A 56,859-nucleotide genomic window follows, 5' to 3' on the forward strand; every position below is an offset into this window, starting at 1 on the left:
CCGGGCCCCGCTCACGCAGGGTGCCGAGCCGTTCGGTGAGCGCCTTGGGGCTGATGTCCGGGAGCCGGTCGCGCAGATCGCCGAAGAAGTGCGGGCCGTGCAGCAACGGCACGGCGGTGGGCGGCCCGGACCGGACGGCAGCCGGCACCGCGTTCCAGTCGTTCGGCGTGCCGATCAGGGTCCGTCCCCGGCACACCTGGGTCACCGGTGATCTGGCGCTGCTGGTCGTGGACTGGGTCATCGACGGCCCGGGCCGGGACGGCACGCCCGTCCACCTGGAGGGGACGGCCACCGACGTGGCCCGCCGGGGGAGGGACGGCCTGGGGCGGTACGTCGTCGACAAACCCTTCGGCACCGCGCGGTGACGCCGACGGCGTCAGGCCTAGTCCAGCGGTGCCGTCCGCCGCCACGGCCGCAGCCGCTCCAACTGCTCCGCCAGCTCCAGCAGTTCCGCCTCCGTGCCGGGCCGTCCGACCAGCTGTACGGCGCAGGGGGCGCCCGAGGGCAGGGTGCCGAGCGGGACGGTCGCGGCCGGCCAGCCGGTGAGGTTCCACGGCGGGGTGAACGGCGAGTAGGCGGTGTTCGCGGCGATGTTGCGCAGCCAGCTCCGCTCGTGCCAGGGCGCGGCGGCGGGGGAGCGGCGGGCCAGCGCCGGGGTGAGCAGCACGTCGTAACGGGCGAAGAACGGTTCCATGCGCGCCCGTAGCCGCTCACGGCCCCGGCCGTCACGGGCGGTGTGCACGAAGCGCCGGCCCACGGTCGCGTGGACCCGGGTGCGCCGGGCCAGCAGACGGGCGTCCAGGCCGGCCGCGTCCACGGCGGTGCCCGCGGTCCAGTGGGTCAGCGCCGTCACGCCCAGCGACAGCGGATACGGCGGCTCGGCGCGCCGTACCGTGTGCCCGGCGCGCGCCAGCAGCCCGGCGGCGGCCCGCACCGCCGACGCGTAGGGGGCGCTCACCGCGACACCGGCGAGCGGGCTGCGCAGCGAGACGGCGATCCTGCGCGTTCCGGGCGCCGGAGGCCGTACGGCGTCGGGGCCGGCGAGCACCGACAGGGTGAGGCGGACGTCCTCGACGGTCGTGGCGAGCGGGCCGTTCTCCGCCATGCCGAACCAGTCGCCCTCGCCGATGCCGGCCGGCACCAGGCCGTGGCCCGGCTTGATCGTGACCAGGCCGCAGTTGGCGGCCGGGATGCGCAGCGAGCCCATGCCGTCGTTGCCGAGCGCGACCGGCACGAAGCCCGCGGCGACCGCGGCCGCGCTGCCGCCGGAGGAGCCGCCGGCCGTGCGGGAGGTGTCCCACGGGTTGCGGGAGGTGCCGTGCACCCCCTCGGTCGTCCCGAAGACGCACAGCTCGGGGACGTTGGTCAGGCCGACGACCACGGCGCCCGCGGCGCGCAGCCGGGCCACGGTGACATGGTCGTCCCCGGCAGGCGTGTCCGGCGTGGCGGCGGAGCCGACCCGTGTCGCCTCCCCGCGCACGGCGAGGTTGTCCTTCACCGCGACCGGCACCCCCGCGAGCGGCAGGTCACCGAGGTCGCCCCGGGCGCCGACCTCCTCGGCCTCGGCGAGCGCCGCCCGCGCCCGCACCGTGCGGAAGGCGCCGATCCGCCCGTCCAGCCGCTCGATCCGGGCGAGATGCTCGGCCACCACCTCCCGCGGCGTGGCCCGCTTCTCGCGGACGGCGGCGGCGATCTCGGCGGCGGACAGACCGACCCAGCTGGTCACGGGCGCTCCTCGGGGCGATTACCGGTGAGTAGTGCGTACGCAGGAAGAACTGTGCCCTGCCGCACGCCTCACGTCGAGGGGCCGGCGGAGCGTGCTCTCAGCCGGTCATGGGGAGCGCCTTCCGCGCCCCCTTCGGGACGGGCGAGGCCCCGCAGGTCGTCCGGGAGCAACCGCGCGATCCGCTCCCGCTCCTGCGGGCCGGGCGTGCGTGAGCGGGCCAGCCGCAGCAGGCCCAGGTGCGCCTCGGCCTCCTCGCGCAGGCCGAGCAGACGCTCGGCCGCGTCGATCCGCACGCCGAGGGGTGCCCCTTCGTCGTACAGGACCGACCGGAGGGCCGTCCGGGCCTGCCCGCGTGCCTCCCGCCAGCGCGTCAGACGCGCCGCGGCCTCGACCCGCTGCCGCGCCTCGCTCTGCTCGTCGTCCAGCACCCGCCGGAAGGCTGCCACGGCCTCGGCGCCGATGCCCAGCTTCTCCCAGGCAGCCGCCACGGCCGCGTGGGCCTCGGGGTCCGTCGTGTGCGGGCCGGCCAGGTCCCGCAGCCGACGGCGGCCCTCCTCGCCGAGGTCCTCGGCGAGCAGCGCGGCGGCCTTGGCGCGCACGTCCAGCGCAACGGTGGGGTCCGACGCGAGCCGACGGGCGAGGGGAATGCGGTTGTACGGGCCCAGTGGGGGCAGCAACGCGCAGACGGTCACGCGCAGTTCGGCCGGAGTGCGCGCGTCGGCGGCCAGCGCGTACCAGGGAGCCCGGGGGTAGGCGTGCGCGGTCTCCGCGGCCGCGATCCGCTCCGCGAGCGGTGCCGCCGCGTCACGGCCCCAGTCGAGCAGGGCGGTCCGGATCTCCTCGTCCTCGGCTTCGTCGGTGATCAAGTGCTCCAGGTGCCGCAGCCGCGTGACGGCTTCCGGCCGTCGCCGCACCAGGAGTTCGCGCCACCGGGCGAGGGCTTCGCCGAGGTCCACGCCGGCCAGGAATCCGGCCGGGGCGACCACGCCTTCGTCCTCCTGGTAGAACGACAGATGCGTCCGGTGCTCGGGGAACAGGTCGTAGGAGTGCGCGCCCATGGCGGCGTGCAGGCTGAGCGTGTGCAGGCGGTCCTCGCCGAGCCCCGCCATGAGGGTGCGCCAGTGGCGGTAGGGGATCAGGCCGAGCAGCCCGTGCACGGCGAGGGCCCGCACGTTCGGCCGGTCGGCGGTGACGTCGGCGATGCGGCGCACGGCCCGCCGAAGCCGCGGCACGATCGCGGCCGCCAAGGGGACATCGCTCGTCGCGTGCAGGAGGTCGTCCGGCGGCACGGTCTCGTCGTCGATCAGCGCCTCCAGCCGCCTGCGCGGACGCGCGTCCGGGGTCAGGGCGTCGGCGAGGTCGAGCAGCCGCCACAGGTGACGGTCGGTGAGGCCCGACTCGTCGAGCATCCTGTGCACGATCTCCGCCGCGGTGCGCGCATCGATGTCGGCCAGGTCGGTGAGTGCGTCGACGCGGTCCGCCGTGGCGGCCCAGGGGTCCTCGGCGAGGCGCCGCAGCGCGTCGGTGGACACCGAGCGGTCCCCGGCGTCGAGGAGACCGCTCGCAGCCATGTGGCGCACGTCCGAGGGCAGGGTGCGGTCGAGGGCGAACTCGGCGAGCAGGGGGGCGAGGGCCGCCGGGGCGACGTCCTCCAGTGCCTCGACGGCCGTCAGCCGGTCGAAGGCCCCGATGCCGCGGTCCGCGGCCATCCGCCTGAGCGCCTCCTCGGCCTCCGCCGGGGCCCCCAGCTCCGCCAGGGTGCGCGCGTACTGGGCGATTTCGAAGCCGGCCGCTTCCGGGTCGTGCAGGCCGTCGAGGAGGAGCCGCCGGCTCGCGGCCGCATGCCCCAGGTCGCGAAGGGCGGCGGCCGCCCCGGACGCTGCCCCTGGCCCCGCTTCAGCCGCAGCCAGCGACAGAAGGCATTCCTCGGCCGTGGAGACGTGGCCGAGGTCGACGAGCCGTTCGGCCGCCTGCGTCCGGGCGAAGACGGACCGCTGGTCGTCGCGTGCGACTCGCTCGACCAGGCGCGCGTCGTCGATGTGGCTCACGGTGACCCCGACCAGGTCGTCGGACGACTCGGAAGCACCGACCAGGAAGGCGTAGAGCTCGCGAGCCGCCGCCCTGCCCACCGCGGTTCCGCCCCGTGTCAGGCGATCGGCCGCGTAGTAGCGCAGGGGCAGCGGAAGGGAAGCGTCCGAGGCCACGCCCACCAGGGCATCGGGCCGCACCGGGGCGAGCAGCACCGCGCGCAGGTACCGCGCCAGACCCGGCCCGGCCCCGGCCACCACAGGGTTCGCCGCCACCGAGTCCGCCAGCGCGGTCCGGGTGGCCGGGGCCATGGAGGCCGGAAGGCTTCTCTCCAAGTCCTCGACGTGCTCCTGGGGAAAGTCCGTCGTGCGCAGCACGCCGCACAGGGCGGCCGTCGCGACCTCCTGGTCCAGGTCCAGCAGTGCCAGCGCCGCTTTCAGACGCGACTCCGGCACGCAGTCGGCGTCCTCGGCCAGGAGGGCGAGCCGTGCGCACGCCTGGGCGTGCTCGCCCGCGTCGGCGAGCAACCGCGCGGCCTCGACCCGCAGGGCCGCCGGGAGGGCGTCGTCACCGGCGAGCGCGGCGGCCAGTGCGGCGGCCCGGTCGCCGCCCCGCCGCACAAGGTGCCGCAGCGCCCCGAGACGCGGCGCGTGCGGGACCGAGGGGTCGCAGACGACGGCGGCCAGCCCGTCCTCGTCGAGCACCGCGTACAGCCGGTCCAGGACGGTTTCCACGGTGAGGTCACCGACGTGCACCCGCCGCCCGTGCAGCTTGATCACGGCACGGGTGAACCGCCCCGTGAGCTCCTCGTCGCCGGCCGGCTCGTCGCTCAGGACGGTGGCGCACAGCAGCAGGTCGCGCCAGCCGCCGCTGTCCGCGACGGTGCGCAGGAACTCCTCCAGCGGGATGCCCTGCGCGTGCCAGCGCGCGGCCATGAACAGCACCAGGTTGGGTCGCTCACCCGCGATCGCCCGGCGCACGACGCGCAGTGCCTCGGCGTCCTTCGGCGTGTGCCGGTCCGCCAGCGCCTGCGCGGCCAGGTACTCCTGGATGGTGTGGTGGAGGAAGTGCAGCTCCGTGCCCTGCTGCCGCACCAGCCCGGTGAAGGTCAGAGCGCGGAACACCTCATCCCGTGCGGCCGGCAGTCCGGGGTGGTGTTCCCGCAGGAGTTCGCGTGCCTGGTCCAGCAGGGGCCGCCGATCGCCGCCCTGCCGCCGCTCGGCCACGTCGAGCAGCACCTCGCGCACCCGGTCGAGCAGATCCGGTGTGATGCCGTGCACCGGGCCGCCCCCGCGGGCCAGCCGCCGGGCGCCCTTCTCCCGGAGCACGGCGAGGAACCGCCCGTACAGTTCGTCCGGCGTGCGCGGCAGGTCCCGTACCGCCGCGACGACACAGATCATGGTCAGGTACAGGGGGTTGCGGGCGACCTCGCCCAGCCGGCCGTGGCGCACCTCGCCCGCCAGCCCGGCCGCCCGGCGAACGGCGTCGCTCACGCCGAGCGCCTGGAACCATGCCGTGGCGACCTGCTCGATCTCCGCGTCGCCGAGGCCCTCCAGGACGTACCGGCCCAGCGCGCCGAGACGGTTCATCTCGGCGGTGACCAGGGAGCGGCTCGCCACCACGAAGCGCAGGTGCGGCTCGCGCGCCCAGCGCTGCACCAGGCGGATCACGGTGCCGCGTTCCTCGGGGTCCAGCACCTCGTCGAGGCCGTCGACACACACCAGCCAGTCGACCTGCGGCAACGGTCCGGTGTCGAACATCTCGGGCCGGGGCGAACGGCGCAGCCCGGGCAGACCACGTCCCACGGCGGCCGCGAGGGCCTCGGGGAACGGACCGTTCGTCAGCTCCGCGGCGGCCACCCGCACCGGCACGTAGGGCGGTGCCTGCGCGGGGTCTTCGAGCCAGGCCTGCGCGGCCACGTACGTCAGCCGGCGCAGCAGACTGGACTTGCCCACGCCCGCGCCGCCGGTGAAGAGCACATGGCGTTCCTCCGCGAGCACGCTCTCAGCGGGCCGGTTCGGCACCCGGCGCCGCTGCCGGGCGCCGTGATCGTCGGGGTCGTCGTCCGACGACGCCTCCTGCCGGACGTAGACCGTCGACAGTGGCACCTCGCCCGCGTCGGTCAGGAGCGCCGCGTACGGGTGCTCGTCGGCCTCCTCACGGGCCGCGCGCAGGTAGTCCCGCAGCAGCGGGCCGGGGCGGCGCAGCCCCGCGGCCGCGATCTGCTCGTCGGTGAGCGTGCGCACCCACGCGGCGGACGGTTCGGCCCCGGGAAGGCGTGCGGTGATCTCCGCGATGGGGATCATGTGGGCGCTGCCCGCCTCGTTGGACGTGGTGAGCATGCCGCACACCGCGCCGGTCCGCAGATTGACCACGGGGCTGCCGCTGAACCCCTCGCCGACCGGTGTGCCGTAACCGCGGGGCAGCGGCACGGCGTCGGCGAAGGCCACCCGGGACTCGCCCTGGTACTCCAGGGCGGCGCCCTGCCCGGCCCGGTAGGTGCCCCGTGGATGCCCGTACGCCCACAGGCGGTCGCCGAGTCGCATGGGCGCCGAGGTGAGGACCGGCCCCGGCCGGGGGGAGACGCTGCCGGGATCGAAACGGAGGAAGGCGACGTCGAGACCGCCGGGGGAGCGGTGGCTGTCCCCGGCGGACACGGTGAGGGGGAACTCCTGCCCGGTCACCGAGATCCGCCCGAGCACGGTGTCCGCTCCGGCGACCACATGGGCGCAGGTGACCACGGTTCCCGGCGCGAGGACGAAGCCGGTGCCGCCGCCGCGGCCGTCCGGCAGCTCCAGGGCCACCGTCGCGGACTCCAGCAGCCCCTTCCAGAGGTCCACGGCTAGGTCCCGGAGGTGCTCTGTGTCTCCGGGGCCGTCCACTCCAGGGTCACCTTCCAGGCGGACTTGGCCGACGCCTTGCCGAGCACGGCCAGCAACTGCCCGCTGTCGTAGGAGACATCGCAGCCGAACTCGATGGTGGCCTTGGCCGCGCCGGTCTGCTGCAGGCGCTCTCCCATGGCGCGGGCCGCCGCCGTCAGACCGTCCAGCACGGAGTCCAGGCGTGCCGCGCGCCAGCCGATCTCCCTCTCCTCCGCCGGCGCGGATCCGGGTCCGCGTCCGCCCGGAGCGACCGACAGCAGCACCTGCTGCCCGTCGATCTCGACCGGGACCACCGCCGCCTCGCGCTCGTCCAACCCGTTCCCCCTTCAGTGCAAGCGGTCTGACGGGGACTCATCGTAGTGGTCACGCGCCACGCGCCGCCCCCGTGCTGTCCCGTTCGATCAGCCGTGGGACCGGGACCCGTACGGTGCGGGCCGGGCCGCCGTCCAGGAGGGTGAGGAGTTCGCGGGCCGCCGTGCGGCCGAACTCCACGCTGTCCCGCGACAGTGCGGACAGCCAGGGCTTGACCAGGCGGCACAGCGCCGAGTCCTCCCAGGAGACCACCGACACGTCCCCCGGGACGGCGAAGCCCAGGCCGGTCGCGGCCGCGATGCCGGCGACGGCCATCACGTCGTTGTCGTAGACGAGCGCGGTCGGGGCGGGGGAGCGCTCCAGGACCCGGCGGGTCACCGCGGCGCCCTCGGCGTCGGAGTAGTCCGTGGTCACCGACTCCACTTCGGTCAGGCCTCGCCGCCCGGCCTCGGCGCGCAGGGTGCGGATCCGGCGTTCGGTGTGCGCGAGGCCCGGCAGCCCGGCGATGTGCACGATCCGCCGGTGGCCCAGCGCGTGCAGCCGGTCCACCACCGACGCCATCGCACCGGCGTCGTCCGCCCACACCGAGGACAGCCCTGGATGGCGGTCGTCCGGCGCACCCCCGATCACCACGGCGGGCAGCCCGAGTTCGTCGAGCAGGCCGGGCCGGGGGTCGTCGCTGCGCGGGTCGACCACCAGCACGCCGTCCACCCGGTGCTCGGCCCACCAGCGCCGGTAGACCGCGCACTCCTCGTCGACGTCCCGCGCCACCTGGAACAGCAGCCCGAGGTGGCGTTCGGCCAGCACCTCCTGGATGCCGGAGACCAGTTGGAGGAAGAAGGAGTCCACGCCGAGGGTGTCGGCGGAGCGGGCCAGCACGAAGCCGACCGTCGCCGCGCCCTCCCCGGACAGCGCGCGGGCCGCCGTGCTCGGCCGCCAGCCCAGCTGCTCGGCGACCCGGCGCACCCGGTCCCGGGTGACCTCCGAGACACCCGGACGGCCGTTGAGCGCGAAGGAGACCGCGCTCTCGGAGACACCGGCGCGCCGCGCGATGTCCTTCATCGTCGGCCGGCGCGCCGGCACCCGCTTGCCCGACAACCCGTCCCCCCTTCGAAAACTCCGATGCACTAATGCGCTTGAGTGCCAACAGGCTAAAGCGCATTAGCGATCTCCCGCAAGAGATCGTTGTCAAACTCGCTGACCTGGGGAAACGGCCAACTAAAGACTTTAGTTCCGGTGAATCCATTGACGTCGTCGGGAATCGGCGGGCAAGGTCTGCCCCGGCGCCATCGGCCGGCCCCCACCCCCTTTGCACACCGTCCTCACGAAGGAGCACACCGTCGTGCGCATCTCCCGCAGAACCTTCGCCGCCGCCGCTGCCGCCGTCGTCCTGTTGCCGCTGAGCGCCTGCGGCGGCGGGGACGACGGCGGCTCGGACGACGCCTCGGGCAAGGTCCAGGGCGACATCACGTTCCAGACCTGGAACCTGAAGGCCAACTTCAAGGACTACTTCGACGGCGTCGTCGCCGAGTTCGAGAAGAAGTACCCGGGCACGCACGTCAAGTGGATCGACCAGCCCGCCGAGGGCTACGCCGACAAGATCAGCGCCGACGCGGCCGGCGGCACCCTGCCCGACGTCGTCAACGTCTCCCCGGACCTGGTCGCCCCGCTCGCCAAGGCCGGCCTCGCGCTCGACCTCGACAAGGCCGCCGGGCAGTACAAGAAGGAGTACCTGGAGGGCGCCTGGGCGAGCCATCAGGTCCCGGGCCTGGGCGGGACGTACGCCTTCCCCTGGTATCTGAACACCGGGCCGATGTTCTACAACAAGTCGCTCTTCCAGAAGGCCGGCCTCGACCCCGCCGAGCCGCCGAAGACGTACGACGAACTCTTCGCGGACGCCCTGCAGATGGCGGACCGGAGCGGCGGCAAGGTCGCCACCCTCGCCAACGTCCCCACCATCGAGGACTTCGGCCGCTACGACGTGGAGCTGATGAACAAGGAGGGCACCGGCTTCGCCTTCAACGACGCCAAGGGCGTCGAACTTCTCACCAAGTACAAGCAGTTGTACGACGCCAAGGCGCTCGACCCGCAGGCGCTGACCGCCACCCCCGAGTCCTCCGGCAAGAAGTTCCTCACCGAGGCCGTCGCCATGAACCCCGGCAGCGCCCTGGACCTGGAGAACTTCAAGAAGAACGCGCCGAACCTGTACAAGAACATCGGCATCACCGACCAGATCACCAGCACCGGGCACGCCAACATGTACGTGATGGGCGTGATGGTCAACGCGCAGACCAAGAAGAAGCCCGCCGCGATCGCCTTCGCGCACTTCGTCACCGACGCCGCGCACCAGATGTCCTTCGCCAAGAAGGTCGCGATCTTCCCCTCCACGGCCGGCTCGCTCGACGACCCGTACTTCACCCAGGAGGACGGCACCGACGTGACCCGGGTGCGCATCGCCGCCGCCAAGTCGCTGAAGACGGCCGTCAACTACACGCCGGTGCTGTTCAGCGAGCAGATGAAGACCGCGCTGCGCAACGAGGTCGCCCGGGCGCTCCAGGGCAAGGAGAGCCCCAAGGACGCTCTTGACAACGCTGTCAAGCAGTGCGACACGCTGCTCCGGCAGCAGGGCTGACGCACATGGCCGGCTTCCCCGCCACCCGGGTGCGGCGCCAACTGCCGACCAGCCCCTGGCTGTTCGCCGCGCCCGGGCTGCTGATCATCGGCGCCTTCATCCTGTGGCCGTTCGTCTCCACGGTGATCAACGCCTTCACCGACCGCCGCACCCTGCTCCCGGGGCGGTTCGTCGGGCTCGCCAACTTCCGCGAGCTGCTGCACGACGACATGTTCTGGATCGGCCTGCGCAACAGCGCCCTGTACGTCGTCGGTGTCGTCCCCGCCCTCGTCGTCCTGCCGCTGCTGCTCGCCCTGCTGGTGCAGAAGAACATCCCCGGCATCGCCTTCTTCCGGTCCGCCTTCTACACCCCGGTCGTCGCCTCGATCGTCGTCGTCGGCCTGATCTGGGTGTGGCTGCTGGACGAGCGCGGACTGGTGAACGCGCTGCTGGAGGCGGTCGGCGTGGGCCGGGTCGGCTTCCTCAGCGACCAGTGGCTGCTGTTGTTCAGCGCCATGGCGGTCACGGTGTGGAAGGGCCTCGGCTACTACATGATCATCTACCTGGCGGCGCTGGCGAACGTGCCGCGCGAGCTGCACGAGGCCGCCGCCGTGGACGGCGCCGGCGCCGTCCGCCGCTTCCTCACCGTCACCGTGCCCGCCGTGCGCTCCACCATGGTGCTGGTCGCCGCCCTGTCCTCGGTCGCCGCGTTCAAGGTGTTCTCCGAGGTCTACCTGATGGCGGGCCCCAGCGGCGGCCCGGCCGGCGAGGACACCACCCTCGTCATGCTGGTCCAGCGCACCGGCACCGGCCTGACCGGCCGGGTCGGCTACGCCTCCGCGATCTCCCTCGTCGTCTTCGTCGTCACCGTCGCCCTGATGCTGCTCGTCCTGCGCGCCGACCGGAAGGAGGAACGATGAGCGTCCTCGAGAAGGTACGGCCCGCACCGCGCGCCGCGGCCCCCCGCGAACCCCGGATCACCGACGAGCACGGCCGCCGCGTCCGCGTCTGGGAACTGGCCTGGCGCTACGTCCTGCTGCTCGCCGTGCTCGCCCTGACCGTCGGCCCCTTCCTGTGGCAGCTGTCGACCTCCCTCAAGGGGCCGACGGAGGACATCTTCAGCTCCCCACCCCGCTTCCTGCCCGAGCACCCCACGCTGCACAACTACGAGCGCGTCGCCGCCACCATCCCCGTGTGGGACTACGCCCTGAACTCGCTGAAGGTCGCCACCGCCAACGTCGTCACCAACTGCGTCGGCTCCGCCCTCGCCGGCTACGCCCTCGCCCGGCTGCGCTACCGCGGCCGGCGCGCCGCCACCCTCGCCTTCATCCTCGCGATGCTGGTGCCGGTGGAGGGCATCGTGATCGCCCAGTTCACCACCATGCGCGAACTCGGCCTGAACAACACCCTGGTCGGTGTCGTCCTGCCCGGCTCGATCGGTGCGATGAACGTGCTGCTCATGCGCAACGCCTTCCTCAACCTGCCGTACGAGATCGAGGAGGCCGCGTTCGTCGACGGCGCCAACGTCTGGCAGCGCTTCACCCGCATCGCGCTGCCCGCCGTCAAGGGCACCCTCGCCGTCGTCGCGATCTTCGCCTTCATGGGCGCCTGGGACGACTTCCTGTGGCCGCTGATCGTGCTCAGCGACCCGTCCCGGTTCACCCTGACCATCGGCCTCAACTACCTGCACGGCACCTTCGCCAACGACGAGCGGCTCGTCGCCGCCGGCACCGTCATCGCCGTCGCCCCGCTCCTGGTGCTCTTCGCCTGCCTCCAGCGGTACTTCTTCCGCGGGGTCGGCGAGGGCGCGGTCAAGGGCTGAACCCGGCGTGAGCCCCGCCCCAAGGACCCCCTGAAGGACCTGAGCATGCCCGCTGCCCCGCGCTTCGGCGTCAACTACACCCCCAGCGAAGGGTGGTTCCACCACTGGCTCGACTACGACCCCGGCGCCGTGCGCGCCGACCTCGACTCGATCGCCGACCTCGGCGTCGACCACATCCGCGTCTTCCCGCTGTGGCCCTACTTTCAGCCCGACCGCGCCCTGATCCGGCCCCGGGCGATCGAGCACCTCCTCGACCTGGCCGACGCGGCCGCCGAACGCGGCCTCGACGTCAACGTCGACGGACTGCAGGGCCACCTCAGCAGCTTCGACTTCCTGCCCGCCTGGACCCGCACCTGGCACCGGCGCAACCTCTTCACCGACCCCGAGGTCCTCGACGGCCAGGCCACCTATCTGCACACCCTGGCCGCCGCGCTCGCCGACCGCCCCAACTTCCTCGGCATGACCCTCGGCAACGAGGTCAACCAGTTCTCCGCCGGCCCCCACCCCGACCCCGACCGGGCGAGCGCCGGCCAGATCGACGCCTGGCTGGAGCGCATGCTCGCCGCCTGCGAGAAGGGCGCCCCCGGACGGCTGCACCTGCACGCCGAGTACGACGCCACCTGGTACCAGGACGACCAGCCCTTCACCCCCGCCCAGGCCGCCCGGCACGGCGCCGTCACCGCCGTCCACTCCTGGGTCTTCAACGGCACCGCCCAGCGCCACGGCCGCACCGGCGTCCCCACCGAGCACCACGCCGCCTACCTGATCGAGCTGAGCAAGGCGTGGGCCGAGGATCCGGGACGGCCCGTGTGGCTCCAGGAGGTCGGCGCCCCCGCGCCCCTGATCCCGCCGGAGCACGCCGCCGCCTTCACCGAGGCCACCGTCGCCGCCGCCCTGGACTGCCCCGGCCTGTGGGGCGTGACCTGGTGGTGCTCCCACGACGTCTCCCGCGCCCTCGCCGACTTCCCCGACCTCGAATACGGCCTCGGGCTGCTCACCAACGACCGCCGGCCCAAGGACACCGCGCGGGTCCTCGCCCGGGCCGCGCGCACCCCGCACCCGGCCCCCGCCACCCGCACCACGGCCCTCGTCGTCCCGTCCGACCCGGCGCTGAGGTCCCGCTGCGCGCCCGGCGGACCCGTCTTCGACGCCTTCTTCCGGCTGGTCGCCGACGGCGCCCGCCCCACCACCGTCCTCGACACCCGCGCCCGGGACACGGCCCACCTCGCCGCGCGCGGCATCACCGAGGTTGTCGCTCCCGAACAGGTACTCCCCACCCCGCAAGGAGGCACCCGCTCTTGAACCCCGCCCCGCGTCCCACCAGACGCACCGTCCTGCTCGCCGCCGGCGCCACCTCGGCCGCCGCACTCCTGCCCTCGCCGCCCGCCCAGGCCGCCCCCGGCGCGGCGGCACCGCTCCAGCCGTACGCCTCCTACTGGTACCCGGACTCGCTGCCCGACGGCAGCCCCGGCCCCGGCATCACCTGGCGCAGCCTGGCCTCCTGGCGGCCGGCGACCGACCCCGACCTGGCGTTCAACGCCTCCTCCGTGCCGCTCGCCCCCCGCTTCACCCCGGCCCCGGCCAACCCCACGGCCCGTACCGGTCAGGCCCGCGTCCAGGCCCTGGTCTCCTTCGGCCCGACCGCCGGCAACCCCTCCCAGGGCTCGGCCACCGCCGACTACTACGCCCTGACTCACTGGGCGTACATCGACGAGCTGGTCTTCTGGGGCGGCTCGGCGGGGGAGGGGCTGATCCTCGCGCCCAACGCGCCGATCGTGGACGCGGCCCACCGGCACGGCGTGCCCGTCCTCGGCAACGTCTTCCTGCCGCCCGCCGCCTACGGGGGACAGCTGCGCTGGACGCGCGACCTGGTGCGCAAGGACGCCGCCGGGCACTACCCGCTCGCCGCGCAGCTCGTCGCGGTGGCCTCGGCGTACGGCTTCGACGGGTGGTTCCTCAACGCCGAGACCGGCGGCGGGGACAGCGCGCTGGGCGCGGACATGCTCGGCTTCGTGCGCGAGCTGCGGGCCCTGGCGGCGGCGCACGGCCAGCGGGTGACCTGGTACGACGCGATGACGGTCGACGGCACCGTGGACTGGCAGAACGCGCTCACCAGCCGCAACCAGGCGTTCTTCCAGGCCGCCGACGACATGTTCGTCAACTTCGGCTGGAGCACGGCCGGCCTCACCTCCTCCGCGCGTACCGCCGAGCGGCTCGGCCGCAGCCGCTACGCGCTGTGGGCGGGCGTGGACGTGGAGGCGAACGGCTGGAACACGCCGGTGAACTGGGACGCGGTCGTGCCGCGCGACGCGGACCACGTCGCCTCGGTCGGCTTCTACCGGCCGGAGTGGACCCGCACCCACCTGCCCGGCGACCGGCGCGGACCGGACGACTTCCACGCCGCCGACGACCGGTTCTGGACCGGCCGCTCGCTGGACCCGACGCGGCCGGACGCCGACGACCCGTGGCGGGCGCCCGCGGTGTCCGTGGCCGACCGGTCCACGGTGACGTCCGTGCCGTTCGCCAGCGTCTTCAACACCGGGCACGGGCTGCGCTGGTACGAGGACGGCGCGGTCGTCTCGGACACGCCGTGGAACCACCTCGGGCTGCAGGACCGGCTGCCGTCGCGCCGCTGGGCCGTGCACACGCCGGGGCGGCGGCCGGCCGTCTCCTTCGACTTCACGGACGCCTGGCGGGGCGGCAGCAGCGTGCTCGTCGACACCGAGGGCGGTGAGCTCGACGAGCCGGTGGTCGTCGAGCTGTACGCGACTCGGCTGCCGCGGACCGTGAACACGGTCGTCGAGGTGACCCACCGGGTCGAGGCGGGCGAGGTGACCGTCGAGCTGGGCGTGGCCACCGCCGAGCCGGGGACGCCCGGGACGCCGCCGCCGTACACCTACCTGCCGGTGAGCGGCGTCAACGGCGGTTCGCGTGCTCGCGTGGTCAACGGCTGGCGGACCGTGACCGTGCCGCTCACGGGCGTGGCCGGCGCCACCGTGCGCGCCCTCGGCGTGCGCCTCACCGCCACCGGCGGCGGCCCCGTGCGCTGGCGGCTCGGCGGTCTCGCCGTGCGCACCCACCGCGAGACCCCGGCCGCCCCCGTCGGCCTCCGCGTCACGGCCGCCGCCGGCGACGAGCTGCGTCTGGCCTGGAACCGGCCGCTGCGCGGCGTGCGGCAGTACACCGTGCACCGCGTGCTGCCCGACGGCACCCGCCGCTTCCTCGGCGCCACCGGGCAGTACGCCTTCCACGTCGCCGGCCAGCGCCCCGAGCAGGGCGAACGCGCGGCACGGTTCGAAGTGCGCGCGGTGGGGGAGCTGTACACCTCGTCGGCCCCCGCGACGTTGACCCACCCCTGGTAACCACCCGCGGACGATTACGGAGCACCCGCATGCATGACGACCGCAGCCTGGTCGAAGCCCGCCTCAAGCGCGTCCTCGACGAGCGCATCCGCCCCGCCGTGTACCCCGAGTCCGTACCGCTGGACGTGGCGGTGTGGCACGCGCCCGGCGAGCCGGTCCCGGTCGCCGAGGGACTGGCTGCCGAGCCCGAGCCGATCGCGGTCGGCGCCCGCTGGGGTGCTCCGTGGGGCACCAGCTGGTTCCGGGTCACCGGGACCGTCCCCGAGGCGTGGGCCGGGAAGACCGTGGAAGCCCTGCTCGACCTCGGCTTCGACGAGAACATGCCCGGCTTCCAGTGCGAGGGCCTGGTCTACCGCCCCGACGGCACCCCGGTGAAGGGCCTCAACCCGCGCAACCAGTGGGTGCGCATCGGCGCGCCCGCCGAGGGCGGCGAGGAGGTGCGGCTGCACATCGAGGCCGCCTCCAACCCGGTCATCCTCGACTACCACCCCTTCGTGCCGACGCCGCTCGGCGACAAGGAGACCGCCGGCAGCGCACCGCAGTACACGCTGACCCGCATGGACCTCGCCGTCTTCGACGAGACCGTGTGGCAGCTGGTGATCGACCTGGAGGTGCTCGGCGAGCTGATGGCCGAGCTGCCGGCGGACGCGCAGCGCCGCTGGGACGTGCTGCGCGCGGTGGAGCGCGCCCTGGACGCGGTCGACCTGCAGGACGTGAACGGCACGGCGGCCGCCGCCCGCGCCGAGCTCACCGGCGTGCTCGCCGCCCCGGCCGTGCCCTCCGCGCACCGGATCAGCGCCGTAGGGCACGCGCACATCGACTCCGCGTGGCTGTGGCCGCTGCGCGAGACCGTCCGCAAGGTCGCCCGGACCACGTCCAACATGACGGCGCTGCTGGAGGACGAGCCGGAGTTCGTCTTCGCCATGTCGCAGGCCCAGCAGTGGGCGTGGGTGCGCGACCACCGGCCCGAGGTGTGGGCGCGGGTGAAGAAGGCCGTGGCGGAGGGACGGTTCGTGCCGGCCGGCGGGATGTGGGTGGAGTCGGACACCAACATGCCCGGCTCGGAGGCGATGGCCCGGCAGTTCGTGCACGGCAAGCGGTTCTTCCTCGACGAGTTCGGCATCGAGAACGACGAGGCCTGGCTGCCCGACACCTTCGGCTTCGCCGCGGGCCTGCCGCAGATCATCAAGGCGGCCGGGTCCAAGTACCTGCTGACGCAGAAGATCTCCTGGTCGCAGACCAACAAGTTCCCGCACCACACCTTCCGCTGGGAGGGCATCGACGGCACCCGCATCTTCACCCACTTCCCGCCCGTCGACACCTACAACTGCTCCATGCGCGGCAGTGAACTCGCCCACGCGGAACGCAACTTCAAGGACAAGGGGGTCGCCCGGCACTCCCTCGCCCCGACCGGCTGGGGCGACGGGGGCGGCGGCACCACCCGGGAGATGATCGCCAAGGCGGCCCGGGTGAAGAACCTGGAGGGCTCGCCCACCGTGGTGTGGGAGCCCCCGCACGCCTTCTTCGCCAAGGCGGAGGCCGAGTACCCGGAGCCGCCCGTGTGGGTCGGCGAGCTCTACCTCGAACTGCACCGCGCGACCCTCACCAGCCAGGCCCGGACCAAGCAGGGCAACCGGCGCAGCGAGCACCTGCTGCGCGAGGCCGAGCTGTGGGCGGCCACCGCCGCCGTACGCACCGGGTTCCCCTACCCGTACGAGGAACTGGACCGGATCTGGAAGACGGTCCTGCTGCACCAGTTCCACGACATCCTGCCCGGCTCCTCGATCGCCTGGGTGCACCGCGAGGCCCGCGCCACCTACGAGCGGGTCGCCGCCGAGCTGACCGGCATCGTCGAGGCCGCCCAGCGCGCGCTGGCCGGCGAGGGCGAGGTGCCGCTGGTGTTCAACGCGGCCCCGCACCCCCGCTGCGGCATCCCGGCCGGCGGCGCCGCGACCCCGGCGACCGAGGGCCAGACGACCCGCGAGGACCGTCCCGGCGGCGGGCACGTGCTGAGCAACGGCCATCTGCGGGTGGAGATCGACGGGCGCGGGCTGGTCGTCTCCGTGTACGACGTCGAGGCCGACCGTGAGACCCTCGCGCCGGGCCAGGCGGCGAACCTCCTCCAGCTGCACCCCGACTTCCCGAACATGTGGGACGCGTGGGACGTCGACAAGTTCTACCGCAACACGGTCACCGACCTGACCGAGGCCGGCGCCGTCACGGCAGGCGAGGACGGCCGGTCGGTCCGCGTCGAGCGTTCCTTCGGCTCCTCGACGGTCACCCAGGTGCTGTCCCTGGCGCCGGGGGAGCGGCGGCTGGTCATCGACACCGAGGTCGACTGGCACGAGACGGAGAAATTCCTCAAGCTCGCCTTCCCGCTCGACGTGCACGCCGAAAGGTACGCCTCCGAGACCCAGTTCGGGCACTTCCACCGCCCCACCCACACCAACACCTCCTGGGAGGCGGCCAAGTTCGAGGCCTGCAACCACCGCTTCGTCCACCTGGAGGAACCCGGCTGGGGCGTCGCGATCGTCAACGACTCGACCTACGGCCACGACGTGACCCGCACGGTCCGCACCGACGGCGACGGCGGTACGACCACGACGGTGCGCGTCTCGCTGCTGCGCTCCCCGCGCTTCCCCGACCCGGAGACCGACCAGGGCGTGCACCGCTTCCGGCACGCCCTGGTGCCCGGCGCGGGGATCGGCGACGCGGTGCGCGAGGGCTGGCGGATCAATCTGCCCGAGCGTCACCTCACGGGCGCGGCCGAGGTCGCCCCGCTGGTCACCGCCGACCACGACGCCGTCGTGATCACCGCGGTGAAGCTCGCCGACGACGGCAGCGGCGACGTGGTCGTCCGCTTCCACGAGGCCCACGGCGGCCGCGCCCGCGCGACCCTGACCACCGGCTTCCCGCTCGCCGCGGCCACGGTCACCGATCTGCTGGAACGGCCGCTGGCACACGCCCCGGCCCCGGCCGTCGACGGTGACCGGATCGCCGTGCGCCTGCGCCCGTTCGAGCTGGTGACGCTGCGGCTGCGCAGGGGCTGAGGGCGGGACGGGCGGTCACGGCCACCTCGTGACCGCCCGGCCGGGCCCGGCCCGTGACGGCCCGGCCCGGCCCGTCAGTGCTTGCCCTTCTTGCCCTTCGCCTCCTTGTGCTTCCTTGCCTTCTCCGGCGGGCCGTCCTGGCCGGACTGCGGCGGTGCGGCCTTGGTCGCGTGCCGCGTCGGCCCGCCGGGGACCTTCCGGCTCGGCCGGGCCGGGGCGGCGGCGGAGTCATCGACGAGGGCGGCGTCCCGCAGCCGCTCGGACGGGGTGCCGCCGGGGGACGCCGGAGCCGTGGAGGGGTGCGCGGAGGGTCCGCCCGGCGCTTCCCGGGCGGGGGTCGGGGCGGCGGTCCGTGTCGCCGTGTCGTGGCTGCCCGCCGGGGCGTGGCCGTCCGAGACGGCGAGCGTGGCCGCCATGGCGGTGGCCAGGGCGACGGCCCCGCCCGCGACGAGAAGCCGCCCGCGCGCGCCCCTCGGCGGGACCGGTGCCGGCCCCGGCTGCGTGGTGTCGGTGTTCGGCGCGGGGGCCGTCTCGCTCGGCACCGCCGCCGCGGACCGGTGCGTCACGACGGCCGCGGACGCGCGCACCGGGTCGCCGGCCGCCGACGGGTGCGCCGGGTCGGCCGTCGGCAGGGGCGTCACGGCGGCCCGCGGCGGGAGCGTCACGACGGCCGTGGACGGGGCGGACCCCGGGCCTTCGGCGTCGGCCAGCGCGCCGAGCGTCCGCGCGCACTCCTGCGCCGAGGGGCGGTCCGCCTCCTCCAGCGCGGTCATGTCCCCCAGCAGCCGCGCCAGTTCCCGCGGAAGGGCCTGCGGCAGAACGGGGCGGCGGTGCAGGCGGGCGATCGCGGCCTCCAGCGGCACGCCGTCGTACTCCAGCCGGGCCGTGAGGCATTCGAGGAGCACCAGCCCGAGGGCGTAGACGTCGGCGGCCGGGCCGACGGACCGGCCGAGGACCTGCTCGGGGGCCAGATAGGCGGCCGTGCCGACGAGGGCGCCGGGCGCCGTGTGGGTGGTGGCGTCCAGCAGCCGGGAGATGCCGAAGTCGGTGAGACGGGGCCGGCCGGAGGCGTCCAGGATGATGTTCGACGGCTTGACGTCGCGGTGCACGATCCCCGCCTCGTGCGCGTGAGCGAGGGCCCGGGCGAGGCGAGCCCCGAGCGCGGCGGTCGCGCCCGGCGTGAGCGGCCCCTCGGCGATGCGCCGCTTGAGGGTGGGGCCGTCGATCAGCTCCATGACCAGGAACGGCCTGCCGTCGTGCCGGCCCGCGTCATAGACGGTGACCAGGCCGGGATGCTGCAACCGGGCCAGGATCAGCGCCTCGTTCGGGAACCGTTCCTCCATGTCGGCGTCGGCGCCGGTGCGGAAGACCTTGACGGCGACCGGTCGCTGCAGCCGCAGGTCGAGGCCGCGGTGCACATCGGCGGCACCGCCCGAGCCGATGAGCCCGTCCAGACGGTACCGACCGGCGAGCACGGGCGCGGAACACCGGGACGGTGCCGGAGCCGGCTGGCGGAGCCGCATCTCATCTCCCACTGCTTCAAGGGCGCCGGGGACGGGCGCCGAGGTACCGACGGGGGGTGCCGGACACGCGTACCCCCGACAGCACGGCCTATCCTCCGTCGCCGCCCCGCGGGCCCTGACGCCGGGTCAGGGCATCCGGCCGCTCAGGTCCGCTGGGCCACCCCCGCCAGCCGGGTCGGGGGCAGGTACTCGCGGACGTAGGTGCGGTTCCAGCAGGCGCCCGTCTCCCGGAGTTCCCGCCAGGTCGTGTAGCGGTAGCGGAAGAGGCGGGCGCGGACGTGGCGCGGGGGAGTGCCGGGCGGGAACGGGGAGCGGCGCAGCAGGCGCAGGGTGTCGCGGTCGTTCTCCAGCAGCCGTTCCACCAAGCCCTCGAACCAGGCCCCCGCGTACGCCGGGGACAGCGCCGCGAACCACATCAGCCAGTCCAGCCGGAGGTGGTACGGCGCGAACTGGCGCGGCCAGCGCCCCGGATCGCCGGGTTTGCCCTTGAACTCGTACTCCCGCCAGTCGGAGTCCTCGCGCGGCACGTCGTCGAGGGTGCCCTCGACCACGACCTCGTAGCGCACCCGGCTGACGCTGCCGAACGCGCCGTAGGTGTTGACCAGGTGCAGCGGGTCGAAGGAGCGGTTCATCACCTGCCGGCGGGAGATCATGTTGACCACCGGGTGGTAGCTGAGGAACACCAGCAGCGCCGCCACTGTCAGGACGACCACCTCGTACCACAGGGGGGCCGTGGCGGGCGCCGACGCGGGCGCGCCGCCGTCCGGGAAGCGCAGCGCCGGCACGGCCAGCACGATCGTGATCCAGTTCAGCCAGGCGAAGTTCCCCGACAGCACCAGCCACAGCTGGGTGACGATCATCAGCGCGGCCGCCGCTGTCGCGACCGGCTGCGGGGCGAAGAGCAGGAACGGCACGACCAGCTGGGTGACGTGGTTGGCGGCCACCTCGACCCGGTGCAGCGGTTTCGGCAGATGGTGGAAGAACCAGCTCAGCGGCCCCGGCATGGGCTGCGTCTCGTGGTGGTGGTCCAGACAGGTCAGCTTCCGCCAGCAGGCGTCCCCGCGCATCTTGATCAGCCCCGCGCCGAACTCCACCCGGAACAGGATCCAGCGCAGCAGGAACAGCACCACGACCGGCGGCGCCACGTCGTCGTTGCCCAGGAACGCGGCGAGGAAGCCGGTCTCCAGCAGCAGCGACTCCCAGCCGAAGGAGTACCAGGTCTGCCCCACGTTGACGATCGACAGGTACAGCGCCCACGGCACCAGCCACAGCGCGATCGCCGCCCCGAGCGGCAGATACCCGTCCACGCCCGCGAGCAGCGCCGCCGACACCGCGCAGCCCGCCCACGCGCACCCCGCGAAGAGCCGGTCCGAGTAGCGCAGCTGGAACAGGCTCGGCGCCCGACGGAACGGCACCCGGGCGGTGAACCGCGGGATCGGCAGCATGCCCCGCTCGCCCAGCAGCGCCCGGAACTGCAGGGCCGCCGCGAGGAACGCGATCAGGTACAGACCGGCCAGGGCCCGCTGGAACACCAGCCGGCTCAGCCAGTAGTCGGGTGCCGTGAACCAGTCCACGCGCCCGCGCTCCTTTCCCGGCGCTCGCCACCGCTCGTCACCCTCCGTGTGCCACGGCTGTGCCCGGGCAACCCGCACGGAGGAGAGATCACTCCGGACTCCCAGTCGAATAATCGGGCAAAGCCTGGCAAGGTGGGCGCATGGTTGATCGGGGAGCGAGTGCCCTGTCACTCCCGGACGACTGGCCCGCCCACCCGGATCCGATCCTGGCGCTCAACCGCATGGGCAGCTTCGACTGGGACCTGGACACCGGTCTGATGAGCATGGACGCCCAGGCGCACGAGGCCTTCGACGTGCGCCCGGACGAGTACGACGGCCGCCCCGAGACGCTCGCCGCCCGCGTACCGCCCGGCGAGGCCCGCCGCCTGGACGCCCTGGTCGCCCAGGCCATCAAGGACGGCAGCGAGAACTACGGCGCCTACTTCCGCATCCGCTGCCGCACCGGCGAACTGCGCTGGACCCACACCCAGGGCTACATCCGGCGCGACCACACCGGCCGCCCGCGCCGCATCATCGGCATCGTCCGCGACGCCACCAGCGAACTCGACGAGTTCGCCGCCCACCGCCAGCAGGCCTCCCTGGACGAGGCCCGCCGCGAACAGACCAACGTCGTCCAGCTCACCACGGCCGCCCTCGCCCACGCCCGCACCGTCCAGGACGTCATCGACGTCCTCAAGGACACCCACGGCCTGGTCCACCTCGGCGCCGCCAGCCTCGTCATGGGCCTGGTCGAGGCCGGCCGCATCCGGCTGATCGCGGAGGGCCCGGTCGGCAGCTTCGTCCCCGGCACCCGCGTCACCCGCATCGACGAGCCGTACCCGATGAGTGAGGTGGTGCGCACCCTCAGCCCCCGCTTCATCGAGTCGCCCGAGGAGTTCGCCGCCCACTACCCGATCCTGTGGCCGCACATCACCGGCCTGCACATCACCTCGGCCGCCTATCTGCCGCTCATCGTCCAGGCCCGCCCGATCGGCGCGATGGGCCTGCTCTACAACGACCGGCGCGGCTTCACCCAGGAGGAGCGCAACATCTTCGTCGCCCTCGGCAGCAGCATCGCGCAGAGCCTGCAGCGCGCGATGTTCTACGAGGAGGAGAAGGACATCGCGCAAGGCCTGCAGCAGGCCATGCTGCCGCGCACCATCCCCAGCGTGCCCGGCGCCGACGTCGCCGTCCGCTACCGGGCCGGCAGCGCGGGCGGCCTGCTCGGCCGGGACATCGGCGGCGACTGGTACGACCTGATCCCGCTGCCCGGCGGCCGCGTCGGCGCCGTCATCGGCGACGTCCAGGGCCACGACACGCACGCGGCGGCCGTCATGGGCCAGCTGCGCATCGTGCTGCGCGCGTATGCCGCCGAGGGCCACACCCCGGCCACCGTGATGGCCCGCGCCTCCGTCTTCCTGCACGAACTGGACACCGACCGCTTCGCCACCTGCCTGTACGCCGAGGCCGACCTCGGCACCGGGGTCGTGCAGGTGGTGCGGGCCGGCCACATCGACCTGCTGGTGCGCGCCCCCGACGGCAGCTGCCGCCGGGTCACCGTCCCCGGCGGGCTGCCGCTCGGGCTGTCCGCGGAGTTCGGCAGCCTGGAGTACCCGGTCTCCACCGTCGAACTCGACCCCGGGCACACCCTGCTGCTCACCACCGACGGCCTGGTCGAGCAGCCCGGCACCGACCTCGACGACGGCATGCGGGCCCTCGCCGCGACCGTCGCCGCCGGCCCCGACGACGTCCGCGCCCTCGCCGACCGGCTGATCGACATCGCCGAGGCCCGCGGCGGAGACGACGACGTGGCGCTCCTGCTGCTGCGCCGCCGCCCCCTGGACGCCCCCCGCACCGGCGGCCGCCTCCAGCAGCACGTCGCTCCCGGCGACGCCGAGGCGCTCACCCAGGCCCGGCACATGATCCGCGCCGCCGTTCGCTCCTGGGGCGGCCGCGAGCGCGCCGACGAGATCGAACTGGTCGCCGACGAGCTGATCACCAACGCCCTCATGCACACCGAGGGAGCCGCGATCGTCACCCTGCGCGTGCTCAACGGCGCCGACCGCCGGCTGCGGGTCGACGTCGAGGACTCCTCCAGCGCGCTGCCCCGCCGCCGGGAGGCCGGCGTGCAGGGGGTCTCCGGGCGCGGACTGCTCCTGGTCGACCTGCTCACGGACGTGTGGGGCGTGGAGGCGCGCGGCGGCGGCAAATGCGTGTGGTGCGAGTTCGTGGTGCCGTCGCTCCCGTGAGACCACCGGTGACGGATGGCACTCTGGACGTATGCCGGAACTGCCCGAGGTGGAAGCGCTCAAGGACTTCCTGTCCGAGCACCTGGTCGGCCGCGAGATCGTCCGTGTGCTCCCGGTCGCCATCAGCGTCCTGAAGACCTACGACCCGCCCGTGAGCGCCCTGGAGGGGCACGAGGTCACCGCCGTGCGGCGGCACGGCAAGTTCCTCGACCTGTCCACCGGCGGCGGCCCGCACCTGGTCACCCACCTGGCCCGGGCGGGCTGGCTGCAGTGGAAGGACCGCCTCCCCGACGGCCCGCCCCGCCCCGGCAAGGGCCCGCTCGCCCTGCGCGTCGCCCTGGACACCGGCGCCGGCTTCGACCTCACCGAGGCCGGCACGCAAAAGCGCCTCGCGGTCTACGTCGTCGACGACCCGCAGCAGGTCGAAGGCGTCGCCCGGCTCGGCCCCGACCCGCTCGCCGACGACTTCGACGAGGCCCGCTTCGCCGCGCTGCTCGCCGGGGAGCGCCGCCAGGTCAAGGGCGCCCTGCGCGACCAGAGCCTGATCGCGGGGGTCGGCAACGCCTACAGCGACGAGATCCTGCACGCGGCGAAGATGTCCCCCTTCAAACTCGCCGCCTCCCTCACCCCGGAGGACACCGCCCGCCTCTACCGGGCGCTGCGCGAGACGCTCACCGAGGCCGTCGAACGCTCCCGGGGCGTGGCCGCGGGCCGGCTGAAGGCGGAGAAGAAGAGCGGCCTGCGCGTCCACGGCCGCACCGGCGAGGCGTGCCCGGTGTGCGGCGACACCATTCGCGAGGTGTCCTTCAGCGACTCCTCCCTCCAGTACTGCCCCACCTGCCAGACCGGCGGCAAGCCGCTCGCCGACCGCCGGCTGTCCAGGCTGCTGAAGTGAGCGCCGCGGCGTTGTGATGAACTCTCGCTGACCCCGCCGTCCGCGCATCGCGTGCACAGCGAGCGGACCTAGGACCGAGCTGCCGAGAGGACCCACCCCTGAACACGATCTTCGCCGAGACGCTGTCCGCCGTTCTCCTCGCCCTGGTCCTGGCCTGCGCGGTCGTCCGCCCCTGGGGATGGCCGGAAGCCGTGGTCGCCGTGCCCGCGGCCGCGATCGTCGTCGGCACCGGCGCGATCTCCCTGGACCACGCCCGTGAGGAGGCGGCGCGCCTCGGCCCGGTGATCGGGTTCCTCGCGGCGGTCCTCGTGCTGGCCAAGCTCTGCGACGACGAGGGGCTGTTCCAGGCCTGCGGGGCGTGGATGGCCCGGGCGGCGGCGGGCAGCCCCAGCAGGCTGCTGATGTACGTCTTCGTCACCGCCTCGGCGATCACGGCCGTGCTCAGCCTGGACGCCACGGTGGTGCTGCTGACGCCGGTGGTGTTCGCGACGGCGGCACGCCTCGGCGCACGGCCCAAACCGCACGTCTACGCCTGCACCCATCTGTCGAACACCGCCTCGCTGCTGCTGCCGGTGTCCAATCTGACGAACCTGCTGGCCTTCTCGGTCAGCGGGCTCGGCTTCGCCCGGTTCGCCGGGCTGATGGCGCTGCCGTGGCTCGCCGCGATCGCCGTGGAGTTCGCGGTGTTCCGGTTCTTCTTCGCCGGCGACCTGGGCGCGGGCGCGGACACGCCCGACGCCGGGGAGCCGCCCGAGGTGCCCGTCTTCGCCCTGGTGACGGTCGCGGGCACGCTGGCCGGCTTCCTGCTCGCCTCCGCCGTCGGACTCGACCCCGCGTGGGCGGCGTTCGCGGGCGCGCTGGTGCTGGCGGTACGCGCCCTGGTACGGCGGCGCACCCGCCCGTCGGAGATCGTCCGCGCCGCCTCAGTGCCGTTCCTGGCGTTCGTGCTGTCGCTCGGGATCGTGGTCCGGGCGGTCGTCGACAACGGCCTCGCGGACGCGCTCGGCCACCTGGTCCCGTCCGGCACCGGGCTGGTGGCGCTGCTGGCGGTCGCCGCGCTGGCCGCCGTCCTCGCCAACCTGATCAACAACCTGCCCGCGGTGCTCGTCCTGCTGCCGCTCACCGCGCCCTCCGGCGCCGGCGCGGTCCTCGCCGTGCTGCTCGGCGTGAACCTCGGGCCCAACCTCACCTACGCCGGCTCGCTGGCCACGCTGCTGTGGCGGCGGATCGTGCACCAGCACGACCACGAGGTCGAGCTGAAGGAGTTCACCGTGCTCGGTCTCCTCGCCGTGCCCCTGTCGCTCGGTGCGGCCGTGGTGGCACTGTGGGGGTCCCTGCTCGTGATCGGAACCTGACCGAAAGGCCCGAAGCCCATGGCCGTCGTCGTCTGGATCGCCGAGGGCACCTGGCGCGCCTGCGTGGACGCCGCACGCGAGTACGCCACGGACCCCGCCGAGGTCGTCCTGCTGCACGTGAGCGGCCACGACGTCGCCGACGCCGCGCACGGGGCGTTCGCCGGCCTGCTGGGGCGCGCCGACCCGGGGCACGATCCCGGCACCCGGCTGGAGCGGATGGCCGCCGACGCCGCGCGGCACCTCCTCGACGCCGCAGCGGACCGGCTGGGCCGTCCCTGCACCCGCCTGGCCCGCACCGGACGTCCCGAACACGAGGTGGTCGAGGCCGCCCGCGACGCCACCCTGCTGATCCTCGGCCGCGACGGCGACACGGCCCGTCCGGGGCCGAAGACCCTGCGCCCCCCGACCCGCTTCGTCGTCGACCACGCCCCGTGCCCGGTGCTGCTGGTGTGGCCGTAGGCGTCCCGCGACGGCCCGGGAGCCGGGACCGCTCGTCGTGCCGTGCCCGCCCCGCGGATCTGGCGGCGCGGCGGACCTACTGCTGCGGGCGCAGGGTCACCAGGAGATGGCCGTCCGTCGTGCGGACCTCGTAGCGGGCGATCTGGTCGGGGTGGAAGGCGGCACTGCCCTCCATCGTGGCCGTGCGGCCGCCGCCGCCCGGGGCGCTCCAGGTGCTGACCGTCTGTTCCGAGCCGTCGCGGCCGATCACGACCAGGCGGCAGGAGCGGGTACCGGCCGCGTCCTTGACCTTCAGCTGCACCTGGCTGCCCCAGTCCTCGTCGTGCGTGGTCACCTGCGCCCACACCCCCGACCGCGGGTCCGTCGCGGACAGCGGCGCAGCCCCCTCGCCGCCGCTCGACAGCACGGCCACCGCCGGTGCGGTCAGCCCGACGACGAGGGCCGCGGCGACGGCGTACAGCAGGCGCCGGCGGGCGGAGCGCCGGCGGCGGCCGATCTCGGTGAGCAGCCGGTCCAGCACCCGGTCCCCCGGCGCCGCGAGCGGGTGCACGAATCGCGGGGTCGCCCGCCGGTACAGCAGCAACTGCCGTGTCACCGGGCCGAATTCGGTCACCTGCGCCGAGCAGCTCGCGCACTCCATGAGGTGATCCTCGAAGCGGAAGGCCTCCGCCTCGTCCAGCACGCCGAGCGCGTAGGCGGCGACGTCGCGATGCCGTTCCAGGGACCTCATGCGAATCCTCGTGCCGTTGGGTGCGGGTGGGGTCACTCCTTGCACCCATCGGTACGGACCACAGCACCGATTCACTCAAGCCACGCACGGAATTCGCCACCGGTGATTCGGAGCGGCGCGGCCCCCGGATTGGTCCGGGAGCGGAAAAAATCCCGGCGGGGGAGGAGCGGGCGGGCCGCGCCGGTCAGAAGAGGTGGATCGCCAGGTGCCCGAGCGGCAGCCCGAGCTGCCACGCCGGTGTCCACACCTTCGGTGCGTCGTCCTCGCCGAGCGCCCCCGCCCCGCCCGGCACGGCGTTCAGGTCGGGCGCCAGCAGCTCGGTCTCCTCCAGCCAGCGCCACGCCGCCCGGGCCAGCGCGAGGTCCGGCGTGGCGGAGCCCTCGGAGGCGAGCGCCGCCATCCGCTCGCGGACCCAGTCCTGCCACGGCTGGTCGTACGCCGTCAGCGACAGCCAGGTCTCCAGCTGGGTGACCACCCGGATGCCGGACAGCTCGCCCTCCGTGTCGGACAGGAAGACGGTCAGGGCCAGCGCGTCGCGCCCGGCGCGGAACTCGAACGACGTCGGCGGCATCAGATCGCCGGTGCGCAGCAGCTCGTCGGCGATGTACTCGGCGTACAGCCAGGCCATGGGGACGGTCAGTTCCCCGCCGTCGGCGCCGTCCGTGCCCTGGTGACCTCTGTGCAGCATCCCTTCCTGCCTTCCTCCGGTGTCGCGCGTCGCCCGGTGCGGGCCCTCGTCCGGAACACGGATGAAGACAGCCGATTACTCAACCATGGTCAGCAGCAGGCGTTTTGCCAAGCCTTGACCTGGTGGTCGGTTTCACCGCAGGTCGGCCGCGTATCCCGCGAGCTCCCGGCGCAGGGCGCGCAGCGCGTAGAACGCGCGGGACTTCACGGTACCGGGCGGAATCCCCAGCTCCGTCGCTGCTTCCGCCACACTGGCCCCCTGCAGATACACGAGTACCAGCACGTCACGGTGGTGCGGAGTGAGTGTCTTCACAGCGCGCCGTACGTCGAGGGCGGCGGCCGACCGTTCGGCGTGATCGGCGCACACCGGGGCGTGCCCCTGATCCAGCGCCGCGTCGCACACCTCCGCCGGCCGGGCCTGGCGGGCGCGTCGCGCGTCGATGGCCAGGCGCCGTCCGACGGTCATCAGCCAGGGCCGTACGGAGTCGAAGGCGTCGGCGCGCAGCGCCTCGGGGTGCTGCCAGGCGCGCACCAGGGTCTCCTGCACGAGGTCCTCGGCCCGCTGCCGGTCGCCGTCGCACAGCCGCAGCAGCAGCGCGAACAGGGGCCGGCCGTGCTCGCGCTGGAGGGCGGCGAGTTCGTGCTCGGCGGTCGTCGCGCGGGCGGTGAGGGTGTTTCCGGCCGTCATGGCCGTATGGCACCGCAGGGCACCGGTCGCGCACAGGGTCGGTGCACGCCTGTGCGGCGGGCGGTCGATCGCGTCGCTGAACGGTGCGACGAACGGTCGCCTCCTCCCGTCGGCGGACACCGGACGGGTCACATCGGTTGACACCGGACGGGTCAAAGGGGCGTCCGGGCCGTTTGCGACGGGCGGCCCCCTCATACCTATTCGTAGGTAAATGTGACCACGCAGGGGTGAGTGATGATCGCAAGCGCACGCGCACGCAGACGACTGCTGGCACTGGCTCTGACGGCCGTACTCGCCGCGGGGGCCGCCTGTCAGGCCCATGAGCGCGAGCAGGCCGGGCGTCCGGCCCCGCCGGGCGGTGTGCGCGGCTTCACCCTCGTCGCCTCCGGGGACGTCCTGCCGCACGCCTCGATCATCGAACGGGCCCGCTTCGACGCCGGCGGCAGCGGCTACGACTTCCGGCCGATGCTCGCGGGCGCCCGGCCGCTGGTCGCGCCCGCCGGTCTCGCCCTGTGCCACATGGCGACCGTCTACGGCGCGAACGGCGACTACACCAGCCGTCCCCTCTTCAAGTCCCCGCCCGAGGTCGCCCAGGCTCTCGCCGCCACCGGCTACGACAGCTGCTCCACCGCCTCCGACCACAGCCTCGACGACGGCACGGAGGGCATCCGGCGCACCCTGGAGACGCTCGACGGCAACGGCGTCAAGCACGTCGGGTCGGCGCGCACGGTGGCGGAGGCGAACTCCGTGACCATGCTGCGGGCCGGCCCGGCGAAGGTCGCCCACCTGGCCTACACGCAGGGCACCGGCGACTTCGCGCCGCCGGCCGGGCAGCCGTGGGCGGTCAGCCTCCTCGACGAGGGCAAGATCGTCGCCGACGCCCGGGCCGCCCGCAAGGCCGGCGCCGACGTGGTCGTGGTCTCGCTGAACTGGGGCACCGCCTGGCAGGACGCCCCCGACGATCGCCAGCTCGCCCTGGCCCGCCGGCTCACCGCCTCCCGCGACGGCGGCCGCCCCGACATCGACCTGATCCTCGGCACCCACGCCCACGTCCCGCAGGCGTACGAGAAGGTCAACGGCACCTGGGTGGCCTACGGGCTGGGCGACGAGGTGGCCGGCGAGATGTACAACGACCAGGGCGTCCAGGATCCGCGCGGCAACGAGTCCACCCTCGGCCGCTTCACCTTCGTACCGCCGAAGCGGCCGGGCGGGCGCTGGGAGGTGACCCGCGCCGAGTTCGTCCCGCTGTTCTTCGACGTGGACGCCGGCCGCGTGGTGAACCTCAACCGCGCCCTCGCCGAGGGCGCGGAGGTGCGCTCGGTCCGCGACCGGATCCGCGAGGTGGTGCTCAGCCGCGGCGCCGTCAAGGACGGGCTGGTGATGGGCCAGTAGGCGGCAGGCCCGCGCGGCCCGGGACGCGCCCGGCGCCGGCGCGGCCCGAGGCGTCGGTGGGCGCCTCCGCGCCCCAGCGTGCCGGTGGGCGCCTCCGTGGCCCAGCGTGCCGGTCGACGATCGCGCGGCCGGGGAGGGTGGCGGCGGACACCCACAAAACCAGCCGCGTCAGTTGACGTCCACGTCGTCGAACACCCTCAGCATCGCGCCGAGGACGCGCAGGCAGGCCGTCACGTCCTGCTCGGTGAGGTCGCCGCCGACCTGCCGCAGCAGCGCGTGTTCACGGCCGAGCACGGCGGTGATCGCGGCCTGGCCCTCCGCCGTCAGGCGGATCAGCGAGGACCGCTGGTGCGCCGGGTTCGGGGTGGTCTCGACGAGCCCGCGCGCCGCGGCGTCGTTCACCATCCGCTGCACGAACTGCCGGCTCAGCGCCTGCGCCCGTCCCATCTGAGGCACCGTCATCGGGCCGTTGCGATGCAGCAGGGCCAGGACGGCCCGGACGCCGACGGAGAGCCCCTCGACGGCCTCCCCCTGCTCGACGGCCCGCTGGACGCGCCGGTACAGGGGTCCGACCACGTCGAACACCTCGGTGAGGCGCTCGGCGAGCGCGTCAGGCGCGAGGGGGCCGTCGAAAGGGGCCGCGGTGCGGTGGGCGGGGGCGTCGCCAGGTGTGTTCACCCTTCCATCATGACACCTTGGTTGTCATAGTCGCGAGAAGATGACACCTTGGTTGTCATGACTACCGCTTCGGATCTCCGCTTCTTCGCATCCGCCGACGGCGACCTCGCCTACCGCGACACGGGCCGGGGCGACCTGGTCGTCCTGCTCCACTCGGGGTTCGTCGACCACCGTCTCTACGACGACCACATCCCCGCCCTGGCCGAGCACCACCGGGTGATCGTCCCGGACGTCCGGGGGCACGGCTTCTCCGCCAACGCCACCCGCCCCTTCCGCTGGGCCGACGACCTGGCCGGCCTGCTGCGCCACCTCGACGCCGGCCCGGCCGTGCTGGTCGGCGTGTCGATGGGCGGCGGCATCGCCACCGACACCGTGCTGGAACACCCCGGCCTGGTCCGCGCCGTGGTCGCCTGCGCCGCCGCCACCAGCGACTTCGCCTACACCGATCCCTGGTACCAGGAGATCCAGGCCGAGTACGCCCGCACCCTGGCGGCCGGCGACCTCCAGGGCTGGCTCGCCGCCTTCCTGCGCGTCGTGCACGGCCCGCACCGCGAACCCGGCGACCTCGACCCCTCCCTCGCCCGCAGGCTCGGCGACATGGCCCTGCACACCATGGCCAAGCACACGCCGGGCGAGCCCGACCTGCGGGTGCCGGTCACCGACATCTGGGCCCGGGTCCCGAAGATCGACGTACCCGTCCTCACCGTCAACGGCACCCTCGAACCCGACGACCTGCTCGGCGCCGCCGAGCGCCTGGCCGGCACTGTCCGCGACGGCCGCTCGGCGGTCGTCGAGGGCGCCGGCCACTACGCCCTGCTGGAGAAGCCCCGCGAGTTCACCGCGATCCTTCTCGACTTCCTCCGCTCCCTGTAGCGGACCCCCTCCTGGCCAGCGCCGAGTGCTTGTAGGAGTAGGTGAAGTAGACCACGCAGCCGATCAGGAACCAGGCCGCGAAGCGCACCCAGGTCTCCCACATCAGGAAGGTGATCAGCCAGATCGAGAAGACGACGCCCGCGATCGGGATGACCGGCATCCACGGCGTACGGAAACTGCGCGGCAGTTCCGGGTGGCGGTAGCGCAGCACGATCACCGCCACGCACACCACCACGAACGCCAGCAGGATGCCGATGTTGGTCAGCTCGGCCGCCGAGCCGATCGGGACGAACCCGGCGATGGCGGCCGATGCCACCCCGACGATCCAGGTGACGCGGGTCGGCACATGGCGGGTCGGGTGCGTCTTGGCGAACCAGGCGGGCAGCAGACCGTCGCGGGACATGGAGAACCACACCCGCGTCACGCCCAGCATGAACGTGAACATCACGGTGAGGATGCCGATGATCGCGCCCACCGCGATCACGTCCGCGAGCCGGTCCAGGCCCACCGACTTGAACGCCGTGGAGAAACCGCTCTTCGGGTCGATCTCCTTGTAGTTCTGCATGCCGGTCAGCACCAGGCAGGCCGCCACGTACAGCACCATCGAGATCACCAGCGAGTAGATGATCGCCTTCGGCATGTGCCGCTGGGCGTCCTTGGACTCCTCGGCCGCCGTCGACATGGCGTCGTAGCCGAAGACCGCGAAGAACACCGTGGCCGCGCCCGTGAAGGCACCGCTGATCCCGAACGGGAAGAACGGGTGGTAGTTCGACGAGTCGATGTGGAAGACGCCGACGCCGATCACCAGCAGCACGACCAGCACCTTCAGGACCACCACGAAGGTCTCGAACCGGGCCGCGCTGCGGATCCCCAGGTTCAGCAGCCAGGCGATCAGCAGACACAGCAGCGCCGCGAACAGGTCGACCTTGTGACCCGACCCGGTGCCCGGCGCGCCCAGCATCCAGTGCGGCAGCTTCGCGCCCATCTCCTCGACCAGGAAGCTGAAGTAGCCCGAGATGCCGATCGCGACGACCGCCACGATCGCGGTGTACTCCAGCAGCAGGTCCCAGCCGATGAACCAGCCCGCGAACTCCCCGAGCACCGCGTAGCCGTACGTGTACGCCGACCCCGCCTTCGGGATCAGCCCGGCGAACTCGGCGTACGACAGTGCCGCGCAGGCGCTCGCCACGCCGGCGATCAGGAACGAGATCAGCACCGCGGGCCCCGCCGTGCCGTTGGCCACCGTGCCCGCCAGCGTGAAGATGCCGGCGCCGATGATGCCGCCGACGCCGATCGCGGTCAGCTGGGTCAGGCCGAGCGACCTGTCCAGCCGTGCGCCCTCCTGGACTTCCGTCTCCTCGATGTGCTCGATCGGTTTGCGACGGAGAATGCCTTCGCCCGTCCGGAGCCCGGCCATGCGCCTCACCTCTTCACGATCGGCAAACGGCTGACGGCGGATCATGATGGCTCACCCCACCCGTCCTGGGAAGACGCCACGCACGAGGTCGGCACGGCCGGGCCGGTGCGGGGGTCGTCCGATCGGACGACACGGAGGTCACACGATGCGCGCGCCGGGACGAGCCGGGACGCCGACCAGGACGGACGGGATCCGGGCGGAGGCTGGAGGCACAGCGCACCAGACGCTGAGCGGGACCCGGCAGCCAGGCCGCGGTCCGCACGACGCAACGACAGGGAGCCGTCCGGCATGCAGCACAAGGCCAAGAAGTTCTCCACGCGGGCCAAGGCCGTCACCTCCGCCGCCCTCCTCGCCGCCGTCGGCGCCGGAGTGGCCGGCGCCGTCTCCGCCTCCGCCGACACCCCGGCCGCCGCGCCCGCCGCGGCCCCGGCCGCCCTCAAGGACAAGGCCACCACGACCACCACCCACCTCACGGTCGACGCCGCCACCGACGCCGCCCGCGCCGCCCTGGACGCCGCGCGCAAGGAGGGCCAGCGGGTCAGCGTCGCCGTCGTCGACCGCAACGGCAACACGCTCGTCACCCTGCGCGGCGACGGCGCCGGCCCGCAGTCCTACGAGTCCGCCGTGAAGAAGGCGTACACCGCCGTCTCCTGGAACGCGCCCACGTCCGACCTGGTCAAGCGCCTGCAGAACGCGCCCACCCTCAAGGACATCCCCGGCACCCTGTTCCTCGCAGGCGGCGCCCCCGTGGCGTACGACAGCGCGCCGGTCGCGGGCATCGGTGTCGCGGGCGCCCCCTCCGGCGACCTGGACGAGAAGTTCGCACAGGCCGGCGTCGCCGCGATCAGCAACGGCCGCTGACCGCCAAGACCCCCGGGTGAGCGCCACCCCGACCGGGCCGCGCGCTCCCCGACCGGCGGCGCGCGGCCCCGTTCCCGCTGCGCGCCGCCGGCACACCCGCCCGAGCACCGCGCCGTCGCCCGTCCCGCCCGGGCACCGTGCCCTCGCAGTCCCCGAGCACCGCGCTCCCGCCCGCCGCCACCCCATGGAGGAGCTCCGTGGTCACCCTCCGGCTCAGTCCCGTCGCCGTCCTGCGGCGGAGCCCCTTCGTCACCCTGCGGCTCAGTCCCGTCGTCCGCCTGTGGAGGAGTCACCTCGTGTCCCGGACCGCCGCCGACCTCGCCCTGCTGGACGCCGCCCACCGCGGCGACACCGACGCCGTGCGGGCCGCCCTGGCCCACGGCGCCCGCCTGGAGACCCGCGACGACAGCGGCCGCACCCCGCTGCTGCGCGCCGCGCTCGCCGACCGGGTCGACGCCGCCCGCGTCCTGGTCGCCGCCGGCGCCGACGTGAACGCGCAGGACGACCGGCAGGACAGCCCCTGGCTGGTCACCGGGGTCACCGGCAGCGTCGCCATGATGCGCGCCCTGCTGCCCGGCGGCCCGGATCTGACGCTGACCAACCGCTTCGGCGGCATCAGCGTCATCCCGGCGAGCGAACGCGGCCACGTCGACTACGTCCGGGCCGTGCTGGCCGAGACGGACACCGACGTCGACCACGTCAACCGGCTCGGCTGGACGGCCCTGCTGGAGGCGGTGATCCTCGGCGACGGCGGCCGCACCCACCAGGAGGTCGTGGAGGTCCTGCTCGCCGCCGGCGCCGACCCCGCGCTCCCCGACGGCGACGGCGTCACCGCCCGCGAACACGCCGAACGCCGCGGCTTCACGGGCATCGCAACGCTGCTGCGCCACGCGGAAGCGGCCCGCCGGTGACCCGCCCGCGGCCCACATCAGGCCGCGCGGGTGCCGCGCTCGCCGCGACCGGCGCGGTGCCCCGCCTCGCCGCGGGTCGCCGCCCCCTCGTCGTCGCCGTCCTGCCGGCGGCTACGGCACCACCGTCACCGGCCACCGCCCCGCCTTCACCAGCCGGACGGCCACCGAGCCGATGATGCGGTGGCCCGCCTGCTCGGAGGCGCCCACCACCACCGCGTCCGCCTTGAGTTCGTCCGCCGCCTTCACCAGCCCGTTGTACGGGTCGCCGCGGAAGGTGTGGAACTCCCAGCGCACCTCGAATATCCCCTTGACCCGTTCGGCCGCCTCGCGGATCTGCGCCACGAGGTCCTCGGCGATCTCGTCGGTGGTCTCCGCCACCGGCACCCCGAGCGCCGCGCCGGCCGCCATCACCGGCTGCACGTACACGACGGCCAGCAGCGCGCGCTGCCGCCGGGCCAGGCCGCCGGCGTAGGCCGCGGCGCGCAGCGAGGAGTCGGAGCCGTCCACCCCGACCACGATGACCTTCGGCCCGTCGGTGCCCCGTTCGAACTGATGGGAGTCGAACTGGTGCGAGTGCTGTTCCGTCACGCCCCGAGGCTATCGGAGGCCGCGGCTCCGCCCGCCCGCCGGGACCGCTCGACGGGCGCACGGGCCCGCTCGACGGGCGCACGGGCCCGGCCCTTCCTACAGTCGGATGCATGAGTGCCACGGTGGAGGCACCCGCGGGCCGGGACGCCCCGGGACCGATACGGCCGTCCCGCAACGGCCTCCTCAGCCGGGTGCCGGAAGGCTTCGCGACCTTCTTCGGCGCCCTGGGCCTGCTGTGCGTCCTGCTGGCCCTCATCCCGCCGCTGCGCCGCCTGCTGCGCCCCGTCGTGCGCTTCCTGGACCTGCTGCTGGTCCCCATCAGCGCCAACCTCGCCTACGCGGTCTTCCTGTTCCTGCTGGCCGCCGCGACCGCCGCCCGCAAGAAGGTCGCCTGGTGGCTCGTCGTCGTCTACCTCGGCCTGGTCGTCCTCACCGACGTCCTCGGCGTCGCCGTCGGCCTGTACGCCGAGTCGCTGCCCTCCCTCGTGCTGTGCGCCCTCGCGCTGGCCCTGCTCGTCGTCGCACGCCGCGAGTTCTACGCCGCCTCCCGCAGAGCCGCCGTACGCCGCGCCCTGGCCGTACTGCTGGCCGGGCTGGCCGTGGCGATCCTCGTCGGCTGGGGCCTGGTGGAGCTCTTCCCCGGCACCCTGCCGCGCGGGCAGCGGCTGTCCTGGGCCGCCAACCGGGTCCTCGGCGGCCTGGTCTCGGCCGGCTCCTTCGACGGCCGCCCGCCGCGCGCCCTGTTCTTCCTGCTCGGCCTGTTCGGCGCGCTGGCCCTGCTGAACGCCGCCGCCACGCTGTTCCGCTCCCAGCGCCTCGAAGCCGCCCTGCACGACGACGAGGAGGAACGCATCCGCGCCCTGCTCGGCCGCTACGGCGAACAGGACTCCCTCGGCTACTTCGCCACCCGCCGCGACAAGGCCGTCGTGTTCTCACCCAGCGGCAAGGCCGCCGTCACCTACCGCGTCGAGGCCGGGGTGTGCCTGGCCAGCGGCGACCCCGTCGGCGACCGCGAGGCCTGGCCGCACGCCATCGCGGCCTGGCTGGACGTGGCCCGCCGGCACGCCTGGGCGCCCGCCGTGATGGGCGCCTCCGAGGAGGGCGCCACCGCCTACTCCCGCGCCGGGCTCGGCGCCCTGCAACTCGGCGACGAGGCCATCGTGCACGTGCACGCCTTCGACCTGGACGGCCGCGACATGCGCGTCACCCGGCAGGCCGTGCACCGGGTCCGCCGCACCGGCGCCACCTGCCGCATCCGCCGCCACGAGGCCCTCACCGACGCCGAGATGGAGGAGATCGTCGACCGCGCCGACACCTGGCGCGACACCGAGACCGAACGCGGCTTCTCCATGGCCCTGGACCGCCTCGGCGACCCCGACGACGGCGACTGCCTGCTGGTCGAGGCCTTCGGCGCGGACGGCCGGCTGATCGCCCTGCTCTCCTTCGTACCCTGGGGCCGCGACGGCGTCTCCCTGGACCTGATGCGCCGCGACCGCCGCGCCGCCCCCAACGGCGTCATGGAGTTCATGGTCGCCGAACTGTGCGCCGCCGCGCCCAAACTGGGCGTGCGCCGCATCTCCCTGAACTTCGCCGTCTTCCGCTCGGTGTTCGAGGAGGGCGCCCGCATCGGCGCCGGACCCGTCCTCAGGCTGTGGCGCCGGCTGCTGCTGTTCTTCTCCCGCTGGTGGCAGCTGGAGGCCCTGTACCGCTCCAACGCCAAGTACCACCCCGAGTGGTACCCGCGCTTCCTGTGCTACGGCGACGCCGCCGCCCTCGCCCGCATCGGCCTCGCCTCCGGCATCGCCGAGGGCTTCGTCCCCGTGCCGTCGCTGCGCAAGCTGTGGGGCAAGGCGCACCCGAAGGGGGTGCGGCGGCCCGCCACCACCGAGGGCCTGCCGCCGCTGTCGGCACTCGGTCTCGACGGAGGGGGCGAGACCGGGGTTGGCGGAGCGGACGCGGGCCTGCCCGAGCAGGTCCGCATCCGCCACCGCACCCTGGACCGGCTGCGCACCGCCGGCACCGACCCCTACCCGGTGGGCGTCCCGGCCCGCACCCACCCCCTCGCCGAGGTCCGCGAGGGCGAGGACGTCACCGTCGCCGGGCGGATCATGCTGATGCGCGACTTCGGCGGCATCGTCTTCGTCGTCCTGCGCGACTGGTCCGGCGACCACCAGCTCGCCCTCACCCGCACCGGAACCGGCACCGCCGCCCTCGCCCGCTTCCGCGCCGACACCGACATCGGCGACCACATCACCGCCACCGGCCGGGCCGGCACCAGCGACAAGGGCGAGGCGACCGTCTTCGTCACCTCCTGGCAGCTCACCGGCAAGTGCCTGCGCCCGCTGCCCGACAAGCGCCGCGGCCTGGCCGACCCCGAGGCCAAGGTGCGCCTGCGCTACCTCGACCTGGTCACCAGCCCCGCCGCCCGCGACGTCGTCCGCGCCCGTTCCACCGCCGTCCAGGCGCTGCGCCAGGGCCTGCTGGAGCGCGGCTTCCTCGAGGTCGAGACGCCGATGCTGCAGCAGATCCACGGCGGCGCCAACGCCCGCCCCTTCACCACCCACATCAACGCCTACGACCTCGACCTGTACCTGCGCATCGCGCCCGAGCTGTACCTGAAACGGCTGTGCGTGGGCGGCATGGAGAAGGTCTTCGAGATGGGCCGCACCTTCCGCAACGAGGGCGTCTCCTACAAGCACAATCCCGAGTTCACGATGCTGGAGGCCTACCAGGCGTACGCCGACTACGACGTGATGCTCGACCTGGTGCGCGAACTGATCCAGGGCGCGGCCACCGCCGCCTTCGGCTCGCCCGTGGCCCGCAAGGACGGCCGGGAGTACGACATCTCGGGCCTCTGGCCGGTCAAGACGGTGCACGGCGCGATCTCGGAGGCGCTCGGCGAGGAGATCGACGCCGGCACCGAGCTGGCCCGGCTGCACCTGCTGTGCGACCGCGCCGGCGTGCCGTACACCCAGGACGACGGGCGCGGCGACGTCGTGCTGGAGATGTACGAGCGGCTGGTGGAGGAGCGCACCCAGCTGCCCACCTTCTACAAGGACTTCCCGACCGACGTCTCCCCGCTCACCCGGCAGCACCGCACCGATCCGCGCCTGGCCGAACGCTGGGACCTGGTCGCCTTCGGCACCGAGCTGGGCACCGCCTACTCGGAGCTGACCGACCCGGTGGAGCAGCGCCGCCGCCTCACCGAACAGTCCCTGCTGGCCGCCGGCGGCGACCCGGAGGCCATGGAACTCGACGAGGACTTCCTGGACGCCCTGGAGTACGCCATGCCGCCCACCGGCGGCCTCGGCATCGGCGTCGACCGCCTGGTGATGTTCCTGACCGGCCTGACCATCCGAGAGACGCTGCCGTTCCCCCTGGTCCGCCGCCGCTGACGCTGCCTCCCCCTGGTCACGGCGCCGCCGGCCGGTCCCGCGCGGCCGTGGGTCCCACGGCCGGGCGTTGTTCCCGCGGGGCACCCGCCACTCGGCCGCACGTGCACCCGGCTGCTTGACCCGAGCGGGTGCTTTCCTGCCCCCGCCCCGGTGTCGTCGTGGTGCGCCGCCCGCCGCCCGGGCGACTGATTGGTCATGACGAAGGATCAGTTCCTCACCCGGCGCCGGGCGCTGCTCGCCGGCGCCGCCGCACTGGGGGCGGCCGGTGCCGCCGGTGCCGCCGGGCTGTTCGCCCTGGACGGCGCCGACGAGCCGGCACCCCCCGCCGCCCCGGCCGCGGGCGCCCCGGCGCAGCGGCCGCAGAATCCGTCCGCGTACCGCCTCCAGCCCCTGACCGGATACGGCCCGCCGCACGCGGCGCCGCGGCGCACGCCCGTGCGCCGCGAACCGCTGCTGAAGATCCCCGGTCGCGGCCGCACCATGTTCCTGACCTTCGACGACGGACCCGACCCGCACTACACCCCGCACATTCTGGACACCCTGCGCGAGCACGACGTGCGGGCCACGTTCTTCGTGTGCGGCGAACAGGCCGACTGGAACCGGGACCTGCTCGCGCGGATGGCCGACGAGGGCCACGTCGTCGGCAACCACACCTGGTCCCACCCGCTGCTCACCCAGCTCAGCCGCTCCCGGATCCGCAGCGAGATGGAGCGCACCAGCGACGTCATCGAGGAGGCCTACGGCGAGCGCCCGCGCTGGTTCCGCGCCCCGTACGGCGCCTGGAACCGGGCCGCTTTCCAGCTGGGCGCCGAGATGGGCATGGAGCCGCTCGCCTGGACCGTGGACACCGAGGATTGGACGACCCCCGGGACCTCCGCCATCGTCCGCGCGGTCGAGAGCGGTGCCGGGCCGGGCGTCGTGGTCCTCTCGCACGACGCCGGCGGCGACCGCTCGCAGAGCGTGAGCGCCCTGCGCCGCTATCTGCCGCAGCTGCTGGAGTCCGGCTACCGTCTCGCCGTGCCCAGCCGGCCCTACGCGTAAGGCGCGGGCCTTCGCCCGCCGGCCGGGACGTCCTCAGCGGACCTCGGCCAGGCGGGCGAAGACGACGACGTTCCCGTCGTAGCCGTTCTTCTTGGAAAAGCCGCCCCCGCACGTGATGACACGCAATTCCGGCGCGCCCTTGGAGGCGTAGACCCGGTCGCCGGGGAAGTCGGCCTTGGAGAACACCTCGACGCCGTAGATCTCGAACACCGCCGTTTTCCCGTCCTGGCGGTGGACTTCGACGCGGTTTCCCTTTTTCAGCGCGCCCAGCCCGTAGAAGACGGCGGGGCCCTGGGTGTTGTCGACATGGCCGACGACGACCGCGGTGCCCTTTTCCCCCGGCGAGACGCCGCCCGTGAACCAGCCCGCCAGATTCGGGTCCTCCGGCGGTGGCGCGTCGACCCAGCCGTCGGCGTCCAGACCGACCGGAATGACGGGCGCGTCCACCTGGATCGCGGGAATGCGCACCCGGTCGGCCACGGAGAACGGCAGCGGTTCGGGCGTACGGGCGAGGCTCCCGAGGACGCTGTGGCCGTCCGCGGCCGCCGCCGAGGCCGGCTGCGGCGGGCCCACGTCGAATTCCCCGGAGCCGTTGCGAATGAGCGCGAGACCGGTGAGCAGAACCAGCGCTATCACGCCCCAAGGGGCGCGCTTTTTCCGCCGCTCCTCCTCCTCGGCCAGTTCGGACAGCTCGGACGCAGACATTCGCCATCCCCTTTCGACACGGCCGTCGCCGCGTCACGGTGCGCATGGAAGAACGCTAAGTCCGGTGGGCGCGAGCGGCGAGGAGGCGGCAGCGAACGGGTGGCGCCGGTACCCTGTGTGCGCCATCCGTGGCGCCGCCCCGGGGAAACTTTCTGACGGTCCGTGACCTGCGCGAACATCCGGCCGCACACCTGCCGGACGGCGTGTCCTCTCACCGGGACGGACCATCCCCGACATGCGGGAGTCCGCACGGCATCCGAGGGTTTTTCCGGGAGACGCTTTCTCGCCGATCGACCGGGGACGGGTCCCGGGGCGTCTTCCGCGGAGGATCACATGCGCAACTCTCGTGCCCTGGCGGCCAGCGCCGCCGCGGTCGCCGCCCTCGGCCTCGCCGCCCCCACGGCCGTCGCGCGGGACGGCATGAACATCAACCCGAGCAACATCGTCGCCCTGCCCAGCGTCATCGCCCGCGGCGGGCAGCTCACCATCACCGTCGACGGCTGCCCCTCCGGCGGCACCGCCACCTCGGACGCCTTCCGGCCCACGCCGCTCACGCCCATCCACGGGGCCAACCAGACCGCGAAGGGCACCGCGACGGTCGACCGCGAGGCCCGCCCCGGCTCGCACAGCATCACCGTCAACTGCAACGGCCGGACCCTGACCAACCCGGCCGCCTTCACCGTCATCGGCGGTGTCCGCGGCGGCCTGGGCGGCAGCACCTCCAGCGGCGCCACCCCGACCGACATGGCGATCGGCGGCGGCCTCGTCGCCGCGGCGGTCATCGGCGGCGGAGTCTTCTGGATGCGGCGCCGCGCCGAGAAGCGCATCTGATCCCGCCCTTCCCCAGCCCGCGTACGCCTTCCCCTTCGCACCGCGCACGCGGCACGGTCGTCGCCCCGGACCCCACCGGAGTCCGGGGCGACGACCGGCTCAACTGCCGTTCTCGCGGCGGCGCCGGGTGAGGACGTACGCCGCGCCGGCCGACCCCGCGACCAGGGCGGCCCCCAGGCCGATCCGGCCCGCGCTGAAGGAGCCGACGCTGCCGCCCTCACCGGCGTGCACCCCGCGCGGCACCGTCGGCTGCAGCGGTTCCGGCGTCGGCGGGACCGGCCGCCGGCCGGCGATGGTCAGTCCCGTGGAGCCGCTCACCCCGTCGCAGGTGAACGTCACCTGGTAGACCGCGCCCGGACGCGCGTCCCAGTCGACGGTGGCCGTCGCCGACGAGGTGCGCGGCGCGATGGTGACCGTGTCGAACACTCCCGAGGTGACCGTGACCGCTCCCCGGCAGCCGCCGTTGTCGCGGTCGACTTGGAGGGTGACCTGCCCGCCGGCCGCGACGGTCGAGGGGACGACGGCGAACCCGAACGGGGTGATGGTGCCGATGTCGCTCTTCGCGACGGCACCCGGCGCGGTCAGGGCGAGGGCCCCCAGGCCCAGCAGTGCGGCCGAAGCGACGCGTATCGCGCGCATGTGTTTCCTCCGGTCCCGAGACGCAGCAGCGGATCCGTCTCCGCCTGCCGTGAAATGCACCTCGATGACCGAAACGCTAGGAACGGGCGTCCCTCCCCGCGATCGCAGTAGCGCGAACGGGTCAACGGTGTGGGCCACCCGGGCGACCGTGCCGCCGCCCGCGGGGGACGTCCCCGGCGTGGCGGCCTCGCAGCGGTGCCGTGGTGTGCGCGGGAGCGGGCGCCCCCGCGCACACCACGGCGGCGTCACCCCCTGGCGTGCGGGAAGAGGTTCAGCAGGGGTTCCATCGTGGCCGCCGTGTCGCGGCTGTACGGGGCGTCGAAGTCCCAGATGAGGAACAGCAGGAAGGCGATGAGGGCGGAGAAGAGCCCGGCGAGGATCAGCTCCCTCGGTGTGCGGCGGATCTGCAGCGCGAAGATCATGCCGATGGTGATCACCGCCCCGGTGATCAGGCCGAACCACACCACGCCCGGCATGGTCGGCGAGGTGGCGTTGGCGCGGGCGGTGCGGGCCTCGTCGGCGGCGGTGATCTGGTCGAGCAGCGGCTGGTAGGCCTGGGCCTCGAAGTCGGTGCGCGGCTGGTAGTCGGTGACGTCATGGCGGACCTGCGCGAGCAGCTCGTCGCCGCGCTCGGTCAGCTCGCCGTGGTCCTCCATCGCCTTCCACTCCTTGGTGGCGACGTGTCCGACATAGGCGTTGACATCCGCCCGGATCCGGTCACGGACGTCGACCGGGTAGACCCGGACCCGCTGGTCGATCTCGTGCAGCGCCTGCGCCTCCGCCTGGACGTGGTCCTGTGCGGCGCTGCGGGCCTCCCACACGCCCGCGATCGCCAGACCCAGGACGATGGCGTACACCACGCCGATCCACATCGTCATGTACTCGATGACGTCCGGGGTCTCACTGGGGTCCTCGTCGTCGGCCGCCCTCTTGTGGCGGACGAGGGTGATGACGACCACGACGACACCGGCGGCCAGCATCGCGAGGGTGAGAACAAGCCATTCCGGCAAGGGAGGTACCTCCAGGGCTCAGCGCGGTCGGAGCGCGGCGACGGCCACGATCGCGGGCACGGTGATGAGCAGGACATAGGTGACCGGCGAGACGCGGTGCTGCCGTTGCCGCCGGGGCGGTGAGGCGTGGTACCGCGGATAGCTCACCGGACTCGCGGACGGCCGAGGCGCGGGCCTCGGTGGCGGCGTGGGCGTCGGGGTGGGCGTGGGCGTGGGGGAGGGCGCCGCCTTCGGCGGGGGAGCCGGGGCCGGGCGCGCCGGGACGGGCCGCGGTGCCGGGGCCGGCGGCTCGGGCGCCGGCGGCGTGGGCCGCGGCTTCGGTGGCGGCGTCGGCTTGGGCGGCGGGGGCGGTGGGGGCGGTGGCGGTGGTGGGGGCGGTGGTGTGGGGGTGGGCGTCGGCGTGGGTGTCGGGCTCGGTGAGCACCCCGGGGGGATCGGCCACTGCGGACTGCCGGCCACCGCCACCGCCGTCACCCCGTCCGGTCCGGTGGAGGCCCAGGCGCAGGCGTCGGCCGCCGCCGTCCCGGCCGGCGCGCCCACGAGGAACCAGGTCAGGGTCACCACGGCCAACACCCGTGCGCCGGAGGCGGGTCGGGTCGGTTCGGGTCCATGCACGACGACGATCATGGGGTCCGCAGGCCGCCGCCATGCCCGGCCTGCGGGGGATTGCTCCGAACGAGGTAAGCCGGCGGGCCGGCGGGGCGCCGGGATGACGCTCAAGCGTCCGGTCGGGCGAACGCGCGTACGCCGGTGGATCGAGGGTCGGAATCACGAGTTCCGGAAACTTTTCCGCGTCGCCGTTGAACACGCCCCCCGCCCCCGTGCGTACCCCATGCCGTGCGGCGGCGCATCGGGTCGCCGCAACATCCTTGTGAACGTGGGGAGTTGACGATGAAGACCTCCTGGCGGAGCGCCTCGCTCGCAGCGGGCGCCGTAGCCGTGCTGGCGCTGACGACGGCGTGCGGTCAAGGCGGCGGTGGCACCCAGGCGGCCAGCCAGAACGTCGGTGCCACCGCCCCGGTCGGCGGCTACGGCACCGGTGGCGCCGGGTACGGCATCGGCAACGGATCCAGCGCCGGCCCGAGCGCCGCGGCGCAGGCCCGCCCCGCCCCCGCGGGCAAGCTGACCGTCACCGACAACGCCGAGCTGGGCAAGGTGCTCACCGACGGCTCGGGACGCACCCTGTACCGCTTCGACGAGGACACCGCCGAGCCGTCCAAGTCCTCCTGCGACGGCGACTGCGCCAAGGTGTGGCCGCCCGTGCCCGCCGACGACGTCACCGCCGGCGCCGGCATCGAGCCCTCGGAACTCGGCGAGGTCACCCGGTCCGACGGCACCAAGCAGCTCACCATCGGCGGCTGGCCGGCCTACCGCTACGCCAAGGACACCAAGGCGGGGGAGGTGAAGGGCCAGGGGCTCAAGGGCAAGTGGTTCGCCCTCGCCCCCGACGGCAAGAAGGCGAAGGCGTCCGAACTGCCTGGACTGTCCGTCCGCAAGGACCCCAATCTGGGGGAGATCGTCGTCGACCGCAACGGCATGACCGTCTACCGCTTCCTGAAGGACCAGGCCTGGCCCAAGCCGGTGTCCGCCTGCACCGGCGCCTGCCTGGACAAGTGGCCGGCCGTCGAGCCGGTCGCCGCGGCCGACACCCAGGGCGTGAAGAAGAAGGGCCTGATGAGCTTCACCCGCCCCGACGGCGTCAAACAGCAGACGGTCAACTGCTGGCCCGTCTACACCTTCTCCGGTGACAAGGCCCCCGGGGACATCAACGGTCAGGGCGTCGGCGGCACCTGGTACGCCGTCGCACCCGACGGAAAGCCGGTCGGCGCGCCGAAGAAGTAACGGATCACACCTCCCCAGGGTGACCGCCCCCTCGCCCGGGCGGCGCGCACGGCCCCGGTCCGCCCCCACCGCCCCGAGCGGTGGGGGCGGACCGCTGTGCCCGGCGCCCGGTACCCTGCGCAGCACCCCGGACACCGGCCGTAGTGGCGCGGGCGGCCGCCGCAGCGGCACGTGCCGCAGGCAGTGACCGGGAACGGACGGTCAATTTCCGGTTCGGCTCGCTCCTTTGGCGGCCGATCAGTAGCCTCTGCTCGAACACCGGATCGCCTACGGCTTGGAGAGATGGATGGAGCGTCCCGCTTGGGCCCCCCGAAGCATCGACATCTCGGTGCCGAGCGTCTCGCGCATCTACGACTACTACCTGGGCGGTTCGCACAACTTCGAGGTGGACCGGGAGGCCGCCCGCAAGGCCATGGAGTTCCTGCCGGGGCTGCCCAAGATCATGCAGGCGAACCGGGCCTTCATGCGCCGGGCCGTGCGCTTCGCCGTCGACCAGGGCGTCACGCAGTTCCTCGACATCGGCTCCGGCATCCCCACCTTCGGCAACGTCCACGAGGTCGCCCAGGCCGCCCGCCCCGGCGCGCACGTCGTCTACGTCGACCACGACCCGGTCGCCGTCGCGCACAGCCAGGCCGTCCTCGACGGCAACGACGACACCGACGTCGTCGCGGCCGACCTGCGCAAGCCCCAGGAGATCCTCTCCAGCCCCCAGGTACAGCGGCTGATCGACCTGAACCGGCCGGTGGCGCTGCTCCTCGTTGCCATACTGCACTTCGTGGAGGACGAGGACGACCCGTACACGGCGGTCGCCGAACTGCGCGACGCGCTCGCGCCCGGCAGCCTGCTGGTGCTCACGCATGCCTCGTACGAGGGAATCCCGTTGCCTGCCGAGCGGGCGGAGGGTGCGGTGGACGTGTACAAGGACATTCGCAACCCGTTGGTCATGCGCTCACGTGACGAGATCGCGCGGTTCTTCGAGGGGTACGAGATGGTGGAACCGGGACTGGTGCCCATGCCCTTGTGGCGGCCCGAGACGGCACCGGAGGACGAGGATCCCTACGGTTTCTCCGGTTTCGCCGGCGTGGGGCGTACGGCGTGAGCGCGGAGCCGGACGGGCCGGAGGACAGACTGCGCCGGTTCGCGACGATCTGGACCCGGGCCGTGTTCCCGGTGACCTCGACGTCGGCGACCCGCCCGGAGTTCGAGGAGCAACTGCTTCCGCTGGCCCGGCGGTTGAGCGAGGCACTGCACGCCCGGACGTTCGACGCGAACGAGGGCAAAGCGGTCGGCGCGGCGCTGGTCGCCGCGCACTGCACGGACCCCGAGGCGCTCAGCCGCACCCTCGACTGCGTCGACGCCTACCTGGTGCTCTACTGCGGCGGCGACGGCGACCCGGAGGACCTGCGCAGCCGCAGCTCCCGGCTCCAGCACGCCATGGCCGCCGGCTACGCGCAGGCCCTGCGCCGGCGCACCCTGAGCGAGCAGGAGGCCATCGCGCAGGCCGCGCTGCAGGCGCAGGGCGTGGTGGCGCAGGCGCTGCACGCCAGCGAGGCCCGCTTCCGCGCGGTGTTCGAGGGCGCCGCCATAGGAATCGGCATCGCCGACCTGGACGGGACGATACTGCAGGTCAACGGCGCGCTGGTGCGCATGTTCGGCGGCAGTGAACAGGCGGTGCGCGGCCGCAACGTCAAGGAGTGGACGCACGCCGAGGACGCCCCCCAGGTGTGGCGCCTGTACGACGAGCTGGTGCGCGGCGAGCGCGAGCACTACCACGTGGAGAAGGCGTTCTACCGCCCCGACGGAACGGTCCTGTGGACCAATCTGACGGTCTCCCTGCTGCGCGACGCCGACGGCGAACCGCAGTACCAGCTGGCGCTGATGGAGGACACCACCGAGCGCCGCCTGCTCAACCTGAGGCTGCGCTACGAGGCCACGCACGACGCGCTGACCGGCCTGCCCAACCGCACCCTGTTCTTCGAGCGGCTGGAGAAGGTGCTCAGCCAGGGCGGCGACCGGCGCTTCGGCCTGTGCTACCTCGACCTGGACGGCTTCAAGACCATCAACGACAGCCTCGGTCACGCGGCCGGCGACCGGCTCCTGGTGGAGGTCGCCGACCGGCTGCAGTCCTGCGCGACCGCGCCCGGTGAGATGGTGGCCCGCCTCGGCGGCGACGAGTTCGTGGCGCTGACCACCGGACCGGACAGCCGGCGCGAGGTCGACGAGCTGGCCGCGCGCATCATGAACGCCCTCCTCGCGCCCGTGCGCATCGACGGCCGGGAGCTGACCGTGCGCGGCAGCATCGGCATCGTCGAGGGCGCCGCCGGCGAGCGCAGCGCGGCGGAGGTGCTGCGCAGCGCCGACATCACCATGTACCGGGCGAAGTCGGCGGGCGGCAACCGCTTCGAGCTCGCCGACCCGGAGGCCGACGCCCGCGCCATCACCCGGCACGGGCTGACCACGGCGTTGCCGGCCGCCCTGGAGCGCGGCGAGTTCTTCATCGAGTACCAGCCGCTGGTGCACCTCGGCGACGGCAGCGTGCGCGGCGCGGAGGCGCTGGTGCGCTGGCTGCACCCGCAGCACGGGGTGCTCGGCCCGGACCGGTTCATCCCGCTCGCCGAGCACACCGGGCTGATCGTGCCGCTGGGCCGCTGGGTGCTGGAGGAGGCGGTGCGCCAGGCCCGCGAGTGGCGCGAGCGCACCGCCCAGGCGGGCCCGCTGCGCATCAACGTCAACCTCTCGCCCTGCCAGCTCACCCATCCCGGGCTGGTGCAGGACACCGTCGACATCCTGGAGCGCGCGGGCGTCGCACCGGACGCGCTGTGCCTGGAGGTCACCGAGTCCGCCCTCATCGGCGCCGACGACGACCTGCTCAAACCGCTGCGCCGGCTCGCGGAGATGGGCGTGGACATCGCCCTGGACGACTTCGGCACGGGCTACTCGAACCTGGCGAACCTGCGCCGGCTGCCGGTCAGCGTGCTGAAGCTGGACCGCTCCTTCACCCAGGGCATGCAGCAGTTCCCCGCCGACCCGGTCGACCTGAAGATCGTCGAGGGGATCGTCTCCCTCGCCCACAGCCTCGACCTCGCGGTGACCGTCGAGGGCGTGGAGACCGGAGCGCAGGCCGAGCAGCTGCGGATACTGGGCTGCGACACGGCCCAGGGCTGGTACTACGCCCGGCCGGGCCCGCCGGAGCGGCTGCACGACCTGGCCATGGCGGACGCGACGGGGTGAAGCTCATGCGGATACGGCGACTGGACCTCGGTCACTTCGTGCGTCCCGCGTCGGAGACGGGCACCGGCCTGCCGCGCGTGGAGCCGGCCCTGGCCTACCTGGTGCCCGACGAGCGGGGCCCGATCCTGTTCGACACCGGGATCGGGGCGGCGAGCCCGGAGACCGAGGCCCACTACCGCCCCCGCCGCCGCGACCTGCGCGAGGCCCTGGCGGCGGCCGGCACGGCGCCCGAGGACATCTCCCTCGTCGTCAACTGCCACCTGCACTTCGACCACTGCGGCGGCAACCCGCTCTTCGCCGGCACCCCCGTCGTCGTGCAGGACGTGGAGCTCGCCACGGCCCGCGCCGGCGGATACACCTTCGACGAGCTGATCGACTTCCCGGGAGCGACCTACGAGGAGCTGAGCGGCGAGGCGGAGATCCGCCCCGGGGTGTGGGTGATCCCGACCCCCGGCCACACCGACGGCCACCAGTCGCTCGTCGTACGCCGCGACGACGGCACGGTCGTCCTCGCCGGCCAGGCCCACGACTTCGCCTCCGCGTACGCCTCGGACGACCTGGCCCGCGAGGCGGCCCGCGACGGTGTGGAGCCGCCCCTGCCCCCGTACCGGCCCTGGCTGGACCGCCTGGCCGCCTTCGCCCCCCGCCGCGTCCTGTTCGCCCACGACGCCTCGGTCTGGGAGCCGCCCCGGGACCTGTGACCTATCCTCGAAGAAGCGGACCCGACCGGCCCCGAGAGGGGAGCACGGGCATGGACAGCACCGGGATGCGTCGCCTCTTCGAGGCCCACCGGGAGGCGGAGGCGGCCCGCGACATCGACGCCATCCTCGCCACGTTCACCGAGGACTGCTTCCTGGAGACCAAGGCCCTCGGCCTGCGCAGCCAGGGCCGGGACGCCGTACGGGCCGCCTACCGGCAGCAGTACTTCACGGCGTTCCCCGACCTGAGCCCCGAGGACGAGGGCGTCGCCTTCGGCGACGACGTGATCGCCGTCTGGGGCCGCCTGCGCGGCACCAGCCTGGGCGAGTGGCTGGGCGTCCCGCCCGGCGGCGGCAGCTTCGACGTCCCTTTCACGAACATCGTCCCCTTCCAGGGCGACCGCATGGCGGGCGAGGCGATCTACTTCGACCTGGCAACGCTGTGCGACCAGGCGAAGATCCCACTGGAGGACATCCGCCAGGCGGCGGCACGACGCTGAGCCGCGCCCCGCAAGGGGCGCGGGGAACTGCGCGCGCAACCACGACGGACCCGCGGACGCCGAACGACAAGGGGCGCGGGGAACTGCGCGCGCAACCACGACGGACCCGCAGACGCCGAACCGCAGCAAGACACCACGGCCCCGATGCGCAGCCCGCCCCACCCCTACCGCTCGAGCAGCATCCGCTGCAACTCCCGCGCGGCCCGAGGCGGAGCCACATCGCTGCGGTGCGCCAGCGCGATCGTCCGGTGCAGCCCCGGCCGAGCCAACGGAGTGACCCGCAGGCCCCGCCCCGACCGCGCCGCCACCATCCGCGGCACGACGGCCACCCCGAGCCCCGCCCGCACGAACCCCAGCACCGCGTCCATCTCCCCGCCCTCCACCGCGAAGTCCGGCTCGAAGCCCTCCGCGCGGCACGCCGCGACCGTCAGCTCCCGCAGGTCGTAGCCGTGCCGGAACATCACCAGCCGCTCGCCCTCCAGGTCGGCGATCCGCACCGTACGCCGCCCGCCGCCGGGCTTCGGCGCGTCCGGTGAGGACACCACCACCAGGTCCTCGCGCAGCAGTTCCACCGTGGTCAGCGCCGGCGACGGCGTCGGCAGCGGCAGCACGACCAGCGCCAGGTCCAGCGCCCCGCGGGCCAGCTGCCGTACGAGATCGTGGGAGCCGCCCTCCTCGATCAGCAGCTGGATGCCGGGGTAGCGGTCGTGGAAGGCGCGCAGCACGTCCGGCAGCAGGCCGGTGCACAGGCTGGGCGTGGCGCCGAGCCGCACCCGGCCCCGCCGCAGCTGCGCCAGCTCCTGCACCTCGTGGCGGGCGGTGTCGGCGTCGGCGAGGATGCGCCGGGCCAGCGGCAGCAGGGTCTCCCCGGCGTCGGTCAGCGTGATGTTGCCGCGCGCCCGCTGGAACAGGTCCGCGCCCAGCTCCCGCTCCAGCGCCTTGATCTGCTGCGACAGCGACGGCTGGGCGACATGGACCAGCTCGGCGGCCCGCGTGAAGTGGCGGGTCTCGGCGACCGCGACGAAGTACTGGAGCTGCTGGAACTGCACCCGGCCAGCATAGGCTCTCTCTATCGAATCAAGCCGCACCATGTCTTGGACTGATCGCAGGTGCAGCCCCTAGCGTGCTGAGACATGGCTCTGGCAACGCGGACGGACCGACGGCCGTCCATGGCACGCACCGTGTGGGACTCCACCGTCGGCAAGAAGGCGGTCATGGCCGTCAGCGGCGTGATCATGCTGCTGTACCTGGTCGCCCATGTGATCGGCAACCTGAAGATCTTCTTCGGGGCCGGGGAGTTCAACCACTACGCGCACTGGCTGCGCACCGTCGGCGAACCCTTCATGCACTACGAGTGGACGCTGTGGCTGATCCGCGTCGTCCTGATCGTCGCGGTCGTCGCGCACGCCGTGTCCGCGTACCAGCTCAGCCGCCGCGACATCAAGGCGCGGCCCAGCAAGTACGTCCACGCCAAGCCCCGCGCGAGCTACGCCACGCGCACGATGCGCTGGGGCGGGATCATCCTCGGCCTGTTCATCGTCTGGCACATCCTGGACCTGACCACCGGCACCGTGCACTCCGGCGGCTTCCAGGAGGGCCACCCGTACCAGAACGTCGTGGACACCTTCTCCACCTGGTACGGCAACGTGATCTACATCGTCGCGATGCTCGCCCTCGGCCTGCACATCCGGCACGGCTTCTTCAGCGCCGCCCAGACCCTCGGCGCCGGCAGCCGCACCCGCAACCGGGCCCTGAAGACCGTCGCCAACGTCCTCGCGCTGCTGCTCACGGCCGGCTTCGTCGCCGTCCCCGTGGGCGTCATGACCGGAGTGGTGAGCTGACATGACCTCCTACGTCGACTACACGCTCGGCGAGCCCGTCGCCGACACCAAGGCCCCGGCCGGCCCGATCCACGAGCGCTGGGACAAGCGCCGCTTCGAGGCCAAGCTGGTCAACCCCGCCAACCGGCGCAAGCACACCGTGATCGTCGTCGGCACCGGACTCGCCGGCGGCTCGGCGGGCGCGACGCTCGCCGAACAGGGCTACCACGTCGTCCAGTTCTGCTACCAGGACTCCCCGCGCCGCGCCCACTCCATCGCCGCGCAGGGCGGCATCAACGCGGCGAAGAACTACCGCAACGACGGCGACTCCGTCCACCGCCTGTTCTACGACACCGTCAAGGGCGGCGACTTCCGGGCGCGGGAGTCCAACGTGCACCGGCTCGCGCAGATCTCCGTGGAGATCATCGACCAGTGCGTGGCCCAGGGCGTGCCCTTCGCCCGCGAGTACGGCGGCCTGCTCGACACCCGCTCCTTCGGCGGCGTCCAGGTCTCCCGCACCTTCTACGCCCGCGGCCAGACGGGCCAGCAGCTGCTGCTCGGCGCCTATCAGGCGCTCAGCCGGCAGATCGCGGCGGGCAACGTCGAGATGCACCCGCGGACCGAGATGCTCGACCTGATCGTGGTCGACGGCCGGGCCCGCGGCATCGTGGCCCGCGACCTGATCACGGGGAAGATCTCCACGTACTTCGCCGACGCGGTCGTCCTCGCCTCCGGCGGCTACGGCAACGTCTTCTACCTGTCGACGAACGCCATGAACTCCAACGCGACCGCGATCTGGCGGGCGCACCGGCGCGGCGCGTACTTCGCCAACCCCTGCTTCACGCAGATCCACCCGACCTGCATCCCGCGCACCGGCGACCACCAGTCCAAGCTGACGCTGATGAGCGAGTCGCTGCGCAACGACGGCCGGATCTGGGTGCCCAGGGCCAAGGGCGACACCCGTCCGCCGAACGAGATCCCCGAGGACGAGCGGGACTACTACCTGGAGCGCATCTACCCCTCCTTCGGCAACCTGGTCCCGCGCGACATCGCCTCCCGCGCCGCGAAGAACGTCTGCGACGAGGGCCGCGGGGTCGGCCCCGGCGGGCAGGGCGTGTACCTGGACTTCGCCGACGCGATCCGGCGCATGGGACGCAAGGCCGTGGAGGCCAAGTACGGCAACCTCTTCGACATGTACCAGCGGATCACCGACGAGGATCCGTACGAGGTGCCGATGCGGATCTACCCGGCCGTGCACTACACGATGGGCGGCCTGTGGGTCGACTACGACCTGCAGACCACGATCCCCGGCCTGTTCGCGATCGGCGAGGCGAACTTCTCCGACCACGGCGCCAACCGGCTCGGCGCCTCCGCGCTGATGCAGGGCCTGGCCGACGGCTACTTCGTGCTGCCGGCGACGATCAACGACTACCTGGCGCGCAACCCGCACAAGGACGAGGTGACCGACGGCCACCCGGTGGTCCAGGAGGTCCTCGCCGAGACCGAGGACCGGCTCAACCTGCTGCTGTCCGTCGACGGCGACCGCACCCCGGACTCCTTCCACCGCGAACTCGGCGAGCTGATGTGGGAGTTCTGCGGCATGGCCCGCTCCGACGAGGGCCTGCGCAAGGCGCTCGACCGCATCCCGCAGATCCGCGAGGAGTTCTGGCGCCGCATCAAGGTGCCCGGCACCGGCGAGGAGTTCAACCAGTCCCTGGAGAAGGCGAACCGCATCGTCGACTACCTGGAGCTGGCCGAGCTGATGTGCCTCGACGCGCTGCACCGCACCGAGTCCTGCGGCGGCCACTTCCGCGAGGAGTCCCAGACCCCCGACGGCGAGGCCGCCCGCAAGGACGACGCGTTCGCCTACGCCGCCGCCTGGGAGTTCACCGGCACCGGCGAGGCCCCCGTCCTGCACAAGGAAGACCTGGTCTTCGAGTACGTCCACCCCACTCAGCGGAGCTACGCATGAAGCTCACCCTGCGCGTCTGGCGGCAGAAGAACGCCGACGCCGACGGCGCCATGTCCACCTACGAGGTGGACGGCATCTCGCCCGACATGTCCTTCCTGGAGATGCTGGACGTCCTCAACGAACAGCTCATCCTCTCCGGCGAGGACCCGGTCGCCTTCGACCACGACTGCCGCGAGGGCATCTGCGGCGCGTGCTCGCTCGTCATCAACGGCGACGCGCACGGCCCCGAGCGCACCACCACCTGCCAGCTGCACATGCGGTCCTTCAAGGACGGCGACACCATCGACATCGAGCCGTGGCGGGCGGCGGCCTTCCCGGTCGTGAAGGACCTGGTCGTCGACCGCTCGGCCTTCGACCGGATCATCCAGGCCGGCGGCTACATCACCGCCCCGACCGGCTCCGCGCCCGAGGCGCACGCCACCCCCGTCCCGAAGGCGGACGCGGACTACGCCTTCGAGCACGCGGAGTGCATCGGCTGCGGTGCCTGCGTCGCCGCCTGCCCCAACGGCGCGGCGATGCTCTTCACCTCCGCGAAGATCAACCACCTGGGCGTCCTGCCCCAGGGCGCCCCGGAGCGCGAGAGCCGCGTGCTGGACATGGTGACCCAGATGGACGCCGAGGGCTTCGGCGGCTGCACCCTCGCGGGAGAGTGCGCCACCGCCTGCCCGAAGGGCATCCCGCTGACCTCCATCACTCGCATGAACAAGGAGTGGCTGCGGGCGACCCGCAAGGTCGCGGGGCGATAGACGTTCGCCGGCAGGGTGCGGACGGGCGGGACCGGGGGTGGTGCTCGAACCCCGGTCCCGCCAGGCCCCGTTGTCAGTGGCGGGCGATAAGGTCCCCGCATGATCTTCGGCAACAAGGGGAGGAAGCGGTTCCGTGACGCCGTGACGGCGTTCGAGACCGCGGTGCGCGATCGGGACGGTGACCGGTCGACGCAGGCGTTCCAGGAGATTCACCGGCACTTCCAGCAGGCGGGCGACGAGGAGATCGCGGAGGCCGGCCCCCGTCTGGCTGCGCTGCTCTCCGAGGTCCCCCCGGGACCGCGCGGCGTGATCGCCGTGGTGGTCGGCGCCTGCGTGGAGCGAGGGGCGGACGCACGCGGGTGCGCGCCGTACGTCTTCGAAGAGCTCGCCGGGGCGCTCGCCGACGCGGGCGCGTTCTGCGAGCGCTGGGCGGCGACCGGGGGAGGGGACCTCCCCGAGCCCGATCCCGGCGACCCGGACCCCGAGGTCGTGGAGCGGGTCGGCTGGGAGGCGGCCCAGGGCTGGTGGACGCTGCCCCAGTGGGAGATGGCGTCCGTGGCGATGCTCAGCCGCCCCGAAGGGCGTGCCTCGCTGGGCGACGCCCTGCGCACCCGGCTGCTGGAGGCCCTGCGCCCGGTGGAGGAGGCCTCCGGCCACGACTTCAAGTGCCTCGCCTACGCCCTGCTCGTCCTCGACGACGAGCCGCTCGTCGTGCTGCACCGCCCGACCGGCACCGGGTACGCGCTGCGGATGAGCGGGATCGGCGACAACTTCCAGCTGCACACGCTGCTCGCCGACGCCCTGGTCGGCGCCGGCCACGTCCCCGGCCACGCACCCTCCGCCCAGGAGGTGGCCGTCTGCCGCGACCAGCCGGGGCAGGTCCCCACCAAGGGGTCGTTCAACCTCGTCGCCCCCGGCGGGGAGTGGGTGTGGAACGAGGGCACGCCCTCGGACATCCCCGTGGTCGAGGGCGTACGCCTGCTGGTCCTCGATCCGCCGTCGTATGAGCGCAGCTGGCCGGCGGGCCGGTTCTTCCCGAACATGACCGGCCACCTCGCCCTGGAGCGGGTCCTCGACGGGGAGGAGGCGCGGCGACTGCTGAGCCTGTGCAAGCCCGCCGCCTAGGGCCTGCTTCCCCACAGCCCTCGGCCCGCGCCGTTCAACATCTCCACATCCTCACTCCTGGCACCGGTCACGTGCCCGCCAACCGGCGTCGGAAGAAACGAGGGGTACCGCCTCCGTCCCCTTTCCGGCCGTACCAGGAGTGAGCCATGACCGGCGTTTCCACGCTCGACCGTCCGCCGCAGCCCGCCGCGCCCACCCGTTACACCGTCGCCCTCGCCCGGGACGAGGACGACGTACGGGCCGCGCAGCGGCTGCGGCACGACGTCTTCGCCGGGGAGATGGGCGCCCTGCTCACCACCCCCCAGCCCGGGTACGACATCGACGCCTTCGACGCGTACTGCGACCACCTGCTGGTGCGGGAGGAGACGACCGGGCAGGTCGTCGGCACCTACCGGCTGCTGCCGCCGGAGCGCGCCGCCGTCGCCGGACGGCTGTACTCCGAGGGCGAGTTCGACCTCTCCGCGCTCGACGGGATCCGCCCGGGCCTGGTCGAGGTCGGCCGCTCCTGCGTCCACCCCGGCCACCGCGACGGCACCGTGATCGGCCTGATCTGGGCCGGGATCGCCCGCTACATGGTCGACCGCGGCCACGAGTGGCTGGCGGGCTGCTGCTCCCTGCCGCTCGCCGACGGCGGCACCCTGGCCGCCGCCACCTGGGACCGGGTGCGCGAGCGGCACCTCGCCCCCGAGGAGTTCCGGGTCCGGCCGCTGCTGCCCTGGGCTCCGGGCACCGCCGCCGCGCCCGCCTCCCGCGCCGAGTTGCCCGCCCTGCTGCGCGGCTATCTGCGGCTGGGCGCCTGGGTGTGCGGGGAGCCCGCCCACGACCCGGACTTCGGGGTCGCCGACCTGTACGTGCTGCTGTCGATGCGCCGGGTCGACCCGCGCTATCTGCGGCACTTCCTCTCCCTCGTCCCGGCCTGATGAGCGTCTGGCTGCCCAGCGCCCCCTGCACCCCCGGGGCGTGCGTGGAGACCACCGCCCGCGTCACCGCCGTACCGCGCGCGGTGCTGCGGCTGACCGGGGTGGTGGTGCTGCTGTTCGCCGGGATCGCCCTGTCCCCGCTCGGAGCGAGGATCCCGGCGCCGGCCGTGCGGCGCTGGTGCCGGTGGATCGTGCGGGCGGCGGGCGTACGGGTGCGCATCACCGGCACCGCCCCGTCCACCGGCGGGCTGCTCCTGGTCGCCAACCACATCTCCTGGCTGGACATCCCCCTGCTCGCCGCCGTCCGCCCCGCCCGCATGCTCGCCAAGTCCGAGATACGGCACTGGCCTCTCGCCGGGGCACTGGCCGCCCGCGGCGGTGCGCTGTTCATCGACCGGGACCGGCTGCGCGCCCTGCCCGGCACGGTCGCCCGCCTCGCCGAGGCCCTGCGCGCCGGACAGGCCGTCGCCGTCTTCCCCGAGGGCAGCACCTGGTGCGGCCGCTCCGGGGGCCGCTTCCGGCGGGCCGCCTTCCAGGCCGCGCTCGACGCCTCCGTCCCGGTGCAGCCGGTGCGCATCCGCTACCGCCACGCCGGCGGGGCCCTGAGCACGGCGCCGGCGTTCGTGGGGGACGATCCGCTCATGGCTTCCGTGTGGCGGGTGGTCACGGCCCGTGAAGTGGTCGCCGAGGTCCGGGTGTGCCGCCCGCTCGGGCCGGGCGACCACGCCGACCGCAGGACGCTGGCCGACGCCGCGCACCGGCTCACCCAGGACGTCCGGCCCGGCGCGGAGGTGAGGAAGCGCCCCGTCAGCCGGCGCCCGGCGACGGACCCGAACCCGACGAGGCCGCACCTGGAACACGCCGGGTGAACCGCCCGCCGGCCCTTCGTCACCCCTCCGGGTCGGCGAGCAGGCGGCCGAGGGGACCGAGGTCGAGGTTCAGGTCGGAGCGGCTGAGACCGTGCTGCGCGCACAAGTCGTCCATCTGCCGGTCCAGCAGCATCAGCGCCGTACCGAGCCGCTCCTCCTGCTCCTCGCTGAGCGTGCCCTCGTCGAAGCGCCGCACCGCCTGGCGCTCCATCAGCTGCCGGAGCAGCTCCACCACCGTCAGCACCAGGGCGGCCAGGTCATGGGTCACCCGCTGCGGGTCCAGGTCCACGGCGTGCGCGCGGCGGGCCGTCACAGCGGCCCGCTGTCCGCCCAGGGAGCGGGCACCCGCTCGCCGACCGACGACAGCAGCGCGTGCAGGGACACGCGCACCAGCGGGACGTCCGCGATCGACAGCACCAGGTCCCCGCTGACCACGACACCGGTCGCCAGGACCCGGTCGAGCAGGTCCACCAGGGGCACCCCGAGCGGAGCGCAGGGCTCGTCCCCGTCCCACGGGACGGGCGAGGGCAGCGGGCTCTCCCGTCCGGGCAGCGGCCGTCCGGTCATCGCGCCACCCCGTTTCCGCGGGCCTCGGCGGTCTCGTCCCACCGGGCGAAGGAGTACGGGACCCACGGCCCGGACGCCGTGACGCGTACGGCCGGTGCCCGCCCGGCGGTGCCCAGGCGGGCCAGCGCCCGGCGGAAGGCGTCCCGCCGCGCGTCGTCCACCAGATAGGCGGCGTTGAGCAGTTGCGGCTCGCGCCGCCCGGACAGCTGCTCGCTCTGCGGGCGGTGCCGCGTCGCGGCGACGGCGTACCGGCGCAGCTCCTCGTCGACCGCGTGAGCCTCGGCGAGCGCCTGCGC

50 protein-coding genes (2 of these 50 only partly in view) are annotated in these 56,859 nt (G+C 73.5%); 29 read left to right on the forward strand and 21 right to left on the reverse strand.

All coding sequences use genetic code 11. From position 1 onward, the window contains the following. On the reverse strand, positions 1-148 hold the 5' portion of the coding sequence (locus ACF1AL_RS20125) for a winged helix-turn-helix transcriptional regulator (RefSeq protein ID WP_391699887.1). The gene continues 137 nt to the left of window position 1, outside the view; the window shows 148 of its 285 coding nt (coding positions 1-148); it begins with the start codon at positions 146-148; the stop codon falls past the left edge of the window. Between the two features lie 19 nt (positions 149-167). Between ACF1AL_RS20125 and ACF1AL_RS20130 the strand changes: the two genes are divergently transcribed. Then, the gene (locus ACF1AL_RS20130) at positions 168-365 is read left to right on the forward strand and encodes a hypothetical protein (protein ID WP_391826734.1); all 198 of its coding nucleotides are present in this window, start codon (positions 168-170) and stop codon (positions 363-365) included. 17 nt (positions 366-382) lie between these two features. On the opposite strand, the gene ACF1AL_RS20135 is transcribed toward ACF1AL_RS20130, so the two are convergent. The 4 genes from ACF1AL_RS20135 to ACF1AL_RS20150 all read right to left on the reverse strand — a co-directional run bounded on the left by ACF1AL_RS20135 (position 383) and on the right by ACF1AL_RS20150 (position 8,010). Further along, complete coding sequence (locus tag ACF1AL_RS20135) at positions 383-1,726, reverse strand: amidase (protein ID WP_391826736.1); 1,344 nt, start codon at positions 1,724-1,726, stop codon at positions 383-385. A gap of 68 nt (positions 1,727-1,794) precedes the next feature. Further along, positions 1,795-6,594 (reverse strand): trypsin-like peptidase domain-containing protein, encoded by a 4,800-nt coding sequence (locus tag ACF1AL_RS20140; protein ID WP_391826738.1) that lies wholly within the window; start codon positions 6,592-6,594, stop codon positions 1,795-1,797. Between the two features lie 2 nt (positions 6,595-6,596). After that, positions 6,597-6,950 (reverse strand): CU044_2847 family protein, encoded by a 354-nt coding sequence (locus ACF1AL_RS20145; protein ID WP_384207507.1) that lies wholly within the window; start codon positions 6,948-6,950, stop codon positions 6,597-6,599. A gap of 49 nt (positions 6,951-6,999) precedes the next feature. After that, complete coding sequence (locus tag ACF1AL_RS20150) at positions 7,000-8,010, reverse strand: LacI family DNA-binding transcriptional regulator (RefSeq protein WP_384207567.1); 1,011 nt, start codon at positions 8,008-8,010, stop codon at positions 7,000-7,002. 280 nt (positions 8,011-8,290) lie between these two features. Here ACF1AL_RS20150 and ACF1AL_RS20155 point away from each other — a divergent pair, with 280 nt between their 5' ends. Genes ACF1AL_RS20155 through ACF1AL_RS20180 form a run of 6 tightly spaced genes read left to right on the forward strand, consistent with a single transcriptional unit; the run spans position 8,291 to position 17,793 of the window. After that, a complete protein-coding gene (locus tag ACF1AL_RS20155) occupies positions 8,291-9,580 on the forward strand; it encodes an ABC transporter substrate-binding protein (RefSeq protein WP_391826740.1) in 1,290 nt (429 codons plus the stop codon). A 5-nt stretch (positions 9,581-9,585) separates the two neighbouring features. Continuing rightward, on the forward strand, positions 9,586-10,479 hold the full coding sequence (locus tag ACF1AL_RS20160; protein ID WP_391826742.1) for a carbohydrate ABC transporter permease: 894 nt from the start codon (positions 9,586-9,588) through the stop codon (positions 10,477-10,479). Then, a complete protein-coding gene (locus ACF1AL_RS20165) occupies positions 10,476-11,381 on the forward strand; it encodes a carbohydrate ABC transporter permease (RefSeq protein ID WP_391826744.1) in 906 nt (301 codons plus the stop codon). The genes ACF1AL_RS20160 and ACF1AL_RS20165 overlap by 4 nt, the downstream gene beginning before the upstream one ends. 45 nt (positions 11,382-11,426) lie before the next feature. After that, complete coding sequence (locus ACF1AL_RS20170; protein WP_391826746.1) at positions 11,427-12,683, forward strand: glycosyl hydrolase; 1,257 nt, start codon at positions 11,427-11,429, stop codon at positions 12,681-12,683. Further along, on the forward strand, positions 12,680-14,743 hold the full coding sequence (locus ACF1AL_RS20175; RefSeq protein WP_391826748.1) for an endo-beta-N-acetylglucosaminidase: 2,064 nt from the start codon (positions 12,680-12,682) through the stop codon (positions 14,741-14,743). Before ACF1AL_RS20170 ends, ACF1AL_RS20175 begins: the two co-directional genes overlap by 4 nt. 29 nt (positions 14,744-14,772) lie before the next feature. Next, positions 14,773-17,793: an alpha-mannosidase gene (locus tag ACF1AL_RS20180; RefSeq protein WP_391826750.1), complete on the forward strand. Its 3,021-nt coding sequence runs from the start codon at positions 14,773-14,775 to the stop codon at positions 17,791-17,793. Between the two features lie 74 nt (positions 17,794-17,867). Here the strand turns inward: ACF1AL_RS20180 and ACF1AL_RS20185 are convergent, their stop codons facing one another. Beyond that, on the reverse strand, positions 17,868-19,268 hold the full coding sequence (locus ACF1AL_RS20185) for a protein kinase (protein WP_391826752.1): 1,401 nt from the start codon (positions 19,266-19,268) through the stop codon (positions 17,868-17,870). 191 nt (positions 19,269-19,459) lie between these two features. Continuing rightward, on the reverse strand, positions 19,460-20,890 hold the full coding sequence (locus tag ACF1AL_RS20190; RefSeq protein WP_391826754.1) for a lipase maturation factor family protein: 1,431 nt from the start codon (positions 20,888-20,890) through the stop codon (positions 19,460-19,462). Positions 20,891-21,030: 140 nt separating this feature from the next. Between ACF1AL_RS20190 and ACF1AL_RS20195 the strand changes: the two genes are divergently transcribed. From ACF1AL_RS20195 to ACF1AL_RS20210, 4 genes are all read left to right on the forward strand, one after another. After that, positions 21,031-23,118, forward strand: a complete 2,088-nt coding sequence (locus ACF1AL_RS20195) for a SpoIIE family protein phosphatase (protein WP_391826757.1) — start codon at positions 21,031-21,033, stop codon at positions 23,116-23,118. 31 nt (positions 23,119-23,149) lie between these two features. Further along, positions 23,150-24,013 (forward strand): Fpg/Nei family DNA glycosylase, encoded by an 864-nt coding sequence (locus ACF1AL_RS20200; protein WP_391826759.1) that lies wholly within the window; start codon positions 23,150-23,152, stop codon positions 24,011-24,013. 98 nt (positions 24,014-24,111) lie between these two features. Continuing rightward, positions 24,112-25,368: an SLC13 family permease gene (locus ACF1AL_RS20205; protein ID WP_391700374.1), complete on the forward strand. Its 1,257-nt coding sequence runs from the start codon at positions 24,112-24,114 to the stop codon at positions 25,366-25,368. An 18-nt stretch (positions 25,369-25,386) separates the two neighbouring features. Next, positions 25,387-25,827: a universal stress protein gene (locus tag ACF1AL_RS20210; protein ID WP_384207530.1), complete on the forward strand. Its 441-nt coding sequence runs from the start codon at positions 25,387-25,389 to the stop codon at positions 25,825-25,827. Positions 25,828-25,903: 76 nt separating this feature from the next. Here the strand turns inward: ACF1AL_RS20210 and ACF1AL_RS20215 are convergent, their stop codons facing one another. The 3 genes from ACF1AL_RS20215 to ACF1AL_RS20225 all read right to left on the reverse strand — a co-directional run bounded on the left by ACF1AL_RS20215 (position 25,904) and on the right by ACF1AL_RS20225 (position 27,932). Continuing rightward, a complete protein-coding gene (locus ACF1AL_RS20215; protein ID WP_386584530.1) occupies positions 25,904-26,557 on the reverse strand; it encodes a zf-HC2 domain-containing protein in 654 nt (217 codons plus the stop codon). Between the two features lie 184 nt (positions 26,558-26,741). Continuing rightward, complete coding sequence (locus ACF1AL_RS20220; protein ID WP_391699917.1) at positions 26,742-27,245, reverse strand: hypothetical protein; 504 nt, start codon at positions 27,243-27,245, stop codon at positions 26,742-26,744. 132 nt (positions 27,246-27,377) lie between these two features. Further along, entirely contained in the window at positions 27,378-27,932 is a 555-nt protein-coding gene (locus ACF1AL_RS20225; RefSeq protein ID WP_391659763.1) for a sigma-70 family RNA polymerase sigma factor, read from the reverse strand. 234 nt (positions 27,933-28,166) lie between these two features. On the opposite strand from ACF1AL_RS20225, the gene ACF1AL_RS20230 reads away from it, so the two are divergent. Then, positions 28,167-29,324 (forward strand): CapA family protein, encoded by a 1,158-nt coding sequence (locus ACF1AL_RS20230; RefSeq protein ID WP_391699920.1) that lies wholly within the window; start codon positions 28,167-28,169, stop codon positions 29,322-29,324. A gap of 168 nt (positions 29,325-29,492) precedes the next feature. Here ACF1AL_RS20230 and ACF1AL_RS20235 read toward each other — a convergent pair whose 3' ends face one another. Beyond that, a complete protein-coding gene (locus tag ACF1AL_RS20235) occupies positions 29,493-30,002 on the reverse strand; it encodes a MarR family winged helix-turn-helix transcriptional regulator (RefSeq protein WP_391699923.1) in 510 nt (169 codons plus the stop codon). A gap of 57 nt (positions 30,003-30,059) precedes the next feature. Here ACF1AL_RS20235 and ACF1AL_RS20240 point away from each other — a divergent pair, with 57 nt between their 5' ends. Beyond that, complete coding sequence (locus tag ACF1AL_RS20240; RefSeq protein WP_391699926.1) at positions 30,060-30,875, forward strand: alpha/beta fold hydrolase; 816 nt, start codon at positions 30,060-30,062, stop codon at positions 30,873-30,875. On the opposite strand, the gene ACF1AL_RS20245 is transcribed toward ACF1AL_RS20240, so the two are convergent. Further along, on the reverse strand, positions 30,838-32,292 hold the full coding sequence (locus ACF1AL_RS20245; RefSeq protein WP_366835040.1) for an amino acid permease: 1,455 nt from the start codon (positions 32,290-32,292) through the stop codon (positions 30,838-30,840). The genes ACF1AL_RS20240 and ACF1AL_RS20245 overlap by 38 nt on opposite strands. A 288-nt stretch (positions 32,293-32,580) precedes the next feature. Here ACF1AL_RS20245 and ACF1AL_RS20250 point away from each other — a divergent pair, with 288 nt between their 5' ends. Beyond that, positions 32,581-33,153 carry a heme-binding protein gene (locus ACF1AL_RS20250; RefSeq protein ID WP_391699930.1) on the forward strand — a complete coding sequence of 191 codons (573 nt, stop codon included), beginning with the start codon at positions 32,581-32,583 and terminating at the stop codon, positions 33,151-33,153. A gap of 296 nt (positions 33,154-33,449) precedes the next feature. Continuing rightward, positions 33,450-34,064, forward strand: a complete 615-nt coding sequence (locus ACF1AL_RS20255; protein WP_366835073.1) for an ankyrin repeat domain-containing protein — start codon at positions 33,450-33,452, stop codon at positions 34,062-34,064. Between the two features lie 111 nt (positions 34,065-34,175). On the opposite strand, the gene ACF1AL_RS20260 is transcribed toward ACF1AL_RS20255, so the two are convergent. Further along, positions 34,176-34,652 (reverse strand): universal stress protein, encoded by a 477-nt coding sequence (locus ACF1AL_RS20260; protein ID WP_366835042.1) that lies wholly within the window; start codon positions 34,650-34,652, stop codon positions 34,176-34,178. Between the two features lie 110 nt (positions 34,653-34,762). Between ACF1AL_RS20260 and lysX the strand changes: the two genes are divergently transcribed. Further along, positions 34,763-38,047 (forward strand): bifunctional lysylphosphatidylglycerol synthetase/lysine--tRNA ligase LysX, encoded by a 3,285-nt coding sequence (lysX, locus tag ACF1AL_RS20265; protein ID WP_391826761.1) that lies wholly within the window; start codon positions 34,763-34,765, stop codon positions 38,045-38,047. Positions 38,048-38,242: 195 nt separating this feature from the next. Continuing rightward, positions 38,243-39,088: a polysaccharide deacetylase family protein gene (locus ACF1AL_RS20270; RefSeq protein ID WP_366835044.1), complete on the forward strand. Its 846-nt coding sequence runs from the start codon at positions 38,243-38,245 to the stop codon at positions 39,086-39,088. Positions 39,089-39,121: 33 nt separating this feature from the next. On the opposite strand, the gene ACF1AL_RS20275 is transcribed toward ACF1AL_RS20270, so the two are convergent. Then, positions 39,122-39,793 carry a class F sortase gene (locus ACF1AL_RS20275; protein WP_366835045.1) on the reverse strand — a complete coding sequence of 224 codons (672 nt, stop codon included), beginning with the start codon at positions 39,791-39,793 and terminating at the stop codon, positions 39,122-39,124. Positions 39,794-40,126: 333 nt separating this feature from the next. On the opposite strand from ACF1AL_RS20275, the gene ACF1AL_RS20280 reads away from it, so the two are divergent. After that, entirely contained in the window at positions 40,127-40,624 is a 498-nt protein-coding gene (locus ACF1AL_RS20280) for a hypothetical protein (protein ID WP_391699936.1), read from the forward strand. 99 nt (positions 40,625-40,723) lie between these two features. On the opposite strand, the gene ACF1AL_RS20285 is transcribed toward ACF1AL_RS20280, so the two are convergent. From ACF1AL_RS20285 to ACF1AL_RS20295, 3 genes are all read right to left on the reverse strand, one after another. Then, positions 40,724-41,263: a hypothetical protein gene (locus ACF1AL_RS20285; protein ID WP_391699939.1), complete on the reverse strand. Its 540-nt coding sequence runs from the start codon at positions 41,261-41,263 to the stop codon at positions 40,724-40,726. A 245-nt stretch (positions 41,264-41,508) separates the two neighbouring features. Next, a complete protein-coding gene (locus ACF1AL_RS20290) occupies positions 41,509-42,273 on the reverse strand; it encodes a hypothetical protein (protein WP_384207548.1) in 765 nt (254 codons plus the stop codon). An 18-nt stretch (positions 42,274-42,291) separates the two neighbouring features. Continuing rightward, positions 42,292-42,420, reverse strand: coding sequence for a hypothetical protein (locus ACF1AL_RS20295; protein WP_386417803.1), 129 nt, complete (start codon positions 42,418-42,420; stop codon positions 42,292-42,294). Between the two features lie 744 nt (positions 42,421-43,164). On the opposite strand from ACF1AL_RS20295, the gene ACF1AL_RS20300 reads away from it, so the two are divergent. The 5 genes from ACF1AL_RS20300 (at position 43,165) to ACF1AL_RS20320 (ending at position 48,544) form a co-directional block, all read left to right on the forward strand. Then, positions 43,165-44,115, forward strand: coding sequence for an SCO0930 family lipoprotein (locus tag ACF1AL_RS20300; RefSeq protein ID WP_366842145.1), 951 nt, complete (start codon positions 43,165-43,167; stop codon positions 44,113-44,115). 286 nt (positions 44,116-44,401) lie between these two features. Continuing rightward, positions 44,402-45,214, forward strand: a complete 813-nt coding sequence (locus tag ACF1AL_RS20305) for an SAM-dependent methyltransferase (RefSeq protein WP_366842146.1) — start codon at positions 44,402-44,404, stop codon at positions 45,212-45,214. Beyond that, complete coding sequence (locus tag ACF1AL_RS20310) at positions 45,211-47,346, forward strand: EAL domain-containing protein (RefSeq protein ID WP_366842147.1); 2,136 nt, start codon at positions 45,211-45,213, stop codon at positions 47,344-47,346. Before ACF1AL_RS20305 ends, ACF1AL_RS20310 begins: the two co-directional genes overlap by 4 nt. A gap of 5 nt (positions 47,347-47,351) precedes the next feature. Then, positions 47,352-48,047 (forward strand): N-acyl homoserine lactonase family protein, encoded by a 696-nt coding sequence (locus tag ACF1AL_RS20315; RefSeq protein WP_391699944.1) that lies wholly within the window; start codon positions 47,352-47,354, stop codon positions 48,045-48,047. A 50-nt stretch (positions 48,048-48,097) separates the two neighbouring features. Then, positions 48,098-48,544, forward strand: coding sequence for an ester cyclase (locus tag ACF1AL_RS20320; protein WP_391699947.1), 447 nt, complete (start codon positions 48,098-48,100; stop codon positions 48,542-48,544). A gap of 164 nt (positions 48,545-48,708) precedes the next feature. Here the strand turns inward: ACF1AL_RS20320 and ACF1AL_RS20325 are convergent, their stop codons facing one another. Then, positions 48,709-49,593, reverse strand: coding sequence for a LysR substrate-binding domain-containing protein (locus tag ACF1AL_RS20325; RefSeq protein ID WP_366842149.1), 885 nt, complete (start codon positions 49,591-49,593; stop codon positions 48,709-48,711). 120 nt (positions 49,594-49,713) lie between these two features. Here ACF1AL_RS20325 and ACF1AL_RS20330 point away from each other — a divergent pair, with 120 nt between their 5' ends. The 6 genes from ACF1AL_RS20330 (at position 49,714) to ACF1AL_RS20355 (ending at position 55,996) form a co-directional block, all read left to right on the forward strand. After that, positions 49,714-50,385, forward strand: coding sequence for a succinate dehydrogenase (locus ACF1AL_RS20330; protein ID WP_391659775.1), 672 nt, complete (start codon positions 49,714-49,716; stop codon positions 50,383-50,385). Position 50,386: 1 nt separating this feature from the next. Beyond that, positions 50,387-52,336, forward strand: coding sequence for a fumarate reductase/succinate dehydrogenase flavoprotein subunit (locus ACF1AL_RS20335; RefSeq protein ID WP_366842151.1), 1,950 nt, complete (start codon positions 50,387-50,389; stop codon positions 52,334-52,336). Next, positions 52,333-53,082, forward strand: coding sequence for a succinate dehydrogenase/fumarate reductase iron-sulfur subunit (locus ACF1AL_RS20340; RefSeq protein WP_366842152.1), 750 nt, complete (start codon positions 52,333-52,335; stop codon positions 53,080-53,082). Before ACF1AL_RS20335 ends, ACF1AL_RS20340 begins: the two co-directional genes overlap by 4 nt. Positions 53,083-53,181: 99 nt before the next feature. Further along, positions 53,182-54,207, forward strand: a complete 1,026-nt coding sequence (locus tag ACF1AL_RS20345; protein WP_391826763.1) for a hypothetical protein — start codon at positions 53,182-53,184, stop codon at positions 54,205-54,207. 146 nt (positions 54,208-54,353) lie between these two features. Beyond that, the gene (locus ACF1AL_RS20350) at positions 54,354-55,127 is read left to right on the forward strand and encodes a GNAT family N-acetyltransferase (RefSeq protein ID WP_391826765.1); all 774 of its coding nucleotides are present in this window, start codon (positions 54,354-54,356) and stop codon (positions 55,125-55,127) included. Next, on the forward strand, positions 55,127-55,996 hold the full coding sequence (locus ACF1AL_RS20355) for a lysophospholipid acyltransferase family protein (protein WP_391826767.1): 870 nt from the start codon (positions 55,127-55,129) through the stop codon (positions 55,994-55,996). The genes ACF1AL_RS20350 and ACF1AL_RS20355 overlap by 1 nt, the downstream gene beginning before the upstream one ends. 19 nt (positions 55,997-56,015) lie before the next feature. Here ACF1AL_RS20355 and ACF1AL_RS20360 read toward each other — a convergent pair whose 3' ends face one another. The 3 genes in view from ACF1AL_RS20360 to ACF1AL_RS20370 are tightly spaced (each overlapping or abutting the next) and all read right to left on the reverse strand, a layout consistent with a single transcriptional unit that may run on beyond the window. Then, on the reverse strand, positions 56,016-56,309 hold the full coding sequence (locus tag ACF1AL_RS20360) for a gas vesicle protein K (RefSeq protein WP_391699962.1): 294 nt from the start codon (positions 56,307-56,309) through the stop codon (positions 56,016-56,018). Further along, the gene (locus ACF1AL_RS20365; protein WP_384207895.1) at positions 56,306-56,563 is read right to left on the reverse strand and encodes a gas vesicle protein; all 258 of its coding nucleotides are present in this window, start codon (positions 56,561-56,563) and stop codon (positions 56,306-56,308) included. Before ACF1AL_RS20365 ends, ACF1AL_RS20360 begins: the two co-directional genes overlap by 4 nt. Then, a protein-coding gene (locus tag ACF1AL_RS20370; RefSeq protein ID WP_391826769.1) for a GvpL/GvpF family gas vesicle protein crosses the window boundary here: on the reverse strand, positions 56,560-56,859 show its end. It continues 543 nt past the right edge of the window; only the last 300 of its 843 coding nucleotides appear in the window; the start codon falls outside the window, past its right edge; it ends in the stop codon at positions 56,560-56,562. The genes ACF1AL_RS20365 and ACF1AL_RS20370 overlap by 4 nt, the downstream gene beginning before the upstream one ends.

This window comes from Streptomyces sp. NPDC014801, from assembly GCF_043082085.1.
Lineage (GTDB): Bacteria > Actinomycetota > Actinomycetes > Streptomycetales > Streptomycetaceae > Streptomyces.

Excerpts from the sequence above, each read along its gene's own strand:
- ACF1AL_RS20150 (WP_384207567.1), bottom strand. The coding sequence starts at position 8,010 with ATGAAGGACATCGCGCGGCGCGCCGGTGTCTCCGAGAGCGCGGTCTCC.
- ACF1AL_RS20160 (WP_391826742.1), top strand. The coding sequence starts at position 9,586 with ATGGCCGGCTTCCCCGCCACCCGGGTGCGGCGCCAACTGCCGACCAGC.
- ACF1AL_RS20165 (WP_391826744.1), top strand. The coding sequence starts at position 10,476 with ATGAGCGTCCTCGAGAAGGTACGGCCCGCACCGCGCGCCGCGGCCCCC.
- ACF1AL_RS20170 (WP_391826746.1), top strand. The coding sequence starts at position 11,427 with ATGCCCGCTGCCCCGCGCTTCGGCGTCAACTACACCCCCAGCGAAGGG.
- ACF1AL_RS20180 (WP_391826750.1), top strand. The coding sequence starts at position 14,773 with ATGCATGACGACCGCAGCCTGGTCGAAGCCCGCCTCAAGCGCGTCCTC.
- ACF1AL_RS20195 (WP_391826757.1), top strand. The coding sequence starts at position 21,031 with ATGGTTGATCGGGGAGCGAGTGCCCTGTCACTCCCGGACGACTGGCCC.
- ACF1AL_RS20200 (WP_391826759.1), top strand. The coding sequence starts at position 23,150 with ATGCCGGAACTGCCCGAGGTGGAAGCGCTCAAGGACTTCCTGTCCGAG.
- ACF1AL_RS20210 (WP_384207530.1), top strand. The coding sequence starts at position 25,387 with ATGGCCGTCGTCGTCTGGATCGCCGAGGGCACCTGGCGCGCCTGCGTG.
- ACF1AL_RS20215 (WP_386584530.1), bottom strand. The coding sequence starts at position 26,557 with ATGAGGTCCCTGGAACGGCATCGCGACGTCGCCGCCTACGCGCTCGGC.
- ACF1AL_RS20220 (WP_391699917.1), bottom strand. The coding sequence starts at position 27,245 with ATGCTGCACAGAGGTCACCAGGGCACGGACGGCGCCGACGGCGGGGAA.
- ACF1AL_RS20225 (WP_391659763.1), bottom strand. The coding sequence starts at position 27,932 with ATGACGGCCGGAAACACCCTCACCGCCCGCGCGACGACCGCCGAGCAC.
- ACF1AL_RS20230 (WP_391699920.1), top strand. The coding sequence starts at position 28,167 with ATGATCGCAAGCGCACGCGCACGCAGACGACTGCTGGCACTGGCTCTG.
- ACF1AL_RS20240 (WP_391699926.1), top strand. The coding sequence starts at position 30,060 with ATGACTACCGCTTCGGATCTCCGCTTCTTCGCATCCGCCGACGGCGAC.
- ACF1AL_RS20245 (WP_366835040.1), bottom strand. The coding sequence starts at position 32,292 with ATGGCCGGGCTCCGGACGGGCGAAGGCATTCTCCGTCGCAAACCGATC.
- ACF1AL_RS20250 (WP_391699930.1), top strand. The coding sequence starts at position 32,581 with ATGCAGCACAAGGCCAAGAAGTTCTCCACGCGGGCCAAGGCCGTCACC.
- lysX (WP_391826761.1), top strand. The coding sequence starts at position 34,763 with ATGAGTGCCACGGTGGAGGCACCCGCGGGCCGGGACGCCCCGGGACCG.
- ACF1AL_RS20270 (WP_366835044.1), top strand. The coding sequence starts at position 38,243 with ATGACGAAGGATCAGTTCCTCACCCGGCGCCGGGCGCTGCTCGCCGGC.
- ACF1AL_RS20275 (WP_366835045.1), bottom strand. The coding sequence starts at position 39,793 with ATGTCTGCGTCCGAGCTGTCCGAACTGGCCGAGGAGGAGGAGCGGCGG.
- ACF1AL_RS20280 (WP_391699936.1), top strand. The coding sequence starts at position 40,127 with ATGCGCAACTCTCGTGCCCTGGCGGCCAGCGCCGCCGCGGTCGCCGCC.
- ACF1AL_RS20285 (WP_391699939.1), bottom strand. The coding sequence starts at position 41,263 with ATGCGCGCGATACGCGTCGCTTCGGCCGCACTGCTGGGCCTGGGGGCC.
- ACF1AL_RS20300 (WP_366842145.1), top strand. The coding sequence starts at position 43,165 with ATGAAGACCTCCTGGCGGAGCGCCTCGCTCGCAGCGGGCGCCGTAGCC.
- ACF1AL_RS20305 (WP_366842146.1), top strand. The coding sequence starts at position 44,402 with ATGGAGCGTCCCGCTTGGGCCCCCCGAAGCATCGACATCTCGGTGCCG.
- ACF1AL_RS20315 (WP_391699944.1), top strand. The coding sequence starts at position 47,352 with ATGCGGATACGGCGACTGGACCTCGGTCACTTCGTGCGTCCCGCGTCG.
- ACF1AL_RS20320 (WP_391699947.1), top strand. The coding sequence starts at position 48,098 with ATGGACAGCACCGGGATGCGTCGCCTCTTCGAGGCCCACCGGGAGGCG.
- ACF1AL_RS20330 (WP_391659775.1), top strand. The coding sequence starts at position 49,714 with ATGGCACGCACCGTGTGGGACTCCACCGTCGGCAAGAAGGCGGTCATG.
- ACF1AL_RS20335 (WP_366842151.1), top strand. The coding sequence starts at position 50,387 with ATGACCTCCTACGTCGACTACACGCTCGGCGAGCCCGTCGCCGACACC.
- ACF1AL_RS20340 (WP_366842152.1), top strand. The coding sequence starts at position 52,333 with ATGAAGCTCACCCTGCGCGTCTGGCGGCAGAAGAACGCCGACGCCGAC.
- ACF1AL_RS20345 (WP_391826763.1), top strand. The coding sequence starts at position 53,182 with ATGATCTTCGGCAACAAGGGGAGGAAGCGGTTCCGTGACGCCGTGACG.
- ACF1AL_RS20350 (WP_391826765.1), top strand. The coding sequence starts at position 54,354 with ATGACCGGCGTTTCCACGCTCGACCGTCCGCCGCAGCCCGCCGCGCCC.
- ACF1AL_RS20355 (WP_391826767.1), top strand. The coding sequence starts at position 55,127 with ATGAGCGTCTGGCTGCCCAGCGCCCCCTGCACCCCCGGGGCGTGCGTG.
- ACF1AL_RS20365 (WP_384207895.1), bottom strand. The coding sequence starts at position 56,563 with ATGACCGGACGGCCGCTGCCCGGACGGGAGAGCCCGCTGCCCTCGCCC.